The 54,550-nt window shown below is 62.7% G+C and carries 61 protein-coding genes (1 of these 61 cut by a window edge); 23 read left to right on the top strand and 38 right to left on the bottom strand.

Going from position 1 to position 54,550, the window contains the following annotated elements; all coding sequences use genetic code 11:
- The 9 genes from flhB to fliE form a co-directional block, all read right to left on the bottom strand.
- Positions 1-747: the 5' portion of a flagellar biosynthesis protein FlhB gene (gene flhB / locus L9B60_RS13090; RefSeq protein ID WP_249679228.1), read on the bottom strand. Its footprint begins 420 nt before the window's first position; 747 of the gene's 1,167 nt are visible here — the first part of the coding sequence; it begins with the start codon at positions 745-747; the stop codon falls past the left edge of the window.
- 112 nt (positions 748-859) lie between these two features.
- Complete coding sequence (gene motB / locus L9B60_RS13085) at positions 860-1,684, bottom strand: flagellar motor protein MotB (RefSeq protein ID WP_249679227.1); 825 nt, start codon at positions 1,682-1,684, stop codon at positions 860-862.
- Positions 1,681-2,562 carry a flagellar motor stator protein MotA gene (motA, locus tag L9B60_RS13080; protein ID WP_249679226.1) on the bottom strand — a complete coding sequence of 294 codons (882 nt, stop codon included), beginning with the start codon at positions 2,560-2,562 and terminating at the stop codon, positions 1,681-1,683. The genes motB and motA overlap by 4 nt, the downstream gene beginning before the upstream one ends.
- A gap of 85 nt (positions 2,563-2,647) precedes the next feature.
- A complete protein-coding gene (gene flhC / locus L9B60_RS13075; RefSeq protein WP_249679225.1) occupies positions 2,648-3,202 on the bottom strand; it encodes a flagellar transcriptional regulator FlhC in 555 nt (184 codons plus the stop codon).
- Positions 3,195-3,539, bottom strand: coding sequence for a flagellar transcriptional regulator FlhD (flhD, locus tag L9B60_RS13070; protein WP_249679224.1), 345 nt, complete (start codon positions 3,537-3,539; stop codon positions 3,195-3,197). Before flhD ends, flhC begins: the two co-directional genes overlap by 8 nt.
- A 56-nt stretch (positions 3,540-3,595) precedes the next feature.
- Positions 3,596-3,967, bottom strand: a complete 372-nt coding sequence (locus L9B60_RS13065; protein ID WP_249679223.1) for a flagellar protein FliT — start codon at positions 3,965-3,967, stop codon at positions 3,596-3,598.
- Complete coding sequence (gene fliS / locus L9B60_RS13060) at positions 3,945-4,361, bottom strand: flagellar export chaperone FliS (RefSeq protein WP_249679222.1); 417 nt, start codon at positions 4,359-4,361, stop codon at positions 3,945-3,947. The genes L9B60_RS13065 and fliS overlap by 23 nt, the downstream gene beginning before the upstream one ends.
- A gap of 34 nt (positions 4,362-4,395) precedes the next feature.
- The gene (gene fliD / locus L9B60_RS13055; protein ID WP_249679221.1) at positions 4,396-5,805 is read right to left on the bottom strand and encodes a flagellar filament capping protein FliD; all 1,410 of its coding nucleotides are present in this window, start codon (positions 5,803-5,805) and stop codon (positions 4,396-4,398) included.
- A gap of 368 nt (positions 5,806-6,173) precedes the next feature.
- A complete protein-coding gene (gene fliE, locus L9B60_RS13050) occupies positions 6,174-6,494 on the bottom strand; it encodes a flagellar hook-basal body complex protein FliE (protein ID WP_249679220.1) in 321 nt (106 codons plus the stop codon).
- A 214-nt stretch (positions 6,495-6,708) separates the two neighbouring features.
- Here fliE and fliF point away from each other — a divergent pair, with 214 nt between their 5' ends.
- The 13 genes from fliF to fliR all read left to right on the top strand — a co-directional run bounded on the left by fliF (position 6,709) and on the right by fliR (position 17,608).
- On the top strand, positions 6,709-8,397 hold the full coding sequence (gene fliF / locus L9B60_RS13045; RefSeq protein ID WP_249679219.1) for a flagellar basal-body MS-ring/collar protein FliF: 1,689 nt from the start codon (positions 6,709-6,711) through the stop codon (positions 8,395-8,397).
- Position 8,398: 1 nt separating this feature from the next.
- A complete protein-coding gene (fliG, locus tag L9B60_RS13040) occupies positions 8,399-9,385 on the top strand; it encodes a flagellar motor switch protein FliG (RefSeq protein ID WP_249679218.1) in 987 nt (328 codons plus the stop codon).
- Positions 9,378-10,100: a flagellar assembly protein FliH gene (locus tag L9B60_RS13035; protein ID WP_249679217.1), complete on the top strand. Its 723-nt coding sequence runs from the start codon at positions 9,378-9,380 to the stop codon at positions 10,098-10,100. The genes fliG and L9B60_RS13035 overlap by 8 nt, the downstream gene beginning before the upstream one ends.
- On the top strand, positions 10,097-11,458 hold the full coding sequence (gene fliI, locus L9B60_RS13030) for a flagellar protein export ATPase FliI (protein ID WP_249679216.1): 1,362 nt from the start codon (positions 10,097-10,099) through the stop codon (positions 11,456-11,458). The genes L9B60_RS13035 and fliI overlap by 4 nt, the downstream gene beginning before the upstream one ends.
- A gap of 29 nt (positions 11,459-11,487) precedes the next feature.
- On the top strand, positions 11,488-11,958 hold the full coding sequence (fliJ, locus tag L9B60_RS13025) for a flagellar export protein FliJ (RefSeq protein ID WP_249679215.1): 471 nt from the start codon (positions 11,488-11,490) through the stop codon (positions 11,956-11,958).
- A 9-nt stretch (positions 11,959-11,967) separates the two neighbouring features.
- A complete protein-coding gene (locus tag L9B60_RS13020; protein ID WP_249679214.1) occupies positions 11,968-13,251 on the top strand; it encodes a flagellar hook-length control protein FliK in 1,284 nt (427 codons plus the stop codon).
- A 138-nt stretch (positions 13,252-13,389) separates the two neighbouring features.
- The gene (locus tag L9B60_RS13015; RefSeq protein WP_249679213.1) at positions 13,390-13,839 is read left to right on the top strand and encodes a flagellar basal body-associated FliL family protein; all 450 of its coding nucleotides are present in this window, start codon (positions 13,390-13,392) and stop codon (positions 13,837-13,839) included.
- A 3-nt stretch (positions 13,840-13,842) separates the two neighbouring features.
- A complete protein-coding gene (fliM, locus tag L9B60_RS13010) occupies positions 13,843-14,898 on the top strand; it encodes a flagellar motor switch protein FliM (RefSeq protein ID WP_249679212.1) in 1,056 nt (351 codons plus the stop codon).
- Positions 14,891-15,385, top strand: a complete 495-nt coding sequence (fliN, locus tag L9B60_RS13005) for a flagellar motor switch protein FliN (protein ID WP_249679211.1) — start codon at positions 14,891-14,893, stop codon at positions 15,383-15,385. Before fliM ends, fliN begins: the two co-directional genes overlap by 8 nt.
- Positions 15,382-15,750 carry a flagellar biosynthetic protein FliO gene (gene fliO / locus L9B60_RS13000; RefSeq protein WP_249679210.1) on the top strand — a complete coding sequence of 123 codons (369 nt, stop codon included), beginning with the start codon at positions 15,382-15,384 and terminating at the stop codon, positions 15,748-15,750. Before fliN ends, fliO begins: the two co-directional genes overlap by 4 nt.
- Positions 15,747-16,520: a flagellar type III secretion system pore protein FliP gene (gene fliP, locus L9B60_RS12995; protein ID WP_249679209.1), complete on the top strand. Its 774-nt coding sequence runs from the start codon at positions 15,747-15,749 to the stop codon at positions 16,518-16,520. Before fliO ends, fliP begins: the two co-directional genes overlap by 4 nt.
- Before the next feature lie 22 nt (positions 16,521-16,542).
- Positions 16,543-16,812, top strand: a complete 270-nt coding sequence (gene fliQ / locus L9B60_RS12990; protein ID WP_283780614.1) for a flagellar biosynthesis protein FliQ — start codon at positions 16,543-16,545, stop codon at positions 16,810-16,812.
- 4 nt (positions 16,813-16,816) lie between these two features.
- Positions 16,817-17,608 carry a flagellar biosynthetic protein FliR gene (gene fliR, locus L9B60_RS12985; protein WP_249679207.1) on the top strand — a complete coding sequence of 264 codons (792 nt, stop codon included), beginning with the start codon at positions 16,817-16,819 and terminating at the stop codon, positions 17,606-17,608.
- Between the two features lie 7 nt (positions 17,609-17,615).
- On the opposite strand, the gene flgL is transcribed toward fliR, so the two are convergent.
- From flgL to flgB, 11 genes are all read right to left on the bottom strand, one after another.
- Complete coding sequence (gene flgL / locus L9B60_RS12980; protein WP_249679205.1) at positions 17,616-18,818, bottom strand: flagellar hook-associated protein FlgL; 1,203 nt, start codon at positions 18,816-18,818, stop codon at positions 17,616-17,618.
- A gap of 19 nt (positions 18,819-18,837) precedes the next feature.
- The gene (gene flgK, locus L9B60_RS12975) at positions 18,838-20,451 is read right to left on the bottom strand and encodes a flagellar hook-associated protein FlgK (protein ID WP_249679204.1); all 1,614 of its coding nucleotides are present in this window, start codon (positions 20,449-20,451) and stop codon (positions 18,838-18,840) included.
- A 71-nt stretch (positions 20,452-20,522) separates the two neighbouring features.
- Positions 20,523-21,446, bottom strand: coding sequence for a flagellar assembly peptidoglycan hydrolase FlgJ (gene flgJ, locus L9B60_RS12970; protein WP_249679202.1), 924 nt, complete (start codon positions 21,444-21,446; stop codon positions 20,523-20,525).
- On the bottom strand, positions 21,446-22,564 hold the full coding sequence (locus L9B60_RS12965) for a flagellar basal body P-ring protein FlgI (RefSeq protein WP_249679201.1): 1,119 nt from the start codon (positions 22,562-22,564) through the stop codon (positions 21,446-21,448). The genes flgJ and L9B60_RS12965 overlap by 1 nt, the downstream gene beginning before the upstream one ends.
- Positions 22,565-22,575: 11 nt before the next feature.
- Positions 22,576-23,238 carry a flagellar basal body L-ring protein FlgH gene (locus L9B60_RS12960; protein ID WP_249679199.1) on the bottom strand — a complete coding sequence of 221 codons (663 nt, stop codon included), beginning with the start codon at positions 23,236-23,238 and terminating at the stop codon, positions 22,576-22,578.
- A gap of 8 nt (positions 23,239-23,246) precedes the next feature.
- Entirely contained in the window at positions 23,247-24,029 is a 783-nt protein-coding gene (gene flgG, locus L9B60_RS12955; RefSeq protein ID WP_249679197.1) for a flagellar basal-body rod protein FlgG, read from the bottom strand.
- A gap of 26 nt (positions 24,030-24,055) precedes the next feature.
- Positions 24,056-24,802 (bottom strand): flagellar basal body rod protein FlgF, encoded by a 747-nt coding sequence (locus L9B60_RS12950; protein WP_283780638.1) that lies wholly within the window; start codon positions 24,800-24,802, stop codon positions 24,056-24,058.
- Positions 24,803-24,814: 12 nt separating this feature from the next.
- Positions 24,815-25,981: a flagellar hook protein FlgE gene (flgE, locus tag L9B60_RS12945; protein ID WP_249679193.1), complete on the bottom strand. Its 1,167-nt coding sequence runs from the start codon at positions 25,979-25,981 to the stop codon at positions 24,815-24,817.
- A gap of 78 nt (positions 25,982-26,059) precedes the next feature.
- Positions 26,060-26,740, bottom strand: a complete 681-nt coding sequence (locus L9B60_RS12940) for a flagellar hook assembly protein FlgD (RefSeq protein ID WP_249679191.1) — start codon at positions 26,738-26,740, stop codon at positions 26,060-26,062.
- 2 nt (positions 26,741-26,742) lie between these two features.
- Positions 26,743-27,147 (bottom strand): flagellar basal body rod protein FlgC, encoded by a 405-nt coding sequence (gene flgC, locus L9B60_RS12935; RefSeq protein WP_249679190.1) that lies wholly within the window; start codon positions 27,145-27,147, stop codon positions 26,743-26,745.
- Positions 27,148-27,161: 14 nt separating this feature from the next.
- A complete protein-coding gene (gene flgB / locus L9B60_RS12930) occupies positions 27,162-27,575 on the bottom strand; it encodes a flagellar basal body rod protein FlgB (protein WP_249679188.1) in 414 nt (137 codons plus the stop codon).
- Between the two features lie 160 nt (positions 27,576-27,735).
- Between flgB and flgA the strand changes: the two genes are divergently transcribed.
- From flgA to L9B60_RS12915, 3 genes are all read left to right on the top strand, one after another.
- Positions 27,736-28,449 (top strand): flagellar basal body P-ring formation chaperone FlgA, encoded by a 714-nt coding sequence (flgA, locus tag L9B60_RS12925; RefSeq protein WP_249679186.1) that lies wholly within the window; start codon positions 27,736-27,738, stop codon positions 28,447-28,449.
- Between the two features lie 85 nt (positions 28,450-28,534).
- Entirely contained in the window at positions 28,535-28,828 is a 294-nt protein-coding gene (gene flgM, locus L9B60_RS12920) for a flagellar biosynthesis anti-sigma factor FlgM (RefSeq protein WP_249679184.1), read from the top strand.
- A 22-nt stretch (positions 28,829-28,850) separates the two neighbouring features.
- Positions 28,851-29,297: a flagella synthesis protein FlgN gene (locus L9B60_RS12915; protein WP_249679182.1), complete on the top strand. Its 447-nt coding sequence runs from the start codon at positions 28,851-28,853 to the stop codon at positions 29,295-29,297.
- Here L9B60_RS12915 and L9B60_RS12910 read toward each other — a convergent pair.
- The 3 genes from L9B60_RS12910 to lgt form a co-directional block, all read right to left on the bottom strand.
- Entirely contained in the window at positions 29,283-29,714 is a 432-nt protein-coding gene (locus L9B60_RS12910) for a hypothetical protein (protein ID WP_249679180.1), read from the bottom strand. The two genes, L9B60_RS12915 and L9B60_RS12910, sit on opposite strands and share 15 nt — an antisense overlap.
- Before the next feature lie 147 nt (positions 29,715-29,861).
- Positions 29,862-30,695, bottom strand: a complete 834-nt coding sequence (locus L9B60_RS12905; RefSeq protein WP_249679178.1) for a thymidylate synthase — start codon at positions 30,693-30,695, stop codon at positions 29,862-29,864.
- Between the two features lie 50 nt (positions 30,696-30,745).
- Positions 30,746-31,558: a prolipoprotein diacylglyceryl transferase gene (gene lgt, locus L9B60_RS12900; protein ID WP_249679176.1), complete on the bottom strand. Its 813-nt coding sequence runs from the start codon at positions 31,556-31,558 to the stop codon at positions 30,746-30,748.
- A 248-nt stretch (positions 31,559-31,806) separates the two neighbouring features.
- On the opposite strand from lgt, the gene L9B60_RS12895 reads away from it, so the two are divergent.
- Positions 31,807-32,556: an NRDE family protein gene (locus L9B60_RS12895; RefSeq protein WP_249679174.1), complete on the top strand. Its 750-nt coding sequence runs from the start codon at positions 31,807-31,809 to the stop codon at positions 32,554-32,556.
- A 68-nt stretch (positions 32,557-32,624) separates the two neighbouring features.
- Here the strand turns inward: L9B60_RS12895 and ptsP are convergent, their stop codons facing one another.
- Together ptsP and L9B60_RS12885 are read right to left on the bottom strand one after the other, a co-directional pair.
- On the bottom strand, positions 32,625-34,904 hold the full coding sequence (ptsP, locus tag L9B60_RS12890) for a phosphoenolpyruvate--protein phosphotransferase (RefSeq protein ID WP_249679173.1): 2,280 nt from the start codon (positions 34,902-34,904) through the stop codon (positions 32,625-32,627).
- 22 nt (positions 34,905-34,926) lie between these two features.
- Positions 34,927-35,406, bottom strand: coding sequence for an RNA pyrophosphohydrolase (locus L9B60_RS12885; RefSeq protein WP_249679172.1), 480 nt, complete (start codon positions 35,404-35,406; stop codon positions 34,927-34,929).
- Between the two features lie 141 nt (positions 35,407-35,547).
- On the opposite strand from L9B60_RS12885, the gene L9B60_RS12880 reads away from it, so the two are divergent.
- Positions 35,548-36,204 (top strand): histidinol-phosphatase, encoded by a 657-nt coding sequence (locus L9B60_RS12880; protein WP_249679171.1) that lies wholly within the window; start codon positions 35,548-35,550, stop codon positions 36,202-36,204.
- A gap of 84 nt (positions 36,205-36,288) precedes the next feature.
- On the opposite strand, the gene L9B60_RS12875 is transcribed toward L9B60_RS12880, so the two are convergent.
- Both L9B60_RS12875 and ilvA read right to left on the bottom strand, forming a co-directional pair.
- Entirely contained in the window at positions 36,289-36,738 is a 450-nt protein-coding gene (locus L9B60_RS12875; protein WP_249679170.1) for a DUF2269 family protein, read from the bottom strand.
- 43 nt (positions 36,739-36,781) lie between these two features.
- Positions 36,782-38,296 (bottom strand): threonine ammonia-lyase, biosynthetic, encoded by a 1,515-nt coding sequence (gene ilvA / locus L9B60_RS12870; protein WP_249679169.1) that lies wholly within the window; start codon positions 38,294-38,296, stop codon positions 36,782-36,784.
- A 145-nt stretch (positions 38,297-38,441) separates the two neighbouring features.
- On the opposite strand from ilvA, the gene rpiA reads away from it, so the two are divergent.
- Positions 38,442-39,113 (top strand): ribose-5-phosphate isomerase RpiA, encoded by a 672-nt coding sequence (rpiA, locus tag L9B60_RS12865; protein WP_249679168.1) that lies wholly within the window; start codon positions 38,442-38,444, stop codon positions 39,111-39,113.
- Positions 39,114-39,169: 56 nt separating this feature from the next.
- Here rpiA and L9B60_RS12860 read toward each other — a convergent pair whose 3' ends face one another.
- The 3 genes from L9B60_RS12860 to L9B60_RS12850 form a co-directional block, all read right to left on the bottom strand.
- Positions 39,170-40,087: an SdiA-regulated domain-containing protein gene (locus tag L9B60_RS12860; RefSeq protein ID WP_249679167.1), complete on the bottom strand. Its 918-nt coding sequence runs from the start codon at positions 40,085-40,087 to the stop codon at positions 39,170-39,172.
- Between the two features lie 114 nt (positions 40,088-40,201).
- On the bottom strand, positions 40,202-40,867 hold the full coding sequence (locus tag L9B60_RS12855; RefSeq protein ID WP_249679166.1) for a fumarylacetoacetate hydrolase family protein: 666 nt from the start codon (positions 40,865-40,867) through the stop codon (positions 40,202-40,204).
- Positions 40,868-40,881: 14 nt separating this feature from the next.
- Entirely contained in the window at positions 40,882-42,276 is a 1,395-nt protein-coding gene (locus L9B60_RS12850) for a D-2-hydroxyglutarate dehydrogenase (protein WP_249679165.1), read from the bottom strand.
- Between the two features lie 173 nt (positions 42,277-42,449).
- Between L9B60_RS12850 and serA the strand changes: the two genes are divergently transcribed.
- Entirely contained in the window at positions 42,450-43,679 is a 1,230-nt protein-coding gene (gene serA / locus L9B60_RS12845) for a phosphoglycerate dehydrogenase (protein ID WP_249679164.1), read from the top strand.
- A gap of 55 nt (positions 43,680-43,734) precedes the next feature.
- Here serA and L9B60_RS12840 read toward each other — a convergent pair whose 3' ends face one another.
- The 3 genes from L9B60_RS12840 to L9B60_RS12830 form a co-directional block, all read right to left on the bottom strand.
- Positions 43,735-44,172 (bottom strand): DUF4399 domain-containing protein, encoded by a 438-nt coding sequence (locus L9B60_RS12840; RefSeq protein ID WP_249679163.1) that lies wholly within the window; start codon positions 44,170-44,172, stop codon positions 43,735-43,737.
- A gap of 88 nt (positions 44,173-44,260) precedes the next feature.
- A complete protein-coding gene (locus L9B60_RS12835; RefSeq protein WP_249679162.1) occupies positions 44,261-44,749 on the bottom strand; it encodes a 2-thiouracil desulfurase family protein in 489 nt (162 codons plus the stop codon).
- A gap of 1 nt (position 44,750) precedes the next feature.
- On the bottom strand, positions 44,751-45,383 hold the full coding sequence (locus L9B60_RS12830; RefSeq protein WP_249679733.1) for a 2OG-Fe(II) oxygenase: 633 nt from the start codon (positions 45,381-45,383) through the stop codon (positions 44,751-44,753).
- 142 nt (positions 45,384-45,525) lie between these two features.
- Between L9B60_RS12830 and L9B60_RS12825 the strand changes: the two genes are divergently transcribed.
- Positions 45,526-46,278 (top strand): DUF2059 domain-containing protein, encoded by a 753-nt coding sequence (locus L9B60_RS12825; protein ID WP_249679161.1) that lies wholly within the window; start codon positions 45,526-45,528, stop codon positions 46,276-46,278.
- A 62-nt stretch (positions 46,279-46,340) separates the two neighbouring features.
- Here L9B60_RS12825 and bipL read toward each other — a convergent pair whose 3' ends face one another.
- Positions 46,341-47,282, bottom strand: coding sequence for a phospholipase BipL (bipL, locus tag L9B60_RS12820; RefSeq protein WP_249679160.1), 942 nt, complete (start codon positions 47,280-47,282; stop codon positions 46,341-46,343).
- A 111-nt stretch (positions 47,283-47,393) separates the two neighbouring features.
- Here bipL and L9B60_RS12815 point away from each other — a divergent pair, with 111 nt between their 5' ends.
- A complete protein-coding gene (locus L9B60_RS12815) occupies positions 47,394-47,975 on the top strand; it encodes a DUF6436 domain-containing protein (RefSeq protein ID WP_249679158.1) in 582 nt (193 codons plus the stop codon).
- 33 nt (positions 47,976-48,008) lie between these two features.
- Positions 48,009-50,378, top strand: a complete 2,370-nt coding sequence (locus tag L9B60_RS12810) for a penicillin acylase family protein (RefSeq protein ID WP_283780613.1) — start codon at positions 48,009-48,011, stop codon at positions 50,376-50,378.
- Between the two features lie 53 nt (positions 50,379-50,431).
- Here L9B60_RS12810 and L9B60_RS12805 read toward each other — a convergent pair whose 3' ends face one another.
- The 4 genes from L9B60_RS12805 to L9B60_RS12790 are packed head-to-tail and all read right to left on the bottom strand — an operon-like array spanning position 50,432 to position 54,536.
- On the bottom strand, positions 50,432-51,322 hold the full coding sequence (locus L9B60_RS12805; protein WP_249679156.1) for an ABC transporter permease subunit: 891 nt from the start codon (positions 51,320-51,322) through the stop codon (positions 50,432-50,434).
- A complete protein-coding gene (locus tag L9B60_RS12800; protein WP_249679154.1) occupies positions 51,319-52,245 on the bottom strand; it encodes an ABC transporter permease subunit in 927 nt (308 codons plus the stop codon). Before L9B60_RS12800 ends, L9B60_RS12805 begins: the two co-directional genes overlap by 4 nt.
- On the bottom strand, positions 52,242-53,384 hold the full coding sequence (gene potA, locus L9B60_RS12795; protein ID WP_249679153.1) for a polyamine ABC transporter ATP-binding protein: 1,143 nt from the start codon (positions 53,382-53,384) through the stop codon (positions 52,242-52,244). The genes L9B60_RS12800 and potA overlap by 4 nt, the downstream gene beginning before the upstream one ends.
- A 57-nt stretch (positions 53,385-53,441) precedes the next feature.
- Positions 53,442-54,536, bottom strand: coding sequence for a polyamine ABC transporter substrate-binding protein (locus tag L9B60_RS12790; protein ID WP_283780612.1), 1,095 nt, complete (start codon positions 54,534-54,536; stop codon positions 53,442-53,444).
- Positions 54,537-54,550: the final 14 nt, after the last annotated feature.

The raw sequence follows: 54,550 nt of genomic DNA, 5'->3' as shown, positions 1-54,550 counted from the left end.
TTGCTGTTGCTTGCGGATGCGCGCCTTGATGTGGGGGTCGCCATCGGTGTCCTTGTGCTCCTGGCGTACTTCTTCCTTGGTCATCTTCAGCTTGGTGGCGTAGCTCCACAGCTGGTAGGGCACGTCCAGGCCGACCACCAGCACCAGCGAGCCGATGATCAGTGCGCACGACACCGCCAGCATGTGCATGGCGCTGGCCACGGCCTGCTCGATGGGCATGCCGGTCAAGGCCAGTAGCGCCTGGGCATGGTCACGCAAGTAGATGACTGCCACGATGCCCACCAGAAACGCCTTGGCCAGGGCCTTGCCCAGTTCGGCCAACACCTGCACCGAGAACATCCGGGCCAGGCCGCTGACAGGGTTCATGCGCGAAAAGTTCGGCTGCAAGGCCTGCAGGGTCACCACCACGCCACCCAGCAGCATCGACGCACCCAGGGCGGTCAGCGCCATCACCAGCAGGAACGGAAATACCGCGAACAAACCGGCCTGGCATTGCGCCCAGGCGGCGCTGAGCATGCGCGAATCGTCGAATGCCTGGGCGCGCTCGAACATCAGCCCCTGCACCATCAACTGGCTGACGCGGTCGTACAGCGGCCCGCCCATGCCCCACAAGGCACCCACACCCACCAGCAGCATCATGAAGGTATTGAGCTCGCGCGAGCGCACGATCTGGCCCTGCTCGCGGGCCTTCTCGATCCGCCTGGGCGAGGCCGCTTCGGTCTTGTCGTCTTTGCTTGTATCGGCCATGGCGGTAGGCGCCTGTGGCGTCCCGTTCGACGTGTGAAGAACGCTATTCTGCGCAGTTGCGCGCCGCCGTGATCGACGGAAAAGAGCAGGCAATCAAGCCCTTATAGGGCGATCACGGCCGGGCCAGAATCTGCTCGGCCACCTGCGGGTCCAGCACGATGATCGCGATGCGCCGGTTGGCCGCATCAAAGGGCTGGGCGTCGTGAAAGCGAATACGATCGGCCATGCCCGACAGGCGCAGCAGTTTGTCGGAGTCCAGCCCGCCGCTCACCAGCTCCTGGCGCGAGGCCTTGGCCCGGTCGGCGGACAGCTCCCAATTGCTGTAGCCCAACTCGCCACCCGCATAAGGGTGGCTGTCGGTGTGGCCGCTGATCTGGATGCTGTTGGGCAGTTCGTTGAGCACCGGCGCGATGGTGCGCAGCAGCGTACGCAGGTAAGGCGCGACCCTGGCGCTGCCTACCTCGAACATCGGCCGTTGCTCGGAGTCGATCAGTTGCAGGCTCAAGCCTTCGGGGGTCAGCTCGATGAGGATCTGCTGGCTCAGGTCTTTTAGCGCCGGGTTCAGCTCGACGGCCGATTGCAGCCGCTCGCGCAGCCGGCCCAGGCGGCGCATTTCCTCGGCCGCAGGCCGTTTGCGCGGGGTATCGACCTGGCTGAATTCGCCCGCCTTGAAGGTGGGCGAGGGCCCGCCGCCGGGGATCACGTTGGTGCTGTTGCTGCTGCGCTCACCCTTACCAAGGGCGGTGAGCAACGGTGTGCTGAAGTAATCGGCGATGGCGTTTTTTTGCGCCTTGCTGGCATTGGACAGCACCCACAGCACCAGGAACAAGGCCATCAATGCGGTCATGAAGTCGGCGAAGGCGATCTTCCAGGCGCCACCGTGATGGCCATGGCTGACCTTGCGGCGCCGGCGAATGATGATCGGGGCATCGCTCATCGGCCTACCGCCGCAAGCGCACCCACCGCAGTGCCACGCACGTGGTGCTCCAACTCCAGAGCCGTGGGCCGCTCGCTGAAATGCAACGCCTTGCGGCCGAACTCCACGGCCAGCATCGGCGGCATGCCTTGCAGGCTGGCCAGCAGGGTCACGCGAATGCAATGCAGCATTTTCAGCGCTTCGGCCACCTGCCGGTCGATACGGCTGGCCAATGGCGCAACCACCCCATACGCCAGATAGATCCCCAGGAAGGTCCCCACCAACGCATGGGCGATCATCTGGCCCATCAGGTCCGGGCCGACGTTCACCGCACTCAACGCCTTGACCACGCCCATCACGGCCGCGACGATACCGAACGCCGGCAAACCATCGGCGACCTTGTTCAGCGCGTCGGCGGGGATGTGCGCTTCGTGCTCGAACTCTTCGATCTCATGCTGCATCAGCTCGTCCAGCTCAAAGGCCTGTATCTGCCCACTGAGGATCAGGCGCAGGTAGTCGGTGACGAAGGTGAGGATCATCGGGTCTTCGAGCAAGGCGGGGTATTCGCTGAACAGCGCACTTTGCCAGGGCTCCTCGATGTCCTTTTCGATGGCCCGCATGCTTTCCCGGCGGGCCTTGCTCAACAGGTTGTAGAGCAGCGCCATCACGTCCAGGTACAGGGCCTTGTCGTAGCGCGTGCTACGACGAAGCCGGCCAACGGTGCCCAAGGTGGCCTTGATCGCCTTGCCGTTGTTGGCCGCGATGAAGGCACCGATGGCGGCGCCGCCGATCATCAACATTTCGGTGGGCTGGTAAAGCGGGCCCAGGCTGCCGCCCGACAGGACGAACCCGCCGAACACCGACAGCACTATGGCGATGAGTCCTAAGGCGATGAGCACAAGCGCTTCCTTTTGCAAACAGGGGTAACCTGCCGAACATCGGCAATGCGGGGGTCAACTTTAACCGCCGCCCGGCAGGCCCCTGTCAGCCGGCTTGTACCTGGTGCTCTTCCTCGGCCTCGCGGCGTTTGAGGGTCTTGCCGGCGCGCGAAGGCGGCTGGCAGATACCGCACACGTAACGCTGTGCCGGCGCATGGGAGTGCGCGACGAAATGCCCGGTGCAGGACGAACAGCAGATCAGCTCGAGCATGTCGCTTTCAAAAAAGCGCACCAGCGTCCAGGCCCGCGTCAGCCCCAGCACCACCTCGCCTTCTTCATCGTGGCCGACCTGCTCCAGATACAACCGATACGCCTTGATGAACGCTTCGATGCGGTCGCAACCGATCTTGGTCAGGCGCTGGTAAATACCGTAGAACAGCGACGAATGAATGTTAGGCAGCCACGTCACGAACCAGTCCGTGGAAAACGGCAGCATGCCCTTGGGTGGCGACACGCCGCGCACTTCTTTGTACAGGCGGATCAACCGGCCACGGCTCAGGCTGGTTTCTACTTCGAGTACCTGCAGGCGCGCACCCAGCTCGATGAGCTCGATGGCCAACTGCACCTGAAACATTTCCTCAACCAGGCTTTTCTCAGACATGCCCGAACCGCGCACGGCCTCCGGCTTCGGCGCTATCAACCGAGGACATCAGCAAAGATGAATGGATCTCTACCAGCCCCAGCTCGCGGGAGTTACCCAGCACCCGGGACAGGCACTCGGCCTCGTCGAATATGGGCCGGCACACCAGTTGGTTGATCCGAGCCAATTGCGTCAGTTGCTTGCTGGTCAAGTCCACCAGCAAATTGGCCATGCCTTCACTGAGCTTGAGGCGGAACATCGCCGTCGCGCGGTCTTTGCGCAACAAACGCTGCACCAGCAGCAAGTAGGAAAAATTCAGATCCTGTATATCTTCCAGACCTCTATCGGCATTTGACACTTTGCTTCCCCCCCCAAATGAAATACGGCAACTTGCGACAACCCGTCGCACTTAACTCAAACTTCCGGGCGTGCGACTGCGCGCAGTGTCGGCCGGTTATGGCTCGGCGCCCGATAGGCCTGGCTTTGCCCGCTTTTGAGCCGGGCCGACACAATCAATGCCCCCAGTTGGCTCTGCCGTTCGGCCAGGCATTTGCGCACCTCAACCTCTCGATCAAGAATCTGTTTGAGCAGCTCGAACTTGCGCTGGCGGTGAGGCTCATCCAGGTGCACACCACTTTCTTCACGCCGCAGGGTTTCTTCATCGATCAACCCCTGGGACTTGAGCTCCATTATTTCTGCCCAGTCGCCCTTCAACGCACTTTCATGCATGCGTTGCGATTGCACGAGCAACCGCTCGTAGGACTCAATCACCTGCTCCTGCGCCATCGCCTACCTCCCCCTCTACCTGAGGCCCGATCTGTCGCCAGGCGGAGCCAATGTTTTCGAGCAGACTCGCTGCAACGTCCAGGGCCTGCTCGTCGTTATTCAGGCTGGCCCGCAGCAACAGGCGAACCACGGTGTCGTAGAGCTGGTCCAGGTTGGCCGCCACCTCGCCGCCCCGCTCCTTGTCCAGTGAACCACGCAACCCCCGGCTGACAATGTTCACGGCCTTGGTAATGGCCTTGCCCTTGCCGGCCATGTCACCCGCCTGCATATGCAGCCGGGCCATGCGGATGGCTGCCTGGTAGCTGTCAAACAGCATGACAATCCGCTGATACGGCGATGCGGCGAGGATGCCGCTTTCCACCCCCACTTTTGCGTAGGCCTTCGCTCCGCGCATTCCACTCACAACCGCCACTCCCACTCATTCCGGATCACGAATCACTGCTCAATGCATCAAACTGGGTGGTCAGGTAATCGGCCGTCGAGTCGAGCGTGGCGATCAGCGTGTCGAGCGCGGTGAACTGCTCGGTGTAGCGGTCCATCATGCTGTCGATGAACGCCTGCTTCTCTTCGTACTTGACCTCGAGTTCTTCCAGTTGGGTTTCCAGGCCATCGGTCTTGGACACGATCAGGCCATCGTCTTCATCCAGGTAGGTGTCCAGGTCCGCTGCCATCTGCGTGGCAAAGCCTTCGACATCATCGGTGCCGATGAAAAACTCGGAGACCGCCGAGGGATCGCTGGTCACCGCCTCTTCCAGGTCGTCGTCATCGATGGACAAGGTGCCGTCCACGCCCAAGGTCACACCCAGTTGCGACAGGTAGCTGTAGGTACCGCTGGAGATCGAGTTATACAGATCCTGGCTCAACTGGCTGTCGATACGGCGAGTGGTAGAGTCGCCGATCAAGGTGCCAGCGGTGTCGTCTTCACTGTCATAGGCCGTCAGTGTGTCGATGGTTTCGGCGTAGGAGTTATAGGCGTCGACAAAATCGTTGATCGCATCGATGATCGAATCGGTGTCCTGGGATACGGTCAGGGTCGAGGTGCCCTCGGCAGTCAGGCTCAGGGTCACGCCTTGCAGCGCTTCTTCCACCGTATTGCTCTGGCTGGTCACGCTCAAGCCGTTCACCGTCAGCTGCGCATCGGCGGCCGCGACCGTTTCAGTCATGGCGTTGCTGTCACTGTCGGCATCGTAGCCAAACAACGAGGCGGCATCGCCATCGCCGCTATAGGTCACGGTCATGGCCGACTCGGTACCGGTGGACGTCGAGGTCAATACCAGCCGGTAGGGGGTGTCGCTGCCATCGTTGACGATGGAGGCCGTGACCGAGCCACCGGCGTCGTTGATCGCGTCGCGAATGCCTTCCAGGGTGTTGTTGGATGACGTCAGGTCGATGCTGATCGACTCGTCGTCGCCGATATCGATGGTCAGGGTGCCGGTGCCCAACGCCGTGGTCTTGTCGGCCACTCCGTCGGTGGCCAGGGTTTGTGCGGCGGCCAGTTGGCTGACGACCACGGTATAGGTACCCGCCACCGCATCGCTGGTGACCGCTGCCGTGGCGCCAGTGCCGCTGACGCTGCTGGTCATGCCGTCGTAGGTATCGGGGTCAGTCAGCGTCTCGATGGCGGTCTGCAACGATGTCAGGGCGCTGGTCAAAGTACCGTAGGCGGTGATCTCGGTATTGATCTCGTCTTCTTTGGTTTCGATCGGCGTCAGGTAACTGGCCTCTGCCGACTCCTCCAGACTATCGAGGATCGTATCCAGGTCCAGCCCCGACCCCACGCCCAAAGAGGTGATGGTCCCGCTGGAAGAGGTAGAAGTAGTGGAAGTGGTCGTCGTCATATAGTCCTCACGGGCCCTCAGCCTTTAAGGGAGGCCAATCAAAAAACACATCAGTACACACTCAGCATGTGTAAAAACGCAGAGGAAATCGGCAGCCGAATATAAAACTTTAATCACGCAAGTCTATTTATTTTTCACGTAACACCTTTTAAACAAAGGCTTTTTTTAAATTAATCGACGAGTTTACGGCCAATGAAAACGGCACTTCCTTTATATTTCTACGTGATAAGGTGGTTACATATCAAATAGCCATCACTGCAGCCATCAGGGAAACCCTTAGTTCATTCCTGAATTTTTTTTCATCCTTGTTAAAACGTATCCTGCTGAACACATACCGGTACTTTGTGGCTGTTAAACAGCACTAAAATCTACACTTGCATGGCCATCACATCCTTATAGGCAGTGACTAACCGGTTGCGTACCTGCACACCCATCTGGAAGCTCACCGAGGCTTTCTGCATGTCCACCATTACGTCATTGAGCGATACATCCGGGCTGCCTGCCTGGAAGGCATTGGAGTGGCTGTTGGCCGTGTGCTGCAGTTGATTGATGCGCTTGAGCGAGGCCTGCAACTCCCCCGAAAAGCCGCCCATCGCGTTGCTGTCTGCTGCCGAAGTGGTACTTCTCTGGGACTGGGCCGCCAGCAGGTTCAGTTGCTGCAGGGCTGACTGGAGGGCAGACGTGTTCATGGGCGTGGGCGTCCTGTAAAAAAAGGTGAGCAAGCGGATACGCAAAAGGTTAACAACCTGCCCGACACCGACAAGCAACCAATTGGCTACAAAAGCCGTGGCTTTTCCGGCCTTTAGTCCGGGGCTGGGTCGAGATAATAGGCGCCCTGCCAACACTGCTACCGGACTGCGCTATGCCTTTTGTACCGCCCCTACCCTCGCCTGCGAGGTGCGTGTGAGTAACGCGGCCCAAGGGAAAGCCTCCCCGAAAGTCACCCCCGCCCCCGCCAAAAGCAACCCGTTCGAGCCGTTGCTCGCGCGCTTGCGTGGCCAGCCGCTGCCCCTGCTGCTGGGCGGCGCGGCAGCCATTGCGCTGATCGTGGCCCTGGCCCTGTGGGCGCGCGAGCCCGAGTACCGCGTGCTGTTCTCTAACCTGAGCGAAAATGATGGCGGCCAAATCATTGCCGAACTGGAAAAGCGCCAGGTGCCCTACCGCTTGAGCGAAGGCGGGCATGCCGTGCTGGTCCCGGCTGCACAGATGAATACCTTGCGCCTGCAACTGGCCGAACAAGGCCTGCCCAAGGGCGGCAACATCGGCTTCGAGCTGATGGACAAGCAAGCCTTCGGCGTCAGCCAGTTCACCGAGCAGCTCAACTACCAGCGCGGCCTGGAAGGCGAATTGGCGCGCACCATCGAGTCCTTGGGGCCAATCGCCAGTGCCCGCGTGCACTTGGTGATGGCGCGCCAATCGGTGTTTATCCGCGAGCGCGAGCCGGCCCGCGCCTCGGTGCTGCTCAACCTGCAACCGGGCCGCGAACTGGGCCAGAGCCAGGCCAGCGCGATTGCCCACCTGATTTCCTCCAGCGTCGCCGACCTGAGCATCGACGGCGTGACCATCGTCGACCAGAACGGCCGCCTGCTGTCCCAGAGCCGTGGCGACAACAACGGCCTGGACGGCTCGCAACTGACCTACGTGCGCGACGTGGAACGCTCTTATCAGCGGCGCATCGAAGACATCCTGACACCGCTGCTGGGCACCCAGAACGTACACGCCCAGGTCGTCGCGCAGGTTGATTTTTCCAGCCGCGAAAGCACCGCCGAACGCTACGAGCCCAATCAGGACCCCAACCAGGCGGCCGTGCGCAGCAAGCAAGTGAACGAGAACCTGGCTGGCAACGACGAGCCCGCCAAAGGCGTGCCCGGCGCGCTGACCAACACCCCGCCCAACCAGCCCGCCGCGAGCAAGGCAACGACACCGGCCAAGCCAGCAGACACCACCACCGCCAGCGACAGCGAAGGCCAGAGTAAGACCGGCGCCCGTGCCCTGCACAGCGAGCGCATGATCAACTATGAAGTCGACCATAGCGTGGAACACGTCAAGCAGAACCAGGGCGAGATCCGCCGCCTGACCAGCGCCGTGGTCGTCAACTACCGCACCGTGCTCAAGGACGGCAAGCCCACCCAGGAGCCGCTGACCAGCGAAGAGCTGGCGAACATCGACAACCTGGTGCGCCAGGCCATGGGCTTCACCGAAAACCGCGGCGACCAGCTCAAGGTGATCAACAGTCCGTTCGTGGCCGAAGACACCGGCACCGTGGAAATGCCTTGGTGGCGCACGCCTGAGTTCTACAGCCTGGCCATGAGCCTGTCGCGCTACTTGCTGGTGGCCTTCATCGCCCTGCTGATCTGGCTGGTGCTGCTGCGCCCGATGCAGCGCCGCCACGCACAAATCCTCAAGGCCGCCGAAGCCGGCGAACCTGGCGACCCACTCGCCCAGGGCGTAGCCGGTAGTGAAGGCCAGGCGCCGCGCAACAAGGCCGCCGGCTACGAGCAGAACATGAAACGCCTGCGGGAGATCTCCACCGAGGATCCGCGGCTGATCGCCATGATCATCAGGGGCTGGATGAAAAAAGATGACAAGTAAAATGACCGGCACACGCCGCAGTGCCATCCTCTTGCTGTCCTTGGAAGCCGACGATGCCGCCGAGGTGTTCAAGTTGCTGCCCAGCCAGGACGTGGAAGGCATCAGTATGGAGATGGCCCGGCTCAGCCAGGTGTCGCACGAAGAAATGCGCCAGGTGCTCGAAGAGTTCATGGACGAGACCGACCAGTACGCGGCCATCAACATCCAGTCCAGCGATCATATCCGCGCGGTACTGACCAAGGCCCTGGGCAGCGAACGCGCCGCCAGCCTGATCGACGACATCCTGGAATCCAACCAGGGCGGCTCGGGCATCGACAAGCTCAACCTGATGGAAGCCTCTATGGTGGCAGAGATGATCCGCGAGGAGCACCCGCAGATCATCGCCACCATTCTGGTGCACTTGGACCGGCACCAAGCCTCGGACATCCTCGAGCTGTTCGACGAGCGTCAGCGCAACGACATCATTTTGCGTATCGCCACGTTCAGCGGCGTGCAACCGGTGGCGCTGCAGGAGCTGACCGAAGTGCTGGGCGGCATGCTCGACGGCCAGAACCTCAAACGCAGCAAGATGGGCGGCGTGCGCACCGTGGCCGAGATCCTCAACCTGATGAATTCGGCTCAGGAAGAGTCAGCCATCCAGACCCTTCGCGCGCACAACGAAGACCTGACGCAGAAGATCCTCGACGAGATGTTCCTGTTCGAGAACCTGCTGGAGATTGACGACCGCGGCATCCAGATGATCCTCCAGGAAGTCGACACCAACTCGCTGTCGATTGCCCTCAAGGGCGCGCCGAGCGCCTTGCTGGATAAGTTCCTGGCGAACATGTCGCAGCGCGCCTCGCAAATGTTCCGCGAAGACATGGAGGCCCGCGGGCCAACGCGCATGTCGCAAGTGGAAGCCGAGCAGAAGGTTATCCTGCAAGTGGTGCGGCGCCTGGCTGACAACGGCATCATCGTGACCGGCAATGGAGACGATTCCTATGTCTGACGACCAGCCCTGGCCCGGCGGCCCGGCGCGCTGGCAACCTTGGCACATGGCGCCCCTGGACCGCGAGCCACCCTTGCACATCGAGCCCGACGCAGCCCAGGCCGAAGCCCTGCGCAAGCGTGCGTTCCAACGCAAGCTGGAACTGCAGGCGCTGCGTGACAAGGCGCGCCAGCAAGCCCAGCGCCAGGGCCACGAAGCCGGCTTTGCGCTAGGCCGCGACGAAGGCTACGCCCAGGGCCTGGAGCAGGGCCATGTAGACGGCGAGGCCGCGATGCAGGCACAGATCCAACTGGCCCTGGCACCCTTGCTTGCGCTGTGCCAAAGCTTCGACCAGGCGCTCAAGGGCCTGGACGGCGCGATCCTTGGGCAACTGGTGGAGCTGGCCATGGCCACTGCCCGGCAAATTGCCGGCGACGCCTTGGTCGCCAAACCCGAGCACGTATTGGAGCGGGTACGCGCATTGCTGCAACACGACCCCGCACTGACCGGCAAGCCGCGCCTGTGGCTACACCCCGAAGACCTCGACACCGTGCGCAACGCCCTGGGTGAAGCCCTGGCCGAAGCTGGCTGGAGCCTATGCGCCGACGCAGGCCTGGCCCGCGGTGGCTGTCGGGTAGCCAGCGCGAGTGGCGAGTTGGACGCCAGCCTGGAAACAACCTGGGCGAGCATCCAGCACAGCACCGAGCAAGCACTGCGCGGCGAGCTGTTGCCATGACCGCCTACGTGCAGCGCTGGCAGCGGGCATTGGGCACCTTGCAGCGCGACATCCAGCAGGGCCCCCGGCAGGTGGCCAGCGGCCGTATCGTGCGGGCCACCGGCCTGGTGCTCGAAGCCGTAGGCCTGTCGGTACCACTGGGCGGCGCCTGCCGTATCGAGCTCAATGCCCACGAGCAGGCCGAAGCCCAAGTGGTGGGCTTTGCCGGTGACACCCTGTACCTGATGCCCCTGGAAGAGCTTAGCGATCTGCAGCCCGGTGCCCGGGTTTTTGCGCTGGGCGAACGCCAGAGCGATGGCAGCGTGGCGCGGCGCTTCCCTTTGGGCCAGGCATTGATGGGCCGCGTGCTGGATGCCCGTGGCCAGCCGCTGGACGGCAAGGGGCCACTGCTCGACGTGACCCAGGGCAGCCTGCACAGCGCACCGCTTAACCCGCTCAAGCGCGCGCCCATCGACCGCCAGATCGACGTGGGCATCCGCGCCATCAATGCCCTGCTCAGCGTCGGCCGCGGCCAGCGCCTGGGCCTGTTTGCCGGCTCAGGCGTGGGCAAGTCGGTATTGCTGGGCATGATGGCGCGCTACACCCAGGCCGACGTGATCGTGGTTGGCTTGATCGGCGAGCGGGGCCGCGAGGTGCAGGACTTCATCGACAACATCCTTGGCGACGAAGGCCTGGCCCGTGCCGTGGTGGTCGCCGCGCCAGCCGATACATCGCCGCTGCAACGCTTGCAGGGCGCGGCCTACGCCACCCGCGTGGCAGAAGACTTTCGCGACCAAGGCAAGGACGTGCTGCTGATCATGGACTCCCTGACCCGCTACGCCATGGCCCAGCGCGAAATTGCCTTGGCCATTGGCGAACCGCCGGCCACCAAAGGCTATCCGCCGTCGGTATTTGCCAAGCTGCCCAAGCTGGTGGAACGCGCCGGCAACGGGCCGCCCGGGGGCGGCTCGATCACCGCGTTCTACACCGTGCTCAGCGAAGGCGATGACCAGCAGGACCCAATCGCCGACTCGGCACGGGCGATCCTCGATGGGCACATCGTGCTGTCACGCACCCTGGCCGAAAGCGGGCACTACCCGGCCATCGACATTGAGGCCTCGATCAGCCGGGCCATGACCGCCATCGTCAGCGACGCGCAGCAGCGCAAGGCCCAGCAATTCAAGCAAGTGCTGTCCAAGTACCAGCGTAACCGCGACCTGATCAGCGTGGGCGCCTACGCGGCCGGGCACGATCCATTGCTGGACCGTGCCGTGCAGCTCAACCCACACCTGGAGCGCTTCCTGCAGCAACGCATCCAGGACCGTGCGGGCCTGGACGACACCCTGCAGGCGCTCAACCTGCTGTTCCCGGGCAAATGACGTTCATCTTGCGAGGCACCTGACACCCCATGCCCACTTCCTCCCTCGACCTGCTCACGGAACTGGCCCGCAAGGCCCAGGACGCCGCCGCCCGCACCCTGGCCCAACAGCGCCTGGCCCTGCAACAGATCAACAGCCAGTTGCAGACCTTGCAGCAGTACAACCAGGAATACCGCCAGGCCCTGCAGCAAAAGCTGCACAAGGAAGGCATGACCCCGGCCAGCCTGGCCAACTACCGCGCCTTCCTGGCCTCCCTGGACCGCGCGGTGGACCGTGCCAGCCAGAGCCTGATCACCAAGCAGGGCGAGATCGACAAGAGCCAGCTCAACTGGCAGGCGCAATGGCGCAAGACCCACGCCTACCAGACCCTGGCCCAACGCCGCGCCGCTGAGACCCAGCGCCTGGCCAACCGTACCGAGCAGCGCCACAGCGACGAGCTCAGCGCCCGCATGCAGCAACAACCCGGCGCCTTCGCCACCACTTGCGACCCAAGCCTGTAAGGGGCCCCGATGGACATCACCGCACTACTGGGCGCCACGCCGGCCACCCCCGCCCCCGCCCCCGGCCCTGCTGGCAGCGAAACCGAAGGCGCAGCATTTGCCCAGACACTGAACGAAGCCAACGAGCGCCTGGCCAGCGCCGATGTAACGGCCGAACTGCCCGTGATGGCCGAGCCCACGCTGACGACTACCGTAACGCCAACAACCGTCAGCGTCGCAGCCAAGGTCACGGAGCCAGCCGTGCCAGCGCCGACCCTGGCCAGCACCATCGAGACACCAGTGGTCATCGCCGAACCGGTTGCAACACCGCTGCCGACCTTGCCACCGGACATACCGGTACAAACAGGACAGGCCGCCGAACCCCAAGCACCCGAGAGCACCCTGGGCGAGATGCCCCTGGACCTGCCAGCCGTGACCACGGACGCCACAGACCCGGCGCCCGCCGAACACGATGACCCGCTGCAGCACATCCGCCAGCGCATGCACCTGATCGACACCGCCGGCAGCCCCGATGCCTCGGCCAGCGTCGCCGCCCAAACGTACGTGCCACAGGCCGCCCCGGCAACACCGGTCAGCGCCGACGCCACGCCCGAGGCCCTGGCGGTAACTGCACCGCGCTCAACTGCCCTGGTCAAGGTCGACAGCAAGGCCGATACCCAAGCGGACACAGACGACAGCGTCAACACGCCCAGCACCGAGCCAGTCGTCGAAGTGGTCGCGCAAGCCAGCGTGGCCGCGGTGCAGCCCCAGGCCGACGACGCCAACGCCGACAGCGATGCGCCGAGCGAAGACACCCCCGACAACCTGGTGAGTTTTCCCGCCTGGAGCCCCGTCTCATCGGCCACTGCGAGCCCCGTCAGCAGCATGCAAAGCAACCTCACGCTGAACGCCGCGATCGGCACCGACGCCTGGCAAAGCGGCCTCAGCCAACAGGTACTGGGCCTACACCAACGCGGCGAAAAACAGGTCGACCTGCAGTTGCACCCCACCGACCTGGGCCCCTTGTCGATCAGCCTGAAACTGGACAGCACCGGCACCCAGGCCCAGTTCGTCGCCGCCCACGCCAGCGTGCGCGCCGCGGTCGAGCAGGCCATCCCGCAACTGCGCGAGAGCCTGGCCGCGCAAGGCATCAGCCTGGGGCAAACCTCGGTCAGCGACCAGCCATCCCGCCAGCAGGCGCAGAGCCAACCGGGCTGGCGCGATACCCAGGCCAGCGACGAAGACAGCGAAAGCGCCGCCGAGGTGGTGCCTGCCAGCCGGCCGCTGTCGACATTGGTGGATGTGTACACCTGATAACCGCATGCCGCGCCCTCGGCCAATCAAAACCCCAAGATACGGCCCATTGCCGCGCCTTATCGGGCCATGGGCGCCAGGTAGCAATGGTCATACTCGTGGCTTGTCTGATAGCCCCCCAACACGAAGACGCCGGCGATGAGCACGACCCGCAAGACCCCCTGGTTGCTGATGAGCCTGTTCATTCTGCTGATGGCAGCGGGCAGCGCCGCCGGTACCTGGTACTACTTCAACAATGTCGAGCGCAGCGAGGCCGCCAAGGTACCCGAGGCACCGGCCATGGTGAACATTGCACCGCTGACCGTGAACCTGCAGAGCGCCCAGCATGAGCAGCGGCTGTTGTACGCAGGCTTTGCCATTAGCGTGGGCAACAAGGCCACCCAGGACTTCCTGCAGCCCTACGTACCACAACTGCGCAGCGAGCTATTCAAGCTGCTGGGCGAGCAGGACAGCAGCCAGCTGATGACCAGCGAAGGCAAGACGGCCCTGGCGGCCAAGGTACTGACACTGGTACGCAAGCCGCTGACAACACCGCAACCCGAGCTTTCCATACTCGACGTCCTATACACCGACTTCATCGTGCAATAGCCCATGCCCATAGAAGACCTGTTGTCGCAGGAAGAGATCGATACCCTGCTCAAAGGCGTCAGCGGCGACGATGAATCGCCTGCCGCGGCCCGCGAAACACCTCCAGACGTGCATATCCGGCCTTACGACCCGGCCACCCAGCACCGGGTGATCCGCGAGCGCCTGCATGCCCTGGACATCATCAACGAACGCTTTGCCCGGTACTTTCGCATGGGCCTGTTCAACCTGATCCGGCGCAGTGCCGACATCACCGTGGACAGCGTGCGCTACCAGAGCTTCAGCGAGTTCTCGCGCCATGTGCCGGTGCCCACCAACATCAACCTGCTGGCGATGAAACCGCTGCGCGGCACGGTGCTGACCGTGTTCCCGCCCAACCTGGTGTTCATGGTGGTGGACAACCTGTTCGGTGGCGACGGGCGCTTCCTGGCCAAGTCCGAGGGGCGTGAATTCACCCGCACCGAGCAACGCATCATTCGCCGCCTGCTGAGCCTGGCCGTGGATGCCTACCAGGATGCCTGGCGCTCGGTGTACCCGCTGGAAATCGAATACCTGCGCTCGGAAATGCAGGCCAAGTTCGCCAACATCACCAGCTCGCCCAACGAAATCGTGGTCAACACCACCTTCCACCTGGAAGTCGGCAACCTGGCCAGCGACTTCAACATCGTCATCCCCTACCTGATGATCGAGCCCCTGCGCCAACTGCTCAACGGCCCACTGACCGACAGCGACCCGGAGGCCGAACGCCTGTGGAACAAAAAGATGGCCGGCGAAATCACCCAGTCGCACATCGAACTGGTGGCCGATTTTACCGAGATCGACACCAGCATTGGCCAGGTCATGGCACTGAAAGCAGGCGACGTGCTGCCCATCGAATTACCGGAAAGCATTCTGGCCCGGGTCGATGGCGTGCCCGTGATGACGTGCGAATACGGTAGCCAGAACGGCCAATGCGCCCTGCTAGTAAAAGACCTGATCGACCACTCCGCTGCCACTGGCCCGACCGTCGGCAGATTCGTCAAGGGCCCCGTGCCCACTGCCAAGGACCCCGCCCATGACTGACCCAAACACACCCGAGCCGAACAACCCCGAAGAAGCCGCGCTGGCAGACGAATGGGCCAGTGCCCTGTCCGATCAGGCCGACGACGGCGCCCTGGAAGACGACCCATGGGCCAGCGCCCTCGCCGAGCAGGAAGCGGCAGTGGAGGAACAACTCCAGGAAACCCCGCAGCGCCCGGCACCCAAGGTGTTCAAGCCGCTAACCGGGCAGCCGGGCGGCGGCACCCTGCGCGACCTCGACATGATCATGGACATCCCGGTCAAGATGAGCGTCGAACTGGGCCGCACGCGCATCACCATCAAGCAGTTGCTGGAACTGGCCCAAGGCTCAGTAGTGGGCCTGGATGGCCTGGCGGGCGAGCCCATGGACATCCTGATCAACGGCTACCTGATTGCCCAGGGCGAAGTAGTGGTGGTGGATGAAAAATACGGCATCCGCATTACCGAGATCATCACCCCCTCCGAACGCGTGCAGAAGCTCAACCGATGAACAGCCCCGACAGCCTGCTTGGCCTGGCCTTGCTAGGCAAGACGGCATTCGCCTTTGCCCTGGTGGTGGCCAGCATCCTGTTTTGTGGCTGGCTGGCCAAACGTCTCGGCCCGCAGCGGGTGCGGCCCGGCCAGCACCTTCGGTTGGTGAGCAGTACCTCGCTGGGCCAGCGCGAGCGCGTGGTTATCGTGCAGGTACAGGACAAATGGCTGGTGTTAGGCGTTACTGCGCAACAGGTCAGCGCCCTGAGTGAACTGCCGGCACCGGCCCTGCCTGAGCCGGCCCAGCCCTTGCCACCGCGCTTTGCCGATCGCCTGGCCACGGCCCTGAAACAGCGGCTGCAGCACGACCGGGACGCCTCATGAAAACGCGCCTTACGCCCGCCCGCTGGCTCGCCCTGGCACCGCTGCTGATCACCCTGCTGCTGGGCCTGACCGGCACCGCGCACGCCCAGGGCCAAGGCCTGGCTGCTTTCACCAGCGCACCCCTGGCCGACGGCAGCCAACAATGGTCGCTGAGCCTGCAAACCTTAGTGATGCTCAGCTCGATGGCATTCTTGCCAGCCCTGCTGCTGATGATGACCGGCTTCACCCGCATCATCATCGTGCTGGGCCTGCTGCGCACCGCGATCGGTACCACCTCGGCACCACCCAACCAGGTGCTGCTGGGGCTTGCGCTGTTCCTGACGTTCTTCGTGATGTCGCCGGTGCTGAATAAGGCCTACACCACTGCCTGGGTACCCTTCTCGCAAAACCAGATTGGCATGGAGCAGTTGCTCGACACCGGCAGCCAGCCGTTCCGCAGTTTCATGCTGGCGCAGACCCGGCAAACCGACTTGGCGCTGTACGCACGTATCGCCCAGGTCGACGACCTGGAAGGCCCCGAGCAGGTGCCCATGCGCATCCTGATGCCGGCCTTTGTCACCAGCGAATTGAAAACCGCATTCCAGATCGGCTTCAGCATTTTCGTGCCGTTCCTGATCATCGACCTGATCGTCGCGAGCGTGCTGATGGCCCTGGGCATGATGATGGTGCCGCCGGCGACCATCTCCCTGCCGTTCAAGCTGATGCTGTTCGTGCTGGTGGACGGCTGGCAACTGCTGCTGGGCTCCCTGGCCCAAAGCTTCTACCCCTGAACCCCTGCGACGGAGCATTACGATGACGCCGGAAATGGTCATGGATCTGGCCTACAAAGGCATGCGCGTGACGCTGTTCGTGGCCGCCCCGCTGCTGCTGACAACCTTGGCCGTGGGCTTGCTGATCAGCCTGTTCCAGGCCGCCACCCAGATCAACGAATCGACCCTGTCGTTCATCCCCAAGATCATCGGTATCTGCGCGGTACTGGTGATCGCCGGGCCCTTGATGATGGATACCTTGCTGGACTTCACCCGCGACCTGCTCACCCACCTGCCGCGCATGGTCGGCTGAGGCCGTGCTGGCGATCAGTTCGGGCGAGTTGCAGCATTGGCTGGCGATGTTCTTCTGGCCGCTGTGCCGCATCGCGGCGTTTTTGATGAGCGACCCGCTGCTGGGCCATACCAGCATTCCCAACACGGTGAAAATCAGCTTCGCAGTGCTGCTCAGCGTCTTGCTGGCCCCCGTGTTGCCGCCTATGCCGGACGTGGCGGTGGCCTCTTGGGAAAGCCTGGGCATTGTCGTGGAACAGCTGTTGATTGGCGCCAGCTTGGGCATGGTAATGCGCGTGACCCTGGCCGCCGTGGAGATGGCCGGGGAAATCTGCGGCATGCAGATGGGCCTGGCCTTCGCCAGCTTCTACTCGGCCGAAAGCAACACCAATACCATGGTGCTGTCACGCTTGCTGAGCATGACCACTTTGCTGATGTTCCTGGCTTTGGACGGCCACCTGCTGGTATTGCAGTTGCTGGCCAGCACCTTCCAGACCTTGCCCATCGGCAACCTGCGTTTCGACCCCTCGTCCTGGCAGATGGTCGCTCGCTACGGCAGTCACATATTCCTCACCGGCCTGTTGCTAGCGCTGCCCATGGTCGCCGCGCTGCTGATGATCAACCTGGCCATGGGCATCCTTAACCGCGCCGCGCCCCAACTCACGGTATTCGCCGTGGGCTTCCCGGTCACCCTGAGCACTGGCCTGGTGCTGCTGATGGCGCTGACCGGGCACCTGGGCCACTTTATCGGCCTGCTGCTCAACGAGTCGCTGCACTTCATGCAAATGCTGGTCGAGCACATGATCGCGCCGACCTGAGCCGCCGTCAGATGTAGTCGAACAGGCTCATGTCCTGAACGCTGGCGAAGGTTTGCTGGGCCGCCTGCAGTGCCACTTGCAGCGAGGTGTAGGTGGATACCGACTCGGTGTAGTCGGCGTCGGTCAGGTCCGACAGCCGCGTGGCGTACGTCAGCGCCATGGAGTCGCCCACCGTGTCCAGCACATCCAACTCGTTCATGCGCGTGCCCACCGAAGTGCGCACGGTCAGAACGTTGTCCAAGGCGTTATCCAGTTCGCGGCTGCTGGTGGACAGGGTGTTGGCCAAGGCGGCGGCAGCCGTGTCGTCGTCCGAGGTGGGCGTGTTGAGCGCCGCGATGACGTTGGCCAGGGTGGTGAACAGGTTGGGCTCGGCGTCGGCGGCGGCACTCACGCTGATGCTGTCACCGTCTGCCGGCGCGCCTTCCAGGGTCAGCGACAGGCCGTTGATTTCCAGGGTATCGCCCGACTCGTAGGCAACTGCATCGCCGCCATCGATGCTGTAGGTGGCCACGCCATCGTCGTCCACGGCAAAGGTCAGGGTGAACCCGGTGCCATAGTTGGCGTCGCTGGTGTCGGTGATGTCCGGGCCATCGAAGGTCACGGTGCCGGTGTTGTCGCTGGCGGCCGTGGCCAGGAAGCCGGCCGAACTGCCCACGCTCATGAACACCGTGGCGCCGTTGTCGCCCGTGGCCATGCTAGTGGTTGCGCTGACCTGCTGGCTCACCACGTTGTCATCACCCTGGTAGACGACGTTGCCGTCGGCGTCCTCGGTGAAGGCCTGGCTCTGGGTCTGGTAACCGGAAAAGATGTAATTGCCGCTGCTGTCGGTGGTGTTGCTCAGCGACACCAGGGTGTCGTAGATCCCTTGCAGCGAAGTGGCGATGGATGCCCGGTCTTCATCGCTGAGGGTGCCGTCGCCCGCCTGGATCAGCAGGGTCTTGGCACTGACGATGGCGTCACTGATGCTGTCCAGGGTGGTTTCTTCGGTGGCCAGCGAACTGCTGACCGTGCTGCGGGTGTCGGCGTATTGATCGTTGAGCGCCGAGGCCTGCTGCACTGCCACGGCCTGGGACGCTGCCGAGGAGTCGTCCGAGGGGTTAACCACCCGCTTGCCACTGGACACCACGTTGCTGGCGTCCAGGTAGGCGCTCTCCTGGGTGAGCATGTTGTTCAGGCCAGTGGTGTACACCGTCGAGGTACTGATGCGCATGCTGCTATCTCCTTGCCGGTCAGGCGTCGAGGCCAAGTATGGTGTCGAGCACCGTGGAGCCCACTTCGACGATTTTCGCGCAGGCCTGGTAATAGGCCTGGTAGCGCACCAGGTCCGCGGCCTCTTCATCCAGGTTCACGCCCGACGAGGACGACTGCAGGGTGGTCAATTGTTCGGTGACGCTGGTCTGGGAGTCCAGTTGGGTACTGATCGAGCTGGTGGTGCTGCCGATGTCGTTGACCAGCGAGGCATAGGCTTCGCTCAAGGTCGACGAACCACCGACAAGGTCCTGGTTCTGCAGGTCGAGCATCAGCAGCGCGACACTGTTGTCGCTTTCGCCGCTGGTGGTACCGGCGGCGATCAACGAGGGGTCATCGATGACCGTGGTCAAGCTGCTGGCCGCGTTGCTCAATGGCTTGATCAGGAAGCTGTCGCCGTCGGCGGCGGTTCCGCTGATGCTCACGCTCAGGCCGCCGAAAGTCAGGGTACCCGCCGTGGCGTCGTAAGTGGCGTCCACGGCCTCGCCCGTGGAGGCGTCGGTCACGCTGTAGCCATCGCTGTCCGAGTAGCTGACGGTGTAGTTGCTGGTGGTCAGGTCGCTGATGTCATCGGAAAAGGTCGCGCTCAGGCTGGCACTGCCGGTGTTATCGGCATCGCTGTAGATCACCGGGTCCGCCACGGAGAAGAATGCCGTGCCGGTATCGCCGTTGAGGTCCACGCCGCTTTCCTGCAAGGCGTTGAACGATACGGCGAGGGCCACGGCCATTTGCCCCAGGGCATTTTGCGCGGTGCTCAGAGTGTCGTTCTGGAAGCTCAGCAGGCCGCCCAGGGTGCCGCCGGTAATGGTCAAGTCCGCCAGCGAGGTGACATTGCCCGCCGCGTCCACGTAGCTGACGGTGGTCTGCTCGGGGTCGCTGGACGACGCCGTGGCCACCAGCTCCGAGCTCTTGGAGCCGGACACCAGCGACAGGCCGTTGCTCAGGCTGACGCTGTAGCTGCCGTTGTCTTCTTCGGTGACGTCGACATCGACCAGGGCACTGAGCGAGGTAACCAGGGCGTCACGTTGGTCAAGCAAGGTATTGGCGGCGCTGTCGCTGACGCTGCCCAAGTTGCTGATTTGTTTGTTCAGGCTGGCAATCTGGCTGGTCAGGTCGTTGACCTGGTCCACCGAGTCACCGATCTGGTCCGAAACGCTGCTTTGCATATCGTCCAGGTAGCTGCCCAGCAGGTTGAACTGCGAGGTCAGGGTTTCGGCCGAGCCGATCACTTCTTCGCGGGTGGCGGAGTCGCCGGCGTCGGAGGTCAGGGTTTGCAGCGACGAGAAAAAGTCCTGCATCAGGGTGTCCAGGTCCGAGGTGCTGTCACTGAGCAGGTCATCGATCTGCGACACTTCGGTGGAATACGTGCTCAAGGCACTTTCGGTGCTGGTGGAAGCATTGAGCTGGGTTGCGATAAACTGATCGAAGGTACGATCAACGGTCGTCACCTCTACCCCGCCGGAGGTACTCGCGGCCAGCTTCGCGGTCTCCAGGTTATAGCCATCGGTGTACACGTTGGTGATGTTGTTGCTGCTGGTGGTCAGCGCGACTTGTGCGGCATTCAGGCCGCTGACACCGATCGATATAATGCTCATAAATAATTCCTGCACGACGTGCCACGTGTTATCGGCCGATTAGCGAAAAACTTTAAAAATCGGCGTGGTTTTCAGCGATTTTCTTGCAGGCGCGCGGTCTGGATTTCGTCGCGCAGCGGTCCGATGGTGGCCATTACCGAGATTAATTTGTCGGCGTAGTGCGGATCGGTGGCGTAGCCGCCCTGCTGCAGCGCGCGGGCGGCCTGCAAAGGGTTGGGCGCGGCGAGCACGCCGGCATAGTTGTCGTTGTTGCCGATCAACCGGGCGTAGTCGGCAAAGGCGGCGTCGTAGCTGGGGTAGGCGCGAAAGCTTTCCCTTTGTTTATGTGCCTGACCCTGGTCGTACTCGGTGGTCAGCACCTCGGTGGTCGCACCGCGCCACTGGCCACCGGCCTTGATGCCGAACAGGTTGTGGCTGTCCGCACCGCTGGCGGTGGTGATCTGCCGGCGTCCCCAGTCAGTTTCCAATGCCGCCTGGGCCAAAATCAGTTCGGCGGGGATGCCGCTGTTTTGCGCCACCCGCTGCGCCGGGCCGCGCATGCGTGCGACAAAGTCGTCGACATGGGCGGCACGCTCCACGGCTTCGCCGGGCATTTCCCGGCGCTTCCAGGCCTGGTAAGCCTGGCGGGTATTGATCGTCAGGCCGCCGAAAGGCGAATCCTTCGGCGCTTGCGGGGCGGCCTCGGCAATCGCGGCCTTGTTGGCGCCCAAGGCACCGCTCAACTGGTCGGCCAAGCCCATGCCCCGGCCCGCCAGGCTCTGGGCCCACTGCTGGTCGAGCATTTCGGTGTACAGGCTGGTTTGCGAGTCCTGGTCCATGCTCGACTTGGGGATGGCCGCACGCATGCTCTTGAGCATCATCTGCAAGAACAGCGCCTCGAACTGCTTGGATGCCTCCTTGATACCGGCGGCCGAGTCCTTGTGTGCGCTGCGCTTGAGGGCGTCCAGGCCTTGCACATCCAGGGCGAAGCCGTCGGTGCTGCTCGCCAGGCTCATCAGATGATCTCCAGGTCGGCATGCAATGCGCCCGCTGCCTTGAGTGCCTGCAAAATCACCATCAGGTCCGAAGGCGTGGCGCCCAGGGCATTGAGGCCCTTGACCACGTCCATCAGGTTGGCGCTGCCCTCCACCAGGTGCAACGCACCACCTTGCTCCTGCACCGAGATACTGCTGTTGGCGGTGCTCGCCGTCTGGCCCTGGCTGAACGCACCCGGCTGGCTGACCTGGTTGGTGGTGTCGATGATCACCGAGAGGTTACCGTGGGCAACCGCCGCGCGGCCCAGTTTGACCTGGCTGTTGAGCACTACGGAGCCGGTGCGCGAATCGATGATGACCTTGGGCCGTGAATCTGCCGGCAGCACCGAAATGGCTTCGACACGGGCAATGAAGTTCACCCTTTCGTTGGGCGATATCGGCCCTTGCAAGGCGATGGTGCCGCCGTTGAGGGCCGAGGCCACGGTGCGCCGGAAGTCCGTGTTGATGGCGTAGACCACCCGCTGCGCCGTGGCGAAGTCGGCGTCGTTGAGGTACAGGTTGAGGCTGCCGTCGTTGCCGCCCAGGCGCAACTGCACTTCGCGCTCGACCACCGCGCCACGGGGGATGCGGCCGCCGGCCAGCTGGTTGACGGTCACGCTGCTGCCATTGGCCGAGCCACCTGCACCACCTACCAGCAGGTTGCCCTGAGCCATGGCGTAGATATCGCCATCGGCGCCCTTGAGTGGCGTCATCAACAAGGTACCGCCGCGCAAGCTGCGGGCATTGCCGAACGAGGACACCACCACGTCGATTTGCTGCCCCGGCCGCGCGAAGGCCGGCAGGTCGGCGGTGACCATCACCGCAGCAATGTTGCGCATCTGCATGTTGGCGTTGGCCGGCAGGGTCAGGCCCAGTTGCGAAAGCATGTTGCTCAGGCTTTGCTCGGTAAACGGACTCTGCGTGGTCTGGTCGCCACTGCCATCCAGGCCCACCACCAGGCCGTAGCCGACCAGGCTATTGGGGCGCACGCCGGCAAACTCGGCGATGTCGCGGATCTGTTCGGCCTGCGCCGTGGCAACCAGCCCGAGCAGCGCCAGCAACGTGCCCGCAAGCCCGGGCAAAAAATTTAGTTTAGCCATGGCACCCGGCCTCAGAATGGAGAAACGTTGAGGAACAAGCGATGCAGCCAGCCCATGCGCTGCGCTTCGTTGATGTAGCCGTCGCCGACGTACTCGATGCGCGCTTCGGAGACCTGAGTCGAAGACACGGTGTTATCGCCGGTGATGGTGCGCGGGTTGATCAAGCCGGAAAAACGGATGTATTCGGTGCCCTGGTTGATCGCGATCTGCTTCTCGCCCCGCACCCGCAGGTTGCCGTTGGGCATGATTTGCATCACCGCCACGGCGATGGTGCCGGTAAAGGAATTGGTGGCTTTGGAGCCGCCACTGCCGGTGAAGTCATTGTCCACCGAGGCATCCAGGCCGTAGCTGCCCTCTTGCGACGCGCGGCTGGACGTGGCTTTCATGCTGATGCCGGTCGAGCCGCTGCGCCCGGCATTGGACGCCGAGTTCTTGCTGGCGCTGACTTGCTCGTTCAACGTAATGGTCAAGGTGTCGCCCACCATGCGTGGGCGCCGGTCTTCGAACAGCGGTTGTAAACGGCTGAGCTGGTAAATCGAGCCGTCCATGTCGCGCGGCGGCAGGGGCGGCACCACCATGTTTTCATCCTTGACCACCGGCGTGCGCGGCAGCACCTCGCACCCCCCCAGCAGCACCACGGCCAGGCACACGCACAGCTTGAATGAGTCGGGCATCAGGCGGCTCATAGTTGCGTCAGGCGCTGCAGCATCTGGTCCGACGCGTCCACCGCCTTGCTATTGATCTCATAGGCGCGCTGGGTCTGGATCATGCTGACCATCTCCTCCACCACGTTGACGTTAGAGGTTTCCACGTAGCCCTGGGACAGCGTGCCGCCGCCGTTGAGGCCCGGCGTGGTTTCGGTGGGCGTACCCGAGGCATCGGTTTCCAGGTACAGGTTCTGGCCGATGCTCTGCAGGCCGGCCGGATTGATGAAAAGTGCCAGGTTCAACTGGCCGACTTGGGTGGAGGTAGCCGAGCCCGACTGCACCACCGAGACGATACCGTCGGAGCTGACCGACACCGAAGTGGCGGTACTGGGGATGGTGATGCCGCCGGTCAGGGTGTAGCCGTTGGACGTGACCATCTGGCCGTTGGCGTCCAGCTGAAAGCTGCCGTCGCGGGTGTAGGCGGTGCTGCCGTCGGGCATGTCCACTTCGAAAAAGCCGGTGCCGTTGATGGCCAGGTCTTCAGAGCTGTCGGTCTGCTCCAGGTTGCCCTGGGTGTGCAGGCGTTCGGTCGCCACCTGGCGCACCCCCGTGCCCACCTGCAGGCCCGAAGGCAGCTTGGTCTGGGTGGTGCTCTGGGCTCCGGGCTGGCGCATGTTCTGGTACACCAGGTCTTCGAATACCGCGCGCGAGCGCTTGAAGCCATTGGTACTGACGTTGGCCAGGTTGTTGGCAATCACGTCCATCTGCGACTGTTGGGCTTCCAGTCCGGTCTTTGCGGTCCACAGCGATCGGATCATCGATCATTCCTCATTCATTCCGGGTGTCAGCCCTGCAGGCTCAGCAGGCTGTTGGCGCTCTTGGCGTTTTCGTCGGCGGTGCTGATAACCTTCATCTGCATTTCGTAGCGCCGGGCGTTGTCGATCATCGCCACCATGGCGTTGGTCGGGCTGATGTTGCTGCCCTCCAGGTTGCCGGGGGTCAGGCGCATGGTTTCGTCGGCAGGCAGCGGCTGCGTCGTGCCGTCGGCAGCTGGTGGCGTGCGAAACAAACCATCGGCGCCAGCCACCACGGTGCCCGGCAGGGCCGAGACCAGCTTCAGCCGCCCGACCTGGGCCAGGCCCTTGGGGTCTTGGCCTTGCTCGCGCGCGGTCAGGGTGCCGTCGTTGCCGATGCTCACTTCACTGCCCAGCGGCACACTGATGGGGCCGCCTTCACCGATTACCGGCCGGCCACCCACGGTAAGCGCGCCGCCACCGTCCACCTGCAAATCGCCACGGCGGGTGTAAGCCTCGCTGCCATCGGCGGTCTGCACGGCGAGCATGCCGTTGTCGCCCAAGGCAACATCCAACGAACGGTCGGTGCGGGTCACCGGCCCCTGGGTCCAATCCACACCTGCACCGGTGGCCGCCACCGAAACCCGCGTTGGCAAGCCTTCGCCGGGCACCGGCACGGCCTGCATTTGCGCCAGTTGCGAACGAAAACCCGGAGTCACCAGGTTGGCCAGGTTGTTGGCCACCACCGCCTGTTGGTCCAGGGATTGGTTGGCCCCGCTCATGGCGGTAAAAAGCATGCGATCCACGAATTAATTCCCCAGGTTCACCGCTTCCTGAAGCACGTCACTCTGGGTCGACACCGCCTGGGCATTGGCCTGGAAGTTGCGCTGGGCAATGATCAGGTTCACCAGTTCGGTGGTCAGGTCGACGTTGGAGTCTTCGGTCACGCCGCTGGCGATGGTGCCCAGCTGGCCGGTACCGGGAGTGCCCAGCAAGGCCACGCCGGATTCGGAGGTGGCGACCCAGCTGTTGTCGCCCACGGCCTTGAGGCCCTGTTCGTTGTTGAAGGTGGCCAGCACGATCTGGTCGACAATCTGGGTCTCGTCATTGGAGTAGCTGGCGACCACGTTGCCGCTGTCGTCGATGGTGAAACCGGTCAGGCTGCCCGAGGTGTAGCCGTCCTGGGAGCTGCTCGACAGTTCGAAGTCGTTACCGAACTGAGTGGTGCCGGTCAGGTCCAGGTCGATGCTCATGTCGGCCGCACCGTTATCCGGATCGTAGGTGTAGGTGGCCGTGCCACCGCTGGTCAAAAGGCCGCTGCTATCGAACGCCACGCTCTGGGTCTGGGCGGTGCCGTCGTCGTTGGTCAGCAGGTTGCCATCCACCGCGGTGTAGACGTCCCAGGTGTTTTCATCGCTCTTGGCGAAGTACAGCGTCATGGTGTGGCTGTTGCCCAGCGAGTCATACACGGTGGCGCTGGTGGAGTAGTCGTAGGTGGTGGAGTCGGTCTGGTCGAAATCGGCGGTGATCACGTCGGAACTGGAGTCCAGGTTCAGCGTGGCGTCGAGCTCAGTGGTGGCGCTGGCCGGCATGCCGGCGGAAGAAATCTGGATCACTCCGTTGACGCCCACCAGGTTCGCGCCCGAGGCATTCTGCAGGTAGCCGTCGGCACTCAGGGTCAACTGGCCGTTACGCGAATAGGTGGTGGTGGTGCCGTCGTTGAACACGAAGAAACCGTCGCCGCTGACAGCCAGGTCCAGGGTGTTATCGGTGGTGGTCAGGCTACCGGACTCGAAGCTCTGCACCACGCCTGCGACGCTGGTCCCCAGGCCCACTTCGGCGTCGGCGTAGACGTCGGCGAACTGCGTGGACGAGCTCTTGAAACCCACGGTTTCGGAGTTGGAGATGTTGTTGCTGATGACGCTGAGGTCAGTGGAAGCCGCAGCCAGACCACTGAGAGATTGCGAGAAACCCATGTTTCGCTCCTTGAAGCCGATTAAGACCTGGCGGCACTGGCGCCGCGACAGTCACGAGGTGTTGTGGGCGCCGGGTTGCTACAGCAACAGGCGGATGTCGCTGAGGCTGACGGTGTCGCTGTTGTCACCCAGCTGCAGTTCCACGTCGCTGCTGTCGTCGGTGCTCACGCCGGAAACCGTGGCGTAGTTCAGCGCGGTCGCGGTCACGGCAGTGCCGTCCAGGCTGGCAGTGATGCTCACGGTGTAATCGCCATCGGCGGCCGTGGTGCCATCGTCTTCCAGACCATCCCAGCTCAGGGAGTGGATGCCTTCGTCCAGGTCGCCCACATCGATGGTGCGCACCACGTTGCCGCTGCTGTCGGTGATCACCGCGGTCACGGTGTCGGCGTCGCCACCCAGGTTCACGCCATAGGTCGTGGCCTCGCCGCTCTCGACTTGGATCGCCGAGCCGTCCACCAATATGCCCTTGCCGACCAGGGCCGAAGCTTGCAAGGCCTGGCTGGTATCGATCTGCCCGGAGATGCTGGTGAGCGTGTCGTCCAGCGACGAGATGCCGCTGACCATGTTGATCTGTGCCAGCTGGGTGACCATCTCGGTGTTGTCCATGGGCTCGGACGGGTCCTGGTTCTGCAGCTCGGTCACCAGTAGGGTGAGGAACTGGCTTTGCAGGTCGTCGGCCGTGGTGGTGGTGGTCGAGGTGGTACTCGAGGTGCCGTTGATGGTCGACAGCAACGAGCTGCTGATGGTGTTGGTGGTCATTGTCAGGACTCTCCGAGGGTCAATGTCTTGAGCATCAGTTGCTTGCTCGTGCTCATCACCTCGACGTTGGCCTGGTAGGAGCGCGAAGCGGAAATCATGTTCACCATCTCGCCCACCGGCTCTACGTTGGGCATGCTCACGTAGCCGTTGGCATCGGCCATCGGGTCGCCGGGGCGGTATTCCTGGCGCAGTGGCGAGGTGTCTTCCACCACTTGGGCGACCCTCACGCCGCCAGTGCCCAGCCCTTGTGCCTGAGCCTCGAACACCACCTGGCGAGCGCGGTACGGCAGGCCATCGGGGCCGCTGACGCTGTCGGCGTTGGCCAGGTTGCTGGCAGTCACGTTCATACGCTGCGACTGCGCGCTGAGCGCGGAGCCGGCGATATCGAAAATGTTGAACATCGACATGGGAAGTACCTGCTCTATTCGGACTGCATGGCTGTTTTCAGCTCTTGCAGGCGGCTGTTCAGAAAGGTGAGGCTGGCCTCGTAGCGCACGGCGTTGTCGCTGAATTGGGCGCGCTCGCGATCCATGTCCACGGTGTTGCCGTCCAGGCTCGGCTGGTCGGGCACCCGGTACAGCAACTCGTGCAGCGAGGTGCCGTTCAGTGAGGCCGCCATGTGCCGCTCGGAGGTGGTCGCCAGGCTCATCCCTGATGCCCTGCCGGGCCCTTGCTTGAGGGCGCTGGCCAGCTCCGTGGAGAAGTCGAAGTCACGCGCGCGGTAGGCGGGCGTGTCGGCGTTAGCGATGTTGTTGGCCAATACCTGCTGGCGTTCGGCACGCAGGCTCAGCGCGTTCTGCTGAAAGCTCAGCTCGGTGTCGAGCTTGTCGATCATGCTGGCGGCCTCTGGCATTGGGAAAAGGAAGGCGCGCAGATTAGTCGCTCGCTTGCCGAGCCAAAGGCTGAAACAGGCAGACATTTTGCGACCACTTCCGACCTTGCATCGCGGCGCCGCGCTCTAGAATCACCTGCACGAACCCGAGACGAAATCGCCGATGATCAGATGCTCAGCCCTCGTACCACTGCGCGGCCCAAGGCTTGCCGCGGTGTGCGTTTACCTATGCGCGACCCTGTCGCTTTCGCTTGGCGGCGAGGCCCGTGCCGATGCCGGGCTCACCGAAACCCGGGTGCGTGAGCTATTGCTCAAGGGGCTGCCCGCCAATAGCCACCACCCCAAAATCGAGTTGCACAACGCCGAGGATCGCTGCACTGACCCAAGGCCCTACCTGCAACATCCCGAGCAACGCGGCTTTGGCAAAGTCATGGTGGGGGTGCGCTGCGCCGGGCAAAGTGTGCCGGCCTACTACGTGCAGGCGCAGGTGGCGGTGATGGGTAGCTACGTGGTCAGCCCCCGTCGCATTGCCCCGGGGCAAGCGATCGACGCCGACATGCTGATGATGCGCAGCGGCCCGCTGGACAAGCTGCCCGCCAATGCCGCGTTGAACCCCAAGGACCTGATTGGTTTACGCGCCACGCGGGCATTCAGCCCGTCCAGCCCGTTGCTGTCGACGGCCTTTCGAAAGGCCTGGCTGGTAGAGCAAAACCATCAGGTTACAGTTCAGGTTCAGGGGCTGGGCTTTATGCTCAGCCGTGCCGGCAAGGCACTGGACAACGGCTACCTGGGCGACGAAGTGCGGGTGGCCAGCGGCCGCGGCAAGGTACTGCAGGCCAAGGTGACCGGGCCCGATCGGTTGCTGGTGCGTGATTGAGCGCATCGCAGTTTTGGAAACCCGGCATTCAAGTTCATTTCCTCGGTGCCGATAGTGCGCAGAGGGCCACTATGAAAATTCTATCGTGAAAATAATCAGCACTCCGCTCAGCAATACACTGCCCAACACCGACCTGACCGCCAACGCACGCCTGCAACGCAGCGAGGCCAGCGAAACGGAAGCGGCAGCCACCACCACCACCAGTGACCTGGAGGAAGGCCTGTCCTTCTCGCCAGCCGCTGCCAGCGATATCGACATGGACCGGGTGAACGAGATTCGCCAGGCACTCAGCGAAGGCACGCTGCAAATCAGCTCCGCGCGCATCAGCGAGGGGCTGGCCAGCAGCGTCCTGGAACTGAGCGGCGAAACCACAGCGTGAGTCACCAACAAGGGTTGCTGCCATGAGCCTCGCCAAACACCTAGGCCTTCAGTACCTGGCCACCCGGCGTCTGGTCGAGGCGCTTGAACAAGAGCGCCTGGCCTTGACCACGGCGCGCATCGACGGCCAGCAACTGGGTGACCTGACGGCGACCAAGCAGGCGCTGTTGCAAAACCTCGAAGAGCTCGAAAGCACCCGCCGCCGCGCCCAGCGCACCCGGGGCTATGCCCCGGGCGCGAAAGGTGCGGCCCAGGCTGCGAAAGACGAAGGCTGCCTGTCTGGCTGGCTCAAGCTTCAGGAGTTGGCCAGTCGCGCCCGTCAGCTCAACCAGATCAATGGCGAAACCCTGCGGGTTCGCCTGCAGCAGAACCAGCGCATTCTCAATTGCCTGACCGAGTTGGGCGGCGGTGCGCTGTACGGCCCAGACGGGCGGCCCCACGTGCGCGCCAGCCTTTCAGGCCTGGCGTAGCACCGGCAGGCCGAGCACGCGGGCGAACAGGTCCATCATGGGCAGGCGCCCCAATGGCTTTTGCAGGATACCTAACAAGGGTCGAGGCGAACGCTGTGCCTGCCGCGCCAGCAAGGGCGGCGGCGGTACGTCACCATCAGACAGCAGCACCAGGTGCTCGACTTTGTGGGTCGCATACACCAGGTCCGCCAGTTGCAAATTACTCATGTCAAAGGTACCTACGCTGCAGATCGCCAGGTCGAACCGGCCAGGCGCATGGGCCAGTACGCGGGCCAACTCTTCGCGGCTCATCACCGGGGTCAGGTAATGGCAGCCCAAGTCATAAAGCAGGCTTTGGGTGTCGTACAGTTGGAAGGCATGGCTTTCTATCAGGAGAATCCGCAGCTTCCTGCTCTCTAACAACTCACGATTGATCAATGACGACCCCAGGTTCCCAAAGGCATGGCTGAAATCGAGAATAACGGAGCAGGCTTGGCGGGTAGCGGCAGAATAGCCGGGTAGATTGGGCTTAGATCGGTGAATCGACAGGGGCTTGCAAGGCGCAAACCCTCTGTGCGGTAAACATCAGATGGCGACAGGCGCCTTGATGCTCGGATGGGCGTCATAATCCACGATCTGAAAGTCCTCGAACTTATAGTCGTAGATCGACGCCGGCTTGCGCAGGATCTCCAGGGTCGGCAGCTTGCGCGGTTCGCGGCTCAGTTGTTCCTGGATCTGCGCCATATGGTTGGCGTAGGCGTGGGTGTCGCCCGTGGTGACGATGATCTCGTGGGGGATCAGGTCGCACTGCTGGGCCAGCATGTGGGTCAGCAAGGCCAGGGCCGCGGTGTTGTAGGGCAGGCCCAGGAACACGTCGGAGCTGCGGATGTACAACTGCATCGACAAGTGACCGTCATGCACGAACGCCTGGTACAGCAGGTGGCAAGGCGGCAAGGCCTGCAGGCCATTGCGGGCGTTTTCCTGCGGGCTCTTGGTCTCGTCGGGCAGGTATTCCACGTTCCAACCGTGGAACAGGATACGCCGGCTGTTGGGGTTGGTCTTCAACGTCTCGACCATGTAGTCGATCTGGTTGATGGTGCGGCCATCCTTGGTCGGCCAGGCGGTCCACTGCTCGCCGTACACCGGGCCCAGGTCACCGGTCTCGGTGGCCCATTCGTCCCAGATGCTGACGCCGTTTTCATTCAGCCATTTGACGTTGGTGTTGCCACTGAGCATCCAGATCAGCTCGTTGGCGATGCTCTTGAAGTGCAGCTTCTTGGTGGTCAGCAGCGGGAAGCCGTCGGCCAGGTTGTGGCGGAACTGGCGGGCAAACACTGCCTTGGTGCCGGTACCGGTGCGATCACCCTTGGTCATGCCATTGGTGATCACGTCGGTCAGCAGGTCGAGGTACGCTTTCATTGAGGCCTCTGCTCGGTCGCGGCAGGCGCCGCGACCGTATCAAATCGGGGTTAAACGGCGGCGCCCTTGGCGGTCGGCGCGCGGTGGTAGGCATACCAGATCAAGCCTAGACCACCGAGGATCATCGGCAGGCAGAGGATCTGACCCATGGTGACCCAGCCCCAGGCCAGGTAGCCCAGTTGCGCATCCGGCACGCGGACGAACTCGACCACGAAGCGGAAAATGCCGTAGAACAGCGCGAACATCCCGGAAACCGCCATGGTCGGGCGCGGTTTGCGCGAGTACAGCCACAGGATCAAGAACAGTGCCACGCCTTCCAGGGCGAACTGGTAGAGCTGCGAAGGGTGGCGCGGCAATTGCGCCGGGTCGCTGAACGGCGGGAAGATCATGGCCCACGGCAGGTCGGTCGGCTTGCCCCATAACTCGGCATTGATGAAGTTGCCGATACGCCCGGCGCCAAGGCCGATCGGTACCAGCGGGGCGATGAAGTCCATCAGTTCGAAGAACGACTTGCCGTTCTTGCGGCCGAACCACCAGGTAGCCAGCATCACGCCGATCAGGCCGCCGTGGAACGCCATGCCGCCCTTCCACACTTCGAAGATAAGCGTGGGGTTGTCGATGTACACCTTGAGGTCATAAAACAGCACGTAGCCCAGGCGCCCGCCGACGATCACGCCCATGGCCGTCCAGAACACCAGGTCGGAAAGTTTCTCCTTGGTCCAGGTGGGGTCGAAGCGGTTCAGTCGGCTGGAGGCCAGCAACCAGGCGCTGCCGATACCGATCAGGTACATCAGGCCATACCAATGAATTTGAAGCGGTCCGATGGCCACGGCCACCGGATCGATCTGCGGGTAAGGCAGCATTGCAACTCCTTAATACGAGCGGGTCGCTCAAACCGATACTGAGTGCCAGCACCGCGAGCAAAGAAATAAAACCGCGACTATGCGCTGGCCACACGGGGCTTTCCAGCCTGGGCGCATGAAATTTGCGACATTGTGATGCGCAAGACTGTGCGCCATGGTACCGGATGCAAGGGCTGCGGCTCCACTTCTGGCGATGGATAGCGGGTGTAATCCTGAGTACAGTGGCTACAAAACACAGGGAAATACCTATGTGCCTGATTGTTTTTGCCTGGCGGCCGGGCCACGCCCAGCCGCTGATCGTCGCGGCCAACCGTGATGAATTCTATGCCCGCCCTACCCTGCCGCTGGCGGCTTGGGAGCATGCCCCAGGCGTGTTCGCCGGGCGCGACCTAGAGGCCGGGGGCACCTGGCTGGGCATCGGGCCTGATGGTCGGTTTGCCGCATTGACCAATATCCGCGACCCGGATCAGCCTTTGGGCCGACGCTCGCGGGGCGACCTGGTTGCTCAATTTTTGACCGGCGGGCAGCCAATCGATGAGTACTTGCTGGAGGTGGGCGGCCGATCATCCGAGTACGGCGGGTTCAACCTGCTGGTGGGCGATGCACGGCACCTGTGTTACCTCAGCGCTCGCCAATCACAGCCACGCTATCTGGACGCTGGCGTGTACGGGTTGTCCAATGCCGGCTTGGACACGCCGTGGCCAAAATTGCTGAAAGCCCGTGAAGCGTTGCAGCACACACTGACTTATCCACAGCCCGAGGCGCTGCTGGCGCTGCTCAGCGACCCCGACAAGGCGCCGCAAGCGGAGCTGCCCAGCACCGGCGTGGGGGTGGCGATGGAAAGCCTATTGTCGAGCGTGTTCATTGCCAGCCCCAATTACGGAACGCGGGCGAGTACGGCGTTGATTGTGGAGGCGGATGGGCGGCGCAGGCTGGTGGAAAGGAGTTTCGGGCCGTATGGGGGGCAGTTGGGGGAGGTGGATTTGCCGAGTGTCTGAGGGACTCCTCGCGGATGAATCCGCTCCTACAACAAAGGCGGTAGGAGCGGATTCATCCGCGAAAAGCTTTACAAGGTCTTGGGCGAAGCCGGATTGATCATCCGCGCCAGCCCCAGGTTTTTCAGCGCCAACTGCAGGGAGCTGTGGATAACTTGCGGGTTATCGATCTTCATCAACTGCGCCAACATCTCCTTGGCCTTGCCCATGCTGATCTGACGCAGCATCCACTTCACCTTCGGCAAGTTGGTGGCGTTCATCGACAGGCTGTCAAAGCCCATCGCCATCAACAGCACCGCCGCCGCGGGGTCACCGGCCATCTCGCCGCAGATACTCACCGGCTTGCCTTCGGCATGGGCTTCGGTGACCACGTGCTGCAAGGCCTGGAGCACCGCCGGGTGCAGGTAGTCATATAGGTCCGCTACGCGCGGGTTGTTGCGGTCCACGGCTAGCAGGTACTGGGTCAGGTCATTGGAACCCACCGACAGGAAGTCCACCTGGCGCGCCAGTTCCTTGGTCAGGTACACCGCCGCCGGGATCTCGATCATCACGCCCACCGGTGGCATCGGCACGTCGGTGCCTTCGTCGCGCACCTCGCCCCAGGCCCGGTGGATCAGGTGCAGGGCCTCTTCCAGCTCATGGGTACCGGAGATCATCGGCAGCAGGATACGCAGGTTGTTCAGGCCTTCGCTGGCCTTGAGCATGGCCCGGGTCTGCACCAGGAAGATTTCCGGGTGGTCGAGGGTCACGCGGATGCCGCGCCAACCGAGGAAGGGGTTGTCTTCCTTGATCGGGAAATATGACAGCGACTTGTCGCCACCGATGTCCAGGCTGCGCATGGTCACGGGCAGCGGGTGGAAGGCGGCCAACTGCTCGCGATAGATCGCCAACTGTTCCTTTTCGCTGGGGAAACGCTGGTTGATCATGAACGGCACTTCGGTGCGGTACAGGCCCACGCCTTCGGCGCCACGCTGCTGGGCACGGGCCACGTCGGCCAACAGCCCGGTGTTCACCCAAAGCGGCATGCGGTGGCCGTCCAGGGTCACGCAGGGCAGCTCGCGCAAGGCGTCCAGGCCTTGGGCCAGTTGCCGCTCTTCTTCCACCACCTCGGCAAACTGCCGGGCCAGCGCATCGCTGGGGTTGGTGTAGACCTCGCCCTTGTAGCCGTCGACGATCATCTTGATGCCGTCGACCTTGGAATACGGCAGGTCGACCAGGCCCATCACCGTGGGGATGCCCATGGCCCGGGCCAGGATCGCAACGTGGGAGTTACCCGAACCCAATACCGAGATCAGGCCCACCAGCTTGCCTTCCGGCACTTCGCCCAGCATGGCCGGCGACAGCTCTTCACTGATCAGGATGGTGTTGTCCGGGTACACCAGGGTTTGCTGGCGTGCCGACTGCAAGTAGGCCAGCAGGCGCCGGCCCAGGTCTTTGACGTCCGATGCCCGCTCGCGCAAGTAGGCATCGTCCATTAATTCGAAACGGTTGACGTGCTCGGTGACCACTTGGCGCAGGGCGCCCTGGGCCCACTGGCCGGTCTTGATCACGTTGGTTACTTCGCTGCCCAGCGATGCGTCGTCAAGCATCATCAGGTACACGTCAAACAGCGCGCGCTCTTCAGGGCGCAACTGGGTGGCCAACTTCGCCGAAAGCGTGCGCATGTCGTTGCGAACGCCTTCGATGGCGGTCTTGAACAGGGCGAGTTCGGCCTGAATATCGGAAACAGCCTTGTCCGGCACCACGTCCAGATCGGCGGGTGGCAACATAACCACCGCCGTGCCCACGGCAGCGCCCGGCGAGCCCGGCACACCGACGAACTTGGCTTCCTGAATGCCCTTGCCCTGGCGACCCAGGCCGCGGATGGAGCCGGTGGCTTCGGCGTGGGCGATAACGCCAGCCAACTGCGCACTCATGGTAACCAGGAAGGCTTCTTCACCCTCGTCGAACTGGCGGCGCTCCTTTTGCTGGATAACCAATACCCCCACCACGCGGCGGTGGTGGATGATCGGCGCGCCCAGGAACGAGGCGTAGCGCTCTTCACCGGTTTCGGCAAAGTATCGGTAGCGCGGATGGTCGGCGGCGTTTTCCAGGTTCAGCGGTTCTTCGCGCGTACCCACCAGGCCCACCAAGCCTTCGTTCGGCGCCATGCTGACCTTGCCAATGGAGCGCTTGTTCAAGCCCTCGGTGGCCATCAGCACGAAGCGGTTGGTTTCCGGGTCCATCAGGTAGACCGAGCAGACCTGGCTGCCCATGGCCTCTTTGACGCGCAACACAATGATCCCCAACGCCGTCTTGAGATCCTTGGCGGAGTTAACTTCCTGGACGATCTTGCGCAGCGTATTGAGCATGGCTCGGGGTCGAACTCCGTCGTCAGTCGCGCGAAAGTAAGCGCGGGGCAAGCTCTTTGAGAGCGCGGCGATACACCTCGCGCTTGAATGTCACCACCTGGCCCAGCGGATACCAATAGCTGACCCAGCGCCAGCCATCGAATTCCGGTTTACCGGTCAAATCCATCCTCACGCGCTGTTCGTTGGAAACCAGGCGCAAGAGGAACCACTTCTGCTTCTGGCCGATGCACAGCGGTTGGCTGTGGGTACGTACCAGGCGTTGGGGTAAACGATAACGCAACCAGCCACGGGTGCAGGCAAGAATTTCAACATCGTGCCGCTCCAGGCCCACTTCTTCATTCAACTCGCGGTACAAGGCGTCTTCCGGCGTTTCCTGGGGGTTGATCCCCCCCTGTGGAAACTGCCAGGCATCTTGATTGATACGCCGAGCCCATAGCACCTGTCCGGCATCATTGGTGAGAATGATGCCGACATTGGGGCGGAAACCATCGGGGTCGATCACGGCAACAACCTCGCAAACGCATGTCACCGCATTGTTCCACAAAGATCGTGAAGGCGGCAACGAGCCTGCATACCTTATGTGCACTGATATGAAAAGTCCGTATTCTGTGGGCCTTTTCCAGTTTTTCTGCGAGTAAATTCAATGCGCCTGGCCTTATTCGACCTCGACAACACCCTGCTTGGTGGCGACAGCGACCATGCCTGGGGCGATTACCTGTGCGAACGCGGCATCCTCGACGCCGTGGAATACAAGAACCGCAACGATGCTTTCTACCAGGATTACCTGGCCGGCAAGCTGAACTTGAACGATTACCTGAACTTCAGCCTGGAAATCCTGGCCACCACCGAGATGGACCAGTTGGCCGAATGGCACCGCGATTTCATGCGTGATTGCGTGGAGCCGATCATCCTGCCCAAGGCCCTGGCCCTGCTGGACCAGCACCGCGCCGCCGGCGACAAGCTACTGATCATCACCGCCACCAACCGCTTCGTCACCGGCCCCATCGCCACGCGCCTGGGCGTCGATACCCTGCTGGCCACCGAATGCGAAATGGCCGACGGCCGTTACACCGGCCGCAGCACCGACGTACCGTGCTTTCGCGAAGGCAAGGTGACGCGCCTGAACCGTTGGCTGGAAGAGAATGGCTTTAGCCTGCAAGACAGCTACTTCTACAGCGACTCGATGAACGATTTGCCGCTGCTGGAGAAGGTGACCCACCCGGTGGCCGTGGACCCGGACCAGAACCTGCACGCCGAAGCGATGCGCCGTGGCTGGAAGGTCATGTCCCTGCGCGATTGAGGTAGTTGTGTGGGAGCAAGGCTTGCCGGCGATGGCGCCGTCACGATCGCCATCGCCAGCAAGCTGTGCTCCCAAAGGGAATGGTCACGCCGGCTTGGTGATCATCAGGACAAGAATCGCCACCAGCACCACCAGCGAAATCCCCGCAAACACCACGCTGAACTTGCGCTGGCGCACCACCTGCACCTCGTTGTGATCAGCCACCGCCAACCGCCAGCGATTGGTGCGGCGCACCAACACCAGCCAGCCGATTACCCCCACCAGGTACAGCACAGAGCCCGCCAGCAGCCAGGTCTGCCCCAGCGGCCAGCCCACGGTATGCATCATCCACCAGCCGGTAAACGGGAAACTCAGCACACTCAAGCCCATCAGCAACCAGGCGTACAGCCAGGGGCGCTGCAGGGTTTGGGCGAAGGCGCTCTTGTTGCCCGCCTTGTAGCCACGCCAGGTCTGGAACAGCACGGCGCCGACGCTGCCGATCAGCAGCACCGTGGCGATGCCGTGCAGCATCTTCAGGACAGACAGCGTTTCCATGGGCAAGCCTCCTCAGGCGTGTGTCGATGCCTTAGAGCGTAGCTCAGCCCAAAAACAGCTTGTAGGCCGGGTTATCGGTCTCGTCCCAGAACGGGTAGCCGATCTCGGTCAAGGCCGTGGCCACCAGGTGGCGCTCCTCGGCCGGCACCTGCAGACCTGCTACCACGCGGCCATCGGCAGCGCCGTGGTTGCGGTAATGGAACATAGAGATGTTCCAGCGCCCACCCAGCTTGTTGAGGAAGTTGAACAGCGCGCCCGGGCGTTCCGGGAACTCGAAGCGCAGCACCATCTCGTCGCTGACCTGCACGGCATGGCCACCGACCATGTGGCGGATGTGCAGCTTGGCCAGTTCGTTGTCGGTCAGGTCCAGCACCGGGAAACCCTGCTCGCGCAGGCTGGCGACCAGTGCGCTGCGCGGGTCGTTTTCCGGGTGGGTCTGCACGCCGACGAAGATGTGTGCTTCGCGACCGGTGTTGTAGCGGTAGTTGAATTCGGTGATCTGGCGCTTGCCGATCGCCTCGCAGAAGGCCTTGAAGCTGCCGGCCTGCTCGGGGATGGTCACGGCGATGATCGCCTCGCGCCCTTCGCCCAACTCGGCGCGCTCGGCCACGTGGCGCAGGCGGTCGAAGTTGACGTTGGCACCGGAGTCGATGGCTACCAGCGTCTGGCCGGTGACGCCGTAGGTTTCAACGTACTTCTTGATCCCGGCCACGCCCAAGGCGCCGGCCGGCTCGGTGATGGAACGGGTGTCATCGTAGATGTCCTTGATGGCCGCGCAGATCTCGTCGGTGCTGACCGTCAGCACTTCGTCGACATAGTCCTTGCAGATGTCAAAGGTGTGCTGGCCGATCTGTGCCACCGCCACGCCGTCGGCGAACAGCCCGACCTGCGGCAGGATCACCCGCTCGCCGGCCGCCATGGCAGCCTGCAGGCAGTTGGAGTCGTCGGGTTCGACGCCGATCACCTTGATTTCCGGACGCAGGTATTTCACGTACGCCGCGATGCCGGCGATCAGGCCGCCGCCGCCCACGGGCACGAAGATGGCGTCCAACCGGCCAGGGTGCTGGCGCAGAATCTCCATGGCCACCGTGCCTTGCCCGGCAATGGTGTGCGGATCATCGTAAGGGTGGATGTAGACATAGCCTTTTTCATCGACCAGTTTGAGCGAGAACGCCAGCGCCTCCGGAAACGAATCGCCATGCAGCACTACTTTGCCGCCACGCGAACGCACGCCTTCCACCTTGATCTCGGGGGTGGTCTTGGGCATCACGATGGTCGCCTTCACGCCCATTTCCCGCGCGGCCAGGGCCAGGCCCTGGGCGTGGTTGCCCGCCGATGCCGTCACCACGCCGCGCGCACGCTCCTCATCGCTCAATTGCGCCAGCTTGTTGTAGGCGCCGCGAATCTTGAAGGAGAACACCGGCTGCAGGTCTTCGCGCTTGAGCAAAATACTGTTGCCCAGCCGCTTGGAGAGCTGGCCGGCGGCCTGCAGCGGGGTTTCAACGGCCACGTCGTAGACGCGCGAGGTGAGGATCTTCTTGACGTACTGTTCGAGCATCGGAAAGCATCACTGGCGAATGGGGCAAGGCCTGCGAGTCTAACCCAGCGTTCCGGCCAACGACCACACTAAAGCCACGGTTTCCCCTTGCCGTCGGGCTATAATGGGCGCCTTTTCCACACCTTGTGCCCGCTTCGGAGCCCGCATGACCCAGGACCAACTCAAACAAGCAGTCGCCCAGGCCGCTGTCGATTTCATTCTGCCCAAGCTTGACGACAAAAGCGTCGTGGGCGTTGGCACCGGTTCGACCGCCAACTGCTTCATCGACGCCCTGGCCCAACACAAGGGCGCCTTCGACGGCGCCGTTGCCAGCTCCGAAGCGACCGCCGCACGCCTGAAAGGCCACGGCATTCCCGTTTACGAACTGAACACCGTCAGCGACCTGGAGTTCTACGTGGACGGCGCCGACGAGAGCGACGAGCACCTGAACCTGATCAAGGGCGGCGGCGCAGCCCTGACTCGCGAAAAAATCGTCGCTGCCGTGGCCAAGACCTTCATCTGCATTGCCGACGCCAGCAAGCTGGTACCGGTACTGGGCGCCTTCCCACTGCCGGTCGAAGTGATCCCCATGGCCCGCAGCCACGTGGCCCGCGAGCTGGTGAAACTGGGCGGCGACCCGGTGTACCGCGAGGGTGTGTTGACCGACAACGGCAACATCATCCTGGACGTGTTCAACATGCAGATCACTGACCCGGTGGCGCTGGAAACCCAGATCAACGCAATCGTCGGCGTGGTGACCAATGGCTTGTTCGCGGCGCGGCCGGCGGACTTGCTGCTGCTGGGGACTTCGGAAGGTGTGAAAACCCTGCGCAAATAGCGTTGGCCGGTTCGCGGATCAATCCGCCCCTACGCAGCGTTACATCCGCGAACCGATTACTGCTTGGTAAATTTGTAAAACAGGTTCGGCTCGCTGACCATATAAAGGGTGCCCGCCTCATCCACTGCCACGCCTTCAGCCCGCGGAATGGTGTTTTTCAGGCCATTGAGGCCGCCCACCAGGGCCATGAAGCTGACCTGCTCACCCTTGCCGTCCAGTTCCAGCAGCATGTGCGAGTCGGCTGACAGCACCAGCAGGTTGCCAGTGCGCGGGTCTATGTCCAGGGCCGACAGGTTGCGGATGTCCAAGGCTTTGCTATCCAGCTTGACCTTGTCACCCTGCAACTGGCCATTGCCGTCGGTTTTCCAGGAGAACAGTGCCGCTGGCCGTTCTTCGCCCAGCAACAACTGCTGGTGGCGCGGATCCCAGGCGATACCTTCGAAGGCTTTGTTCTGGTTGGCCGAAGGGCCCAGGTCGAACTTGGGGAAGTCGGCGATGTTCAGCTCGCGAGTGTCCGGGGTCACCGTGACGATGGTGATGAAGTGCTGGCGCTCATCGACGATGGCCAGGTGATTGCCCTCCAGTACCGCCACGCCTTCAGGGTTGGACCAGCCATTGAGCGGCATTTTGCGCAGCACGTCGCCGTCCAGGCTCAATTCAACCAGAAAGGGGTTCTTGCCCATCACCGAGAACAGGGTCTTGGTGCGCGGGTTGTAGCTGAGGTCGGACGCTTCGTCTTTTTCCATGCCAGGCAGCAGCTTGCCGTCGATCACGGCGTGGTAATCCGGCAACCACACGTTGGCCGCTCGCTCGGCAGGCGAACGACCGGCCTCGGACACCCAGATGCGCGCGCGATCGTCCCAATGCAGCAAGGCCAGCACCACGTAGGCGACTACCGCCAGCAATAACCACAGGTACCAACGTCGGTAGAAACGCGGTGACGGGTTTTTTGCGGGCAGGGGGTTGCGGGCCATTGATGACTTCCTGGAGTTGTGCGGCATTCGAGGCATGTCATTATCCGAATGACATGTGAAAAAAACGACAAACGGCAGGAAAAACCGCCCGCATCGCTGCGGGCGGCGTTTGGCTCAGAGCACGTTGCCGCTGAAACTGCTGGTGCCTGGCAGCTCCAGCACCAACTCGTCACCCGGGTTCAACGGGCCCACGCCGGCGGGGGTGCCGGTCATGATCACGTCGCCGGCCTGCAGCGCGAAATTAGCCGCCATGTGCTGGATCATCGGCACGATCGGGTTGAGCATCAGGTTGCTGTTGCCGTCCTGGCGCACTTCACCGTTGATGGTCAGGCGAATGTCGATGTCGGTGAGGTCGGCGAAGGTGCTGGCCGATACGAATGGCGCGATCACGCAGGCGCCGTCGAACGACTTGGCGATTTCCCACGGCAGGCCCTTTTCCTTGAGCTTGGCCTGCACGTCACGCAAGGTCAGGTCCAGGGCCGGGGCAAAGCCGGAAATCGCGTCCAGCACTTCTTCCTCGCTAGGCCGGGCGGACAATGGCTTGCCCAGCAGCACGGCGATTTCCGCCTCGTAATGCACCGAGCCACGGTCGGTGGGGATCTTGAAACCACCCTGCAGCGGCACCACGCAGCTGCCCGGCTTGATGAACAACAATGGCTCGGTAGGCACCGGGTTGTTCAGTTCCTTGGCGTGCTCGGCATAGTTGCGCCCGATGCACACCACCTTGCCCACCGGGAAGTGGATGCGGGTACCGTCGACATACTGGTGCTGATAGCTCATTGCCCCACTCCTGTTCAAACCGCGAAGATTTTGCCTGGGTTCATGATGCCGTTAGGGTCGAACACGGCCTTCATGGCTTTCATGTATTCGATTTCCACCGGGGAGCGGCTGTAGGTCAGGTAGTCGCGCTTGGTCATGCCCACACCGTGCTCGGCCGAGATCGAGCCGTTGTACTTCTGCACGGTCTCGAACACCCACTTGTTCACGGTAGCGCACTTGGCGAAGAACTCGTCCTTGCTCAGGTTTTCCGGCTTGAGGATGTTCAGGTGCAGGTTGCCGTCGCCGATGTGGCCGAACCAGACGATTTCGAAGTCTGGATAGTGTTTGCCGACGATCTCGTCGATTTCCTTGAGGAATGCCGGCACTTTCGACACGGTTACCGAAATGTCGTTCTTGTACGGCGTCCAGTGGGAGATGGTCTCGGAGATGTACTCGCGCAGCTTCCACAGGTTTTGCAGTTGCTGTTCGCTCTGGCTCATCACGCCATCGACCACCCAGCCCTGCTCCACGCAGTGCTCGAAGGTAGCCAGCGCATCGTTGGCAACTTCTTCGGTGGTGGCCTCGAATTCCAGCAGGGCGTAGAACGGGCAATCGGACTCGAACGGCGCAGGCACATCGCCACGGCCCATGACCTTGGCCAGGGCCTTGTCAGAGAAAAATTCGAACGCGGTCAGGTCCAATTTGCTCTGGAACGCGTGCAATACCGGCATGATCGCGTCGAAGTCCGTGGTACCCAGTACCATCGCCGTGAGGTTTTTAGGTGCGCGGTCCAGGCGCATGGTGGCCTCGACCACGAAGCCCAGGGTGCCCTCGGCGCCGATGAACAACTGACGCAGGTCGTAGCCCGTGGCGTTCTTGATCAGGTCCTTGTTCAGTTCCAGTACGTCACCCTTGCCGGTGACGACCTTCATACCGGCCACCCAGTTGCGGGTCATGCCGTAGCGAATCACCTTGATCCCGCCGGCATTGGTGCCGATGTTGCCGCCAATCTGGCTGGAACCCGATGAGGCGAAATCTACCGGGTAGTAGAGGTTGTGCTCTTCGGCCAGGCTCTGCAGTTGCTTGGTGACCACGCCCGGCTGGCACACCACGGTCCGATCAACGGTATCCACTTCGCCCAGCTTGTTCATATAGTCGAACGACACCACTACTTCGCCATTGGCGGCAACGGCTGCGGCGGAAAGCCCGGTGCGGCCGCCCGACGGCACCAGCGCGACCTGATGGCTGTTGGCCCAGCGCACAATGGCCTGGACCTGCTCGATGGTCTTGGGGAACACGATGGCGCTGGGCGCAGGCGCGAAATGCTTGGTCCAATCCTTGCCGTAAGCTTCCAGGGAGTCGGCGTCGGTCAGAACCTTGCCAGGTTCAACCAGGGTCTTCAGCTCATCTATCAGGGCAGGATTGGTCATCGACAGAACTCTCGAACTATTCATAGTCACCCTGAACACACTTCACGTGCCAGGGATGGGCTTATCAAGGGGTGCATATGCTAGCATACGCCCCCCGCTAATCGTGCTTTCGGGCCGATCTGGGACAGCTACATCACCCCTGCCATTTTTCTCCGGGACACAGGTTTACGCAGATGAGCAAGACTTCTCTCGATAAGAGCAAGATCAAGTTCCTTCTTCTCGAAGGCGTCCACCAATCCGCCGTGGACGTCCTCAAGGCCGCCGGGTACACCAGCATTGAGTACCATACCAAGTCTCTGCCGGAAGCCGAGCTGAAGGAAAAGATCGCCGATGCCCACTTCATCGGTATTCGCTCGCGCACGCAACTGACCGAAGAGCTCTTCGATTGCGCGAAAAAACTGGTCGCTGTCGGCTGTTTCTGCATCGGCACCAACCAGGTTGACCTGAACGCAGCCCGCGAACGCGGTATCGCCGTGTTCAACGCGCCTTACTCCAACACCCGTTCGGTAGCCGAACTGGTGCTGGCCGAGGCCATCCTGCTGCTGCGCGGCATTCCCGAGAAGAACGCTTCCTGCCACCGCGGTGGCTGGATCAAGAGCGCGGCCAACTCCTTCGAGATCCGTGGCAAAAAGCTCGGCATCATCGGTTACGGCTCCATCGGCACCCAGTTGTCGGTCCTGGCCGAAGGCCTGGGCATGCAGGTGTTCTTCTACGACACCCTGACCAAACTGCCGCTGGGCAACGCCACGCAAGTGGGTAGCCTGAACGACCTGCTGGGCATGGCCGACATCGTGTCCCTGCACGTACCAGAAACCGCTGAAACCCAGTGGATGATGGGCGAGCAGCAAATCCGCGCGATGAAAAAAGGCGCCATCCTGATCAACGCTGCCCGTGGCACCGTGGTCGAGCTGGACGCCCTGGCCGACGCGATCAAGGACCAGCACCTGATCGGCGCCGCCATCGATGTGTTCCCGGTAGAGCCACGCTCCAACGACGACATCTTCGAAAGCCCGCTGCGTGGCCTGGACAACGTGATCCTGACCCCGCACATCGGTGGCTCCACCGCCGAAGCCCAGGCCAACATTGGCCTGGAAGTGGCCGAGAAGCTGGTCAAGTACAGCGACAACGGTACGTCCGTATCGTCGGTCAACTTCCCTGAAGTGGCCCTGCCGGCTCACCCAGGCAAGCACCGCCTGCTGCACATCCACGAGAACATCCCGGGCGTGCTGAGCGAGATCAACAAGGTCTTCGCTGAAAACGGCATCAACATTTCCGGTCAGTTCCTGCAAACCAACGAGAAAGTCGGCTACGTGGTCATCGACGTAGACGCCGAGTACTCGGACCTGGCGCAAGAGAAGCTGCAGCACATCAAGGGTACGATCCGTAGCCGCGTGTTGTTCTAAGCTTTTTGCGTGACATGAAAAAGGGGCGACTGGGTCGCCCCTTTTTCATGCCTGGTTATTTTACCGTCACCGTAATCTTCTCCGACTCCACGGTCGGCTTGAACGGCACGTGGTACTTGTCACCCAACAGCAACTGCAGCGTGTGCTTGCCCGGCGCCAGGGTCAGCTGGGTTTCAGTCTGGGCCTTGCCGAAATGCAGGATATGATCGGTGACGGGCAGCGGCACGCCGGCTGGCGGCTGCTCGGTCACGTCCACCAGCAGGTGGTGATGGCCGGTGTTGGGGGTAGCGTCACCGGCAGGCGCCAGCTTCATGCCCTCGATGCCGAATTTGACGGTGAAGGTCTTGTCGACGGTGTCGCCGTCCTTGGGCGAAACGATGTACACCTTGGCGCCAGCCGGGGCTTCGCTGGTAGGCATGCCCTCGGCGGCAGCGAACAGCGAGACACCCATCAGCAATCCGGCAACGGCAGCACGCGAAAATAGACTTTGCATTGTTTTCTCCAGTGGCATGTCGATCAAGGCAGGAATAGTCCCATACGCCTTTCACCATAGACCATGAAGAAACCGACAGGTGCGCAGGTTACGCCGGCAAATTCGCCAGAGCCCGCGCGGCCTCGGCCAGTTCCAGCTCGCTGAACACTTGCACGCCATGGCGCTTGAGCAAAGCGGCAGTAACCCCCTCGCCAGCGACTTTTACCCCACTGAAGGTGCCGTCGTAGGTCAGCAGGTTGCCGCACGACGGGCTATTGGCCTTGAGCACGGCAATGCGGATGCCGTGCAGGCGCACCTGTTCCAGCGCCAAGTGTGCGCCGTGGAGGAACTCGGGGCTCACGTCTTCGCCGGTTTCGGTCAGCACCCGGGCCTGGCCGTCGAGCACCTCGGCGCCCTGCCCACCAGGGATCTCCGCCGCCGGCCTGGGGGTGGGCAGCCCGCCCGCCACTTCCGGGCACAGGCCCACGACGCGGCCTTCGGCCAACCACACCGCCAGTTGATCGAAAGGCCCGCTGGCACCGCCGTCGTAACGTACGCGATGGCCCAGCAGGCAGCGGCTCACCAGAATCTTGTGCATATCAAAAAGGCCCTTCGCCACGGCGGCGGAACCAACCAGTCAAAGAAAGACGGTCACGCTGGGCCGGCAGCACCTCGTGGGGCACCTCGCCCGACAGGAACACCACCAGGCAACCACCGCTGGGCAGCACGTCGTGCTCACGCTCGCCGGCCAAGTACATGCGCAACTGCCCGCCCTGCTCCGCCAGCCAGTCATCGTTGAGGTACAGCACGACCGACACCATGCGCCGGTCATCATCACGGAAACGGTCGACATGCTTGCGGTAAAACGCGCCAGGGGGGTACAGCGCAAAATGGCACTCGAACTCTTCCAGGCCCAGGAACAGCCCGCGGTTGAGAGCTTCGCGCAGGCTGTCCATCATCTGCATGTAGCAGTCACTGGGCTCCGAATCGCCCTCTTCCAGCCACTGGATGTGGTCGCCGCGAATGCCTTCGCGGATCTCCTGGGCCGGGCCGCGGCCCACGGCAGCGGGCGCAAGTTCGCCCTCGGCCGAACGCCGACGGCACTCTGCAGCCAGTTGCGCGGTCAGAGCATTGGGCAGGAAGAGATCCTGCTGCGACCAGCCGTGTTCGGCCAAGTCATCGACAATGCGTAACAGCAGCGGGTGATCAGAGGATATTTGCATGGCGCGCATAGTATCCATACGCCCGCGAAACCGACAGAGCCACTTGGCTGGCGGTGCGAAACGAATTATTTCGGATAGACCGCCTGCAACCCTGTCTCGACAAAGACCTGCCGGGCCAAGGACAATAGCGCCCTGCCGACAGGAGTCCCGAATGCGTCGTTTGCTCGTTGTTTTGTTCATGTTCTGCACTGTGCCCGCCTGGGCAGACAGCCACGACCAGTTGTACAAGGTCGCCGGTTGGCCAGAACAGCGCGCGCATTTCACCGACGCCCTGAAGGCCGCGCAACAGCGTTATCAGAACAGCCTGCCGCCAGCGGTGTTCCAGGCGCTGGTGAACAACAGCAACCAGCGCTTCGCCCCCCAGGCCATGGACCAGCGTGCCGAGGCGCACCTGCGCCAGAACCTGGCCGACCCCAAGCCTGCATTGGACTTTTTCCAGTCGCCGCTGGGGCGCAAGGTGGTTGCCGCCGAACTGCTCGCCACCCGCCCCGATCAACTGGCCAAGAATGCCCAGGGCCTGCCGCATTTCGACGCCGGCAACAGCCGCCTGCTGATCATCGGCCACCTGGCACAAGCCCTGCCGGCCCGCGAAGCCGGGGCCGAAGTCAGCCTGGCGATCGCCGGCGTCGCCGCCGACAGCCTGAGCCAGATGCTCCCCGGCCTGCTGGGCGGCGGCCAGGCCCAAGGCATGCTGGATAACCAGCGCGAACGGCTGATGCAACAGATCGGCAACGACCTGAACAACACCTTGCTGTATGTGTATCGCGACCTGTCGGACCCGGAGCTGGATGAGTTCGCGACCTTTGCCGAGTCGCCGCAGGGCAAGGCGTATTACCAGGCGGCGCTGTCGGCGATCCGCGCGGGGTTGGCGGTGGGGCAGAGCACGTCAAGCTTGGCGCGCTAGTTGGTGGCATGTCTTTCGCGGATGAATCCGCTCCTACAGGAGCAGACTCATCCGCGAAAAAATCACTCCATCCTTGCATCCAAAAACTCAAAATACCGCGCCCTCAGCTCCGGCAACTCATTGGCCAGGTGATGCCGGGCCTCTGGCAGCATCAACACCTGCGGCGTATCGAACTTGCGCTTGAGCACCTCCAGGTTGTACGGCCAGTCCACCGTCATGTCCGCCTCGCCCTGGATGATCAAGGGTGACCGCGCGCTGGCCGGCGCCGCCTCGATGCGCTTGACCCACTTCACCAGCGCACCGACCCACGCGGTGGGCAGGCGCATCGGCTGCAACGGGTCGGCCTGCAAAAACGGCATGAACGTCGGGTCGTTGGTGTTCTCGCTGAAACGCCGGGCGATGCCCTTCACGAACGGGCGCAGCAGCCGGTAACTGAACTTGGACCAGGCCCACGCCCGTGGCCGCACCAACGGCGCCAGCAGTATCGCCTGGCCCTGCGCCGGGCTGGTGGTGCCTTGGTGCAACAGGTGATCGAGCACGATCGCGCCGCCCGTACTTTGCCCGCACAGGTGCCAGGGCTGCGGCAATTCAAGCTGCTGCGCCTCGAAGAACAGGCCCTGCAGCACCGCCTGGTAGTCGCCGAAATCACTGATGCTCGCCCGCGCCCCGCTGGACAACCCATGCCCCGGCAGGTCGCAGGCGATGACCACGAAGCCGCGCTCCAAAGCCCAACGGATCACATGCCGGTACAGCCCCATATGGTCGTAGAACCCATGCAGCAAAAACAGCGTGGCCACTGGCTGTCTGGGCCACCAGACCTGGCTGACCAGTTCGAAGCCCGCCGCCTGGAACCGGCCCAGCGTACTTTGCGCCAACGGCTTGCAGCCCGGCAGGTCAAGCCCGTAGTAACGCTGATACGCCTTGGCCTGGGTCGACAGTGCCTGCTGCGACGCCAATGGCAACAAGCTGGCACGCAGGGCGTCGGGGTCGAACATCACAGGCATAAGGGCTCACAATCGGCAGGTTGAGTGACAAAATACAGTTTTACTGCCTGCGATATTCATCTGTAAGGCCAGGCATGGCAAGCTGGGCGCCCTGTTCCGGATCGAGCACCCATGCCCGCCTCGCGCCGCAAGCCTGTTTTCCTCGCCCTGCTGGCGCTTATTTGCGTGGCCACGCTGTGGCTGGCTTATGACTGGTTCCAGGGCCGCTACATCCGCGCCTTCAGCGAGCACGCCACGCTGTTTGAAGGCGACAACCTGCAACTGCCCGAAGCCCTGCGCGGCCCAGGCCCGATCCGCCTGGTGCACTTCTGGGATGCCGCCTGCCCCTGCAACGTCGGTAACCAACAGCACCTGGCCGATCTGGTGGAGCGCTTCGGCCGGCAAGGCGTGAGCTTCTACTCGGTACAAAAGCCCGGCAGCCACGGCCAGCTTCCACAAAACCTCAGTACCCTCACCGCCCTGCCCAGCCTGCCCGGCAGCGAGCACCTGCCCGCCAGCCCCGCCGTGGCCATCTGGGACCACAGCGGCAAGCTCGCCTACTTCGGCCCCTACAGCGAAGGGGCGGTGTGCAATTCGAGCAACAGTTTTATCGAGCCGATACTGCAAGCGCTCAGCGCCGACCGTACGGTGCAGGCCACCCACACCCTGGCGGTGGGCTGTTATTGCCAATGGGAAAAAGCCGCCACACCCTGACCCGCCTCATCACAACAAGAACAAGGAGTCTCGATGAAACGCCCCCTTACCGCCCTTGCCGTGATCATCGCCGCGGTCGCCGCCGGCGGCGCCTGGTACGTGCACAGCAAACAGCCGCAACGCAGCGGCGAAGTGACCCTGCAGCATTTGCAGCAACCGGTCAGCATCCGCTACGACGCCCGTGGCGTGCCGCATATCAAGGCGCAAAACCAAACCGACATGTACCGCGCCCTGGGCTATGCGCAGGCCCAGGACCGGCTGTTCCAGATGGAGCTGATGCGCCGCCTGGCCAACGGCGAGTTGGCCGAAGTGCTGGGCGCCAAGCTGGTGGACACCGACAAGCTGTTCCGCAGCCTGCGCATCCGTGACCAGGCGAAAGTGCTGGTGGCCCGGCAAGACCCGCAGTCACCTGCCTGGCAGGCCCTGCAAGCGTACCTGGACGGCATCAACCAGTTTCAGGATTCCCACCCTGCCCCCATGGAGTTCGACGTGCTGGGCATTGCCAAGCGGCCGTTCACCGCCGAGGACACCTTCAGCGTGGCCGGGTACATGGCCTACAGCTTTGCCGCAGCGTTTCGCTCCGAGCCAACGCTGACGTTCATACGCGACAAGCTGGGCGCCGACTATCTGAAAATCTTCGACCTGGACTGGCACCCGCAGGGCGTGTTGCCCCTGGCCGATGCCGACTGGAAGAGCCTGGGCGCGGTGGCCAAGGTCAGCCAGCAAGCGCTGGAGGAAGCCGGGCTGCCGCAGTTCGAGGGCAGCAATGCCTGGGTGGTGTCGGGTAGCCGCACCCGCAGCGGCAAGCCATTGCTGGCCGGTGACCCGCATATCCGCTATTCGGTGCCAGCCGTGTGGTACGAGGCCGAACTGTCGGCGCCGGGTTTCGAGCTGTATGGCTTTCATCAGGCGCTCAACCCGTTCGCCTCGCTGGGCCACAACATGGATTTCGGCTGGAGCCTGACCATGTTCCAGAACGACGACGTGGACTTGATTGCCGAGAAGGTCAACCCGGCCAACCCCGACCAGGTCTGGTACCACGGCCAGTGGGTAGACCTACTCAAGACCGAGCAAACCATCGCGGTGAAAAAGGCCGAGCCGGTCAAGCTCACCCTGCGCCAGTCGCCCCATGGCCCGATCATCAACGATGCCTTGGGCAAAGTCGCCCCGGCCACCCCCATCGCCATGTGGTGGTCGTTCCTGGCCTCCGAGAACCCGATCCTGCAGGGCTTCTACGAGGTAAACCGCGCCGACACCCTGGCGAAGATGCGCAGCGCCGCCGAGAAAATCCAGTCACCGGGCCTCAACCTGGTCTGGGCCAATGCCGCCGGGGACATCGGCTGGTGGGCAGCAGCCCAACTGCCAGTGCGCCCACAAGGGGTGAACCCTGCCTTCATTCTCGACGGCAGTACGCCTGATGCCGACAAGAACGGCTTCTACCCCTTCAGCGCCAACCCCCAGGAAGAGAACCCGGCACGCGGCTTTATCGTCTCGGCCAACTTCCAGCCACAGTCGCCTACCGGCATGGCCATCCCCGGTTATTACAACCTGGCCGACCGCGGCCAGCAGTTGTTCAAGCAACTGAACGACCCGGGCGTCAAGTGGGACACCCAGAACAGCCAGGCGCTGCAACTGGGCACCACCACCGGCTACGGCCAGCGCACCCTGGCACCGCTGATCCCGGTATTGCGCGAAGTGGTCAGTGACCCGGCCGAAAAAGCCCTGGTCGAGCAATTGGCGCAATGGCAAGGTGACTACCCGCTGGGCTCGCGCAACGCGACGATCTTCAGCGAGTTCCTCTACGACCTGACCTACGCGGCCATGCATGACGAATTGGGCGACGACTTGTTCGACGCCCTGCTCTCGACCCGCGCCCTGGACGCAGCCCTGCCGCGCCTGGCCGCCGACGCCAACTCACCCTGGTGGGACGACCACGTCACCCAAACCCACGAAAGCCGCGCCGACACCGTGAAACTGGCGTGGCGAACCAGCATCGATCACCTCAAGGCCGTGCTGGGCAACGACCCGGCCAACTGGCAATGGGGCAAGGCGCACACCCTGACCCACGGCCACCCGCTGGGCATGCAAAAGCCGCTGGACAAGATCTTCAACGTTGGCCCCTTCGCCGCGCCCGGTGGCCATGAGGTGCCGAACAACATCTCCGCACGCCTGGGGCCTGCGCCTTGGCCAGCCAGCTATGGGCCGTCGACCCGACGGTTGGTGGATTTTGCCGACGTGGCGCATGCGCTGACAATCAACCCGGTAGGGCAAAGCGGCGTACCGTTTGATCGGCATTTTGATGATCAGGCCAAGGCCTATGTGGCGGGGGAGTACCAGCGGGCGTTGATTGGCGAGGGGGTGGAGGCGGTCAGCACGTTGGTATTGACGCCCGTATCGCGCTGACGCGTCCGCGGATAAATCCGCTCCTGCAGGAGCGGGTTTATCCGCGAAAAGGCTTACACCGAAACCGGCGCCGGAGCGCGACGCGCGTCCGGTTGCTTCCACGAGTCGGCAGCACTTTCCTCGATCGCCAGCTGGATCGCCTTGCGACGACGCTCTTCGGCACGGCGGCTGAAGAACCAGATCAGGAAGGTGAAGATCGACACGGTCAGCAGGATCAAACTCGCCACGGCGTTGATTTCCGGTTTCACGCCCAAGCGCACGGCGGAGAACACTTCCATCGGCAGCGTGGTGGAACCCGGCCCCGACACGAAGCTGGCCAACACCAGGTCATCCAGCGACAGGGCAAACGACATCATCGCACCCGCCGCCAGCGACGGCGCGATCATCGGGATGGTGATCAGGAAGAACACCTTCATCGGCCGTGCGCCCAGGTCCATGGCCGCCTCTTCGATGGACAGGTCCAGCTCGCGCAAGCGTGCCGACACCACTACCGCTACATAGGCTGCGCAGAACGTGGTGTGGGCAATCCAGATGGTGACGATGCCTCGTTCCTGGGGCCAGCCGATCATCTGCGCCATGGCCACGAACAGCAGCAACAGCGACAGACCGGTGATCACCTCGGGCATCACCAACGGCGCGGTGACCAGGCCACCAAACAGCGTGCGGCCCTTGAAGTGGGCCACCCGGGTCAGCACGAACGCGGCCAGGGTGCCAAGGATCACAGCGGCGATGGCCGTGTAGCAGGCGATTTCCAGCGAGCGGAACACCGAGCCAATCAACTGGGTGTTGTCCAGCAGGCCCACGTACCAGCGCACCGACCAGCCGCCCCACACCGTCACCAGCTTGGAGTCGTTGAACGAGTAGATCACCAGAATCAGCATGGGCAAGTAGATGAACAGCAAGCCCAGCACCAGCATTACGCTGGAGAAACCAAAACGCTTCATGCCTTGCCCTCCATCTCTTTGGCCTGGCTGCGGTTGAACAGCAGGATCGGCACGATCAGGATCGCCAGCATCACCACTGCAAGTGCAGAAGCCACCGGCCAGTCGCGGTTGTTGAAGAACTCTTGCCACAACACGCGGCCAATCATCAGGGTTTCCGGGCCACCCAGCAGCTCAGGAATCACGAACTCGCCCACCACCGGGATGAACACCAGCATGCAGCCGGCGATAATGCCGTTCTTGGACAGCGGCACGGTGATCTTCCAGAAACTGTTGAAGGTGCTCGAACCCAGGTCGGACGCAGCTTCCAGCAGGCTTTGGTCGTGCTTAACCAGGTTGGCGAACAGCGGCAGAATCATGAACGGCAGGTACGAATAGACCACGCCGATGTACACCGCGATGTTGGTGTTGAGGATGTGCAGCGGCTCGCTGATCACCCCGATCGACAGCAGAAACGAGTTCAGCAAGCCGTTCTCGCCGTTGCCCAGGATGCTCATCCAGGCGTATACGCGGATCAGGATCGCGGTCCAGGTTGGCATCATGATCAACAGCAGCAATACGGTCTGCACTTCCTTCTTGGCCCGGGCAATGGCGTAGGCCATCGGGTAACCGATGCCCAGGCACAGCAAGGTGCTGAAGAATGCCATCTTCAGCGAACCCAGGTAGGCCGAGATGTACAGCTCGTCGTCACCGAGCATCGCGTAGTTGCCCAGGTTCAGAAGCACCTGCAGTTTCTGGTCAACGAAGCTGGCGATCTCGGTATACGGCGGGATCGCCACGTCGGCTTCGGCGAAGCTGATCTTCAGCACGATGAAGAACGGCAGCAGGAAAAACAGGAACAGCCACAGGAACGGCACGCCGATCACTGCCTGGCGCCCCCCGGGGGTTATTCGGTTGATGGCTCGCTTGAGCTTGCGCATGTTCATGAGCGAAGTACCACGCCGCTGTCGTCTTCCCACCACACGTACACCTGGTCGTCCCAGGTAGGGCGTGCGCCACGGCGCTCGGCGTTGGCCACGAACGACTGCACCAGCTTGCCGCAGGGCAGTTCCACGTAGAACACCGAATGGCCGCCCAGGTAGGCGATGTCATGCACCTTGCCACGCGACCAGTTGTATTCGCCGCTCGGCTGCTCGGTGGTCACCAGCAGTTTTTCCGGGCGGATGGCGTAAGTCACCGACTTGTCTTCCACCGACGTGCTGACCCCATGGCCCACGTAGATGTTGCGCTCCAACTCCGGGCTCTCGATCAGCGCGTGGCCTTCGGCGTCATCCACCACGCGGCCATCGAACAGGTTGACGTTGCCGATGAATTCGCAGACCAGGCGGCTGGTCGGGGTTTCGTAGATGTCGATCGGGCTGCCGATCTGGGCGATCCAGCCCAGGTGCATGATCGCGATGCGCTGGGCCATGGTCATGGCCTCTTCCTGGTCGTGAGTCACCATCACGCAGGTAACCCCCACGCGCTCGATGATTTCCACCAGCTCAAGCTGCATCTGCGAGCGCAGCTTCTTGTCCAGGGCACCCATTGGTTCGTCGAGCAGCAACAGTTTCGGCCGCTTGGCCAGCGAACGGGCCAACGCCACGCGCTGGCGCTGGCCACCAGACAACTGGTGCGGCTTGCGCTTGGCGTATTGGCTCATCTGTACCAGCTTGAGCATTTCGGCCACGCGCGCGTCCACTTCCGCTTTCGGTATCTTGTCCTGCTGCAGGCCGAAGGCGATGTTCTGCGCAACGGTCATGTGCGGGAACAGCGCGTAACTCTGGAACATCATGTTGATCGGCCGCTCGTAGGGCGGCATGTCGGTGATGTCCACGCCATCGAGGAAGATGCGCCCTTCGGTCGGCCGCTCGAAACCGGCCAGCATGCGCAGCAAGGTGGATTTACCCGAGCCGGAGCCGCCGAGCAGGGCAAAGATCTCGCCCTTGTTGATTTGCAGGGACACGTCGTCCACGGCAATCGTCTCGTCGAACTTCTTCGTGACCCGGTCGATTTTGACCAGCACCTGTTTAGGTTGCTGGTCGCCCTCGAGGGCTTTCTTATAGGCACCGGAGGCAACTGCCATTAACGAAACTCCCCACTGAAATGTTTAGCTCGCCCCGTATGGGCAAGCCGTGGATATTTATTTGCCCGACTTGATTTTCGTCCAGCTACGGGTCATCAAACGTTGCACCTTGGGTGGCAACTCGGCATTCACGTATAGCTTGTCCAGCACCGCCTGCGGCGGGTACACCGCTTCGTCGGTGCGTACTTTCTGGTCCATCAGGGCGCCAGCCTTTGGGTTGGGGTTGGCATAGCCGACTGAATCACTGACCTGCGCAATCACTTCAGGTTTCAGCAAATAGTTGATGAAGGCGTGCGCTTGCTTGACGTTCGGTGCATCCGAGGGGATCGCCAGCATGTCGAACCACAGGTTGCCGCCCTCCTTGGGGATGGCGTAAGCCACCTCCACGCCCTTGCCGGCCTCTTCAGCGCGCGAGCGCGCCTGGAACACATCGCCGGAGAAGCCCGCGGCCACGCAGATGTCGCCGTTGGCAAGGTCGGTGATGTATTTGGATGAGTGGAAATAGGTGATGTAAGGGCGAACCTTGAGCAACTTGGCCTCGGCCTTCTTGTAATCCTCGGGGTTCTGGCTGTTGGGGCTCAGGCCCATGTAGTTCAGCACCGCTGGCAACATCTCATCGGGCGAGTCGAGAAAGGCGACACCGCACTTGCTGAGCTTTTTCATGTTCTCGGGTTCGAACAGCACGGCCCAGGAATCGATCGTGTCGACACCCAGCGCTGCCTTGACCTTCTCTGGGTTGTAGCCGATGCCGTTGGTACCCCACAGGTACGGCACGGCGTACTGGTTGCCCGGGTCATTCTTTTCCAGGCGCTTGAGCAGGGCCGGGTCCAGGTTGACGAAGTTGGGCAACTGCGAACGATCGAGCTTCTGGAAGGCCCCGGCCTTGATCTGCTTGCCCAGGAAGTGGTTGGACGGCACCACCACGTCATAGCCGGTGTGGCCGGCCAGCAACTTGCCTTCCAGGGTTTCGTTGGAGTCGAACACGTCATACACCGGCTTGATGCCGGTGGCTTTTTCGAAATCATTCAGCGTGGTCGCGCCGATGTAGTCAGACCAATTATAAATATGCACGGTGGGTGCTGCCTGGACGCTCAGCGCCAGTGTCAGACTTGCACCCGCCAGCATGGCCTTGCGAAAAAAAGAATGTGACAAGTGGGAGGTCCTCT

It is taken from the genome of Pseudomonas abieticivorans, from assembly GCF_023509015.1.
Taxonomy (GTDB): Bacteria; Pseudomonadota; Gammaproteobacteria; order Pseudomonadales; family Pseudomonadaceae; genus Aquipseudomonas; species Aquipseudomonas abieticivorans.
This window is presented reverse-complemented; position numbering and strand designations above follow the sequence as displayed.

Excerpts from the sequence above, each read along its gene's own strand:
- motB (WP_249679227.1), bottom strand. The coding sequence starts at position 1,684 with ATGAGCGATGCCCCGATCATCATTCGCCGGCGCCGCAAGGTCAGCCAT.
- flhC (WP_249679225.1), bottom strand. The coding sequence starts at position 3,202 with ATGTCTGAGAAAAGCCTGGTTGAGGAAATGTTTCAGGTGCAGTTGGCC.
- L9B60_RS13065 (WP_249679223.1), bottom strand. The coding sequence starts at position 3,967 with ATGGCGCAGGAGCAGGTGATTGAGTCCTACGAGCGGTTGCTCGTGCAA.
- fliS (WP_249679222.1), bottom strand. The coding sequence starts at position 4,361 with ATGCGCGGAGCGAAGGCCTACGCAAAAGTGGGGGTGGAAAGCGGCATC.
- fliD (WP_249679221.1), bottom strand. The coding sequence starts at position 5,805 with ATGACGACGACCACTTCCACTACTTCTACCTCTTCCAGCGGGACCATC.
- fliE (WP_249679220.1), bottom strand. The coding sequence starts at position 6,494 with ATGAACACGTCTGCCCTCCAGTCAGCCCTGCAGCAACTGAACCTGCTG.
- fliG (WP_249679218.1), top strand. The coding sequence starts at position 8,399 with ATGACCGGCACACGCCGCAGTGCCATCCTCTTGCTGTCCTTGGAAGCC.
- L9B60_RS13035 (WP_249679217.1), top strand. The coding sequence starts at position 9,378 with ATGTCTGACGACCAGCCCTGGCCCGGCGGCCCGGCGCGCTGGCAACCT.
- fliI (WP_249679216.1), top strand. The coding sequence starts at position 10,097 with ATGACCGCCTACGTGCAGCGCTGGCAGCGGGCATTGGGCACCTTGCAG.
- fliJ (WP_249679215.1), top strand. The coding sequence starts at position 11,488 with ATGCCCACTTCCTCCCTCGACCTGCTCACGGAACTGGCCCGCAAGGCC.
- L9B60_RS13020 (WP_249679214.1), top strand. The coding sequence starts at position 11,968 with ATGGACATCACCGCACTACTGGGCGCCACGCCGGCCACCCCCGCCCCC.
- L9B60_RS13015 (WP_249679213.1), top strand. The coding sequence starts at position 13,390 with ATGAGCACGACCCGCAAGACCCCCTGGTTGCTGATGAGCCTGTTCATT.
- fliM (WP_249679212.1), top strand. The coding sequence starts at position 13,843 with ATGCCCATAGAAGACCTGTTGTCGCAGGAAGAGATCGATACCCTGCTC.
- fliN (WP_249679211.1), top strand. The coding sequence starts at position 14,891 with ATGACTGACCCAAACACACCCGAGCCGAACAACCCCGAAGAAGCCGCG.
- fliO (WP_249679210.1), top strand. The coding sequence starts at position 15,382 with ATGAACAGCCCCGACAGCCTGCTTGGCCTGGCCTTGCTAGGCAAGACG.
- fliP (WP_249679209.1), top strand. The coding sequence starts at position 15,747 with ATGAAAACGCGCCTTACGCCCGCCCGCTGGCTCGCCCTGGCACCGCTG.
- fliQ (WP_283780614.1), top strand. The coding sequence starts at position 16,543 with ATGACGCCGGAAATGGTCATGGATCTGGCCTACAAAGGCATGCGCGTG.
- flgL (WP_249679205.1), bottom strand. The coding sequence starts at position 18,818 with ATGCGCATCAGTACCTCGACGGTGTACACCACTGGCCTGAACAACATG.
- flgK (WP_249679204.1), bottom strand. The coding sequence starts at position 20,451 with ATGAGCATTATATCGATCGGTGTCAGCGGCCTGAATGCCGCACAAGTC.
- flgJ (WP_249679202.1), bottom strand. The coding sequence starts at position 21,446 with ATGAGCCTGGCGAGCAGCACCGACGGCTTCGCCCTGGATGTGCAAGGC.
- L9B60_RS12965 (WP_249679201.1), bottom strand. The coding sequence starts at position 22,564 with ATGGCTAAACTAAATTTTTTGCCCGGGCTTGCGGGCACGTTGCTGGCG.
- L9B60_RS12960 (WP_249679199.1), bottom strand. The coding sequence starts at position 23,238 with ATGCCCGACTCATTCAAGCTGTGCGTGTGCCTGGCCGTGGTGCTGCTG.
- flgG (WP_249679197.1), bottom strand. The coding sequence starts at position 24,029 with ATGATCCGATCGCTGTGGACCGCAAAGACCGGACTGGAAGCCCAACAG.
- L9B60_RS12950 (WP_283780638.1), bottom strand. The coding sequence starts at position 24,802 with ATGCTTTTTACCGCCATGAGCGGGGCCAACCAATCCCTGGACCAACAG.
- flgE (WP_249679193.1), bottom strand. The coding sequence starts at position 25,981 with ATGGGTTTCTCGCAATCTCTCAGTGGTCTGGCTGCGGCTTCCACTGAC.
- L9B60_RS12940 (WP_249679191.1), bottom strand. The coding sequence starts at position 26,740 with ATGACCACCAACACCATCAGCAGCTCGTTGCTGTCGACCATCAACGGC.
- flgC (WP_249679190.1), bottom strand. The coding sequence starts at position 27,147 with ATGTCGATGTTCAACATTTTCGATATCGCCGGCTCCGCGCTCAGCGCG.
- flgB (WP_249679188.1), bottom strand. The coding sequence starts at position 27,575 with ATGATCGACAAGCTCGACACCGAGCTGAGCTTTCAGCAGAACGCGCTG.
- flgA (WP_249679186.1), top strand. The coding sequence starts at position 27,736 with ATGATCAGATGCTCAGCCCTCGTACCACTGCGCGGCCCAAGGCTTGCC.
- L9B60_RS12915 (WP_249679182.1), top strand. The coding sequence starts at position 28,851 with ATGAGCCTCGCCAAACACCTAGGCCTTCAGTACCTGGCCACCCGGCGT.
- L9B60_RS12905 (WP_249679178.1), bottom strand. The coding sequence starts at position 30,695 with ATGAAAGCGTACCTCGACCTGCTGACCGACGTGATCACCAATGGCATG.
- lgt (WP_249679176.1), bottom strand. The coding sequence starts at position 31,558 with ATGCTGCCTTACCCGCAGATCGATCCGGTGGCCGTGGCCATCGGACCG.
- L9B60_RS12895 (WP_249679174.1), top strand. The coding sequence starts at position 31,807 with ATGTGCCTGATTGTTTTTGCCTGGCGGCCGGGCCACGCCCAGCCGCTG.
- ptsP (WP_249679173.1), bottom strand. The coding sequence starts at position 34,904 with ATGCTCAATACGCTGCGCAAGATCGTCCAGGAAGTTAACTCCGCCAAG.
- L9B60_RS12880 (WP_249679171.1), top strand. The coding sequence starts at position 35,548 with ATGCGCCTGGCCTTATTCGACCTCGACAACACCCTGCTTGGTGGCGAC.
- L9B60_RS12875 (WP_249679170.1), bottom strand. The coding sequence starts at position 36,738 with ATGGAAACGCTGTCTGTCCTGAAGATGCTGCACGGCATCGCCACGGTG.
- ilvA (WP_249679169.1), bottom strand. The coding sequence starts at position 38,296 with ATGCTCGAACAGTACGTCAAGAAGATCCTCACCTCGCGCGTCTACGAC.
- rpiA (WP_249679168.1), top strand. The coding sequence starts at position 38,442 with ATGACCCAGGACCAACTCAAACAAGCAGTCGCCCAGGCCGCTGTCGAT.
- L9B60_RS12860 (WP_249679167.1), bottom strand. The coding sequence starts at position 40,087 with ATGGCCCGCAACCCCCTGCCCGCAAAAAACCCGTCACCGCGTTTCTAC.
- L9B60_RS12855 (WP_249679166.1), bottom strand. The coding sequence starts at position 40,867 with ATGAGCTATCAGCACCAGTATGTCGACGGTACCCGCATCCACTTCCCG.
- L9B60_RS12850 (WP_249679165.1), bottom strand. The coding sequence starts at position 42,276 with ATGACCAATCCTGCCCTGATAGATGAGCTGAAGACCCTGGTTGAACCT.
- serA (WP_249679164.1), top strand. The coding sequence starts at position 42,450 with ATGAGCAAGACTTCTCTCGATAAGAGCAAGATCAAGTTCCTTCTTCTC.
- L9B60_RS12840 (WP_249679163.1), bottom strand. The coding sequence starts at position 44,172 with ATGCAAAGTCTATTTTCGCGTGCTGCCGTTGCCGGATTGCTGATGGGT.
- L9B60_RS12835 (WP_249679162.1), bottom strand. The coding sequence starts at position 44,749 with ATGCACAAGATTCTGGTGAGCCGCTGCCTGCTGGGCCATCGCGTACGT.
- L9B60_RS12830 (WP_249679733.1), bottom strand. The coding sequence starts at position 45,383 with ATGCGCGCCATGCAAATATCCTCTGATCACCCGCTGCTGTTACGCATT.
- L9B60_RS12825 (WP_249679161.1), top strand. The coding sequence starts at position 45,526 with ATGCGTCGTTTGCTCGTTGTTTTGTTCATGTTCTGCACTGTGCCCGCC.
- bipL (WP_249679160.1), bottom strand. The coding sequence starts at position 47,282 with ATGCCTGTGATGTTCGACCCCGACGCCCTGCGTGCCAGCTTGTTGCCA.
- L9B60_RS12815 (WP_249679158.1), top strand. The coding sequence starts at position 47,394 with ATGCCCGCCTCGCGCCGCAAGCCTGTTTTCCTCGCCCTGCTGGCGCTT.
- L9B60_RS12810 (WP_283780613.1), top strand. The coding sequence starts at position 48,009 with ATGAAACGCCCCCTTACCGCCCTTGCCGTGATCATCGCCGCGGTCGCC.
- L9B60_RS12805 (WP_249679156.1), bottom strand. The coding sequence starts at position 51,322 with ATGAAGCGTTTTGGTTTCTCCAGCGTAATGCTGGTGCTGGGCTTGCTG.
- L9B60_RS12800 (WP_249679154.1), bottom strand. The coding sequence starts at position 52,245 with ATGAACATGCGCAAGCTCAAGCGAGCCATCAACCGAATAACCCCCGGG.
- potA (WP_249679153.1), bottom strand. The coding sequence starts at position 53,384 with ATGGCAGTTGCCTCCGGTGCCTATAAGAAAGCCCTCGAGGGCGACCAG.